This is a genomic window from Mucilaginibacter lacusdianchii, assembly GCF_009770985.1.
In the GTDB taxonomy this organism is placed as follows: Bacteria; Bacteroidota; Bacteroidia; order Sphingobacteriales; family Sphingobacteriaceae; genus Mucilaginibacter; species Mucilaginibacter lacusdianchii.
The window spans coordinates 1,383,418-1,441,088 of the sequence record NZ_WSRW01000001.1 but is presented as its reverse complement, the minus strand read 5'-3'; the positions used below and the strand labels follow the sequence as shown (position 1 = coordinate 1,441,088).

Below are 57,671 nucleotides of genomic sequence, written 5' to 3'. Positions count from 1 at the left end.
TTTAATTTTATAACAAGCATCACCGTTCACGGCTTCCTGTCCAATTAACTGAAGCTTCCATAATTCGGGATTCAGATAATCTAGTTCATTAAAAATGTGCTTCTTGTACTTCTTGTCCTTGTATACATCCGCACTCTCTTTTGACTTTTTACTGCCACTTACTTGGTATCCTGTTTTCCCATTAAAATAGGAACCGAACATAATATGCTGGTTATATACAATCTCAAAAGATCCTTTATTGGGAGCCATCTCTTTAATTACATAATTTACATCATGTCCCTGAAGTATGGTTTTGGAGTCGGTGTACAGAGTTGATATACTTTCCAAATATTCTTTGCCACCCATTACTTCAATGGCTTTCTGTATAACTTCCTGTGGTGTAGTAAAATCAGTTGTACTTTGACTATAGCTAGAATTAACAGAAAGTACGAGCAATACACTAGCTACATAGAACTTAAGCAATTTCATTTTATAAGATTTAGTTTTACAAATATAGCCATTTGACAATGCTAATCATTACGCAAAAAGCCGGACCACAAGGCCCAGCTTTTCCATCAAAAATTATTTAACCCTATCAATTACAATCCGTCAGCACAAATTCGGCATTCACATCAATGCTATTAGTGGTATTATTAAAATTAGCCGTACCGCTCAGGCCGTTTACTGCGGGAATAGTTACCCCTGCCGATTTATCCAGCTTAAATGCAGCAGAATTGTATGTTTTGCCTGAATAGGTGGTGGTAATACTATAGCTGTGCCCGTCAATTAAGTTGGCAGTGGCTGTACCATCGGCCATGTAAACATTGGTGGCAACGCCGGTGGTTGCATCTTTTAAAGTAAGCCAGGCGCTGGGGTAAGCCACTACCTGCTTGTTGGTACATTTAGCGGTAACTTTAATATTGGTTTTAACATAATCGGGCACCGGCTGTGCGTTTACAGTCACCTCAACCGAACCTTGACTGCAGGCATTAAAAGCAGTTGTTTCGCCAATTTTGGTTAAAGCGCCATTGTTGCGCGAGTAAACCAGCACTTTCACATCGCCGGCATCTGCCGGAATGCTGGTCAAATTCGTAATCAGTCCGTCTTTAATCTGACTTACGTTTACTGAACTTACTGGTTGATTATTTGTGGTTGCTAAGGCAATCATGTAATCGCCCTCTAAGGTGGTAGTAGTGTTTGGCACACGCAGCGCAACGTTCAAAGTTGACGAACAGGCTGTAACGCTCCAATTAGCACTCCAGGCCGATAGGTGTGTAATCGGGAAGCTTACTTCCAGTTTATTATTTCCTTTTGCAGTAATGTTTTGTGTGCTTTCATAAGTCCACTGACCGGTTTGCTCGTTCAAGCTCCAAATGGGGATGGCATCTCCGGCCTTCACCAACTGGTGAGTTTGCGGGTTAATGAGATTACGGTTAATCTCCATACTCACGGTAACCGGTTTAGAAAAGCCTTTTACGGTACTGTTTCCGGCGGTCATGGTAATAGACAGTAATCCGGCGGTTACAAATGAGCTGCCCACCGCCAGTTTTTGACCGTTGGGCCCAATAGCATTGGCAGCATTAAAATCTCCCGGAAACGCACTATAAGCCGGCGCATTACCTGTACCAAAATACACTACGTTGGATTTTAGCTGGGTAGAATTAATGATAGCACCGTTACCATCTTTATATTGCGTACCTGCCGGGATGCTGATGTTGCTGCTTTCGGTAGTAGTAGCGTTGGTGGTTGTACTTACCGTTACGGTTTGGCTGTTACCGGTAGTGGTTTTAACCACAGCGGCTGTACCATTAGCAGGATTAGCATACTCATTTAGCGCAATAACCACATTGGATACGGTATTACCGGTTAACGTAATGGTTTTAGAAACCGGTACATAGCCCGCTACCGACGCATACAACGTAAACGTAACCGGATTGCTGACACTTGGGTTGGCTGCTTTAATTAAACTTAATGGTAATAAACCATTAACTGCTGTAAAGTTGGTGCCGCCGCCATCTACCTGTACCAAGCCGGCACCGGTGCCGTTAACACTTACTGTAATGTTGGCTGGCAGGCTGGTGTTGCTGCTGGCATTCGCATTTACAAAGCGTACCAACGTAGGCGCTTTTGACAATGAACTGGTGTTCACAATCAGGTTTATGTTATCGGTAGGCTTTTTACAAGCGTTGATGCCCGGTAGCAAAAACGCACCAGCCATTACAGCAGCAATTACCTTTTTTGAAAAGTATTTCATATCAATGTTATTAATAGGGGAACGGGAAGTTATTGAAGCTTAAAATTGAAGTTGACTTGCAGCACAGGCAACCAGCGATAACTTTTGATATTGCTATTAAGTTGCGGCTCTAACTGGTTATTATCCGACAACAGATTGGTACCCACAATATGCGAGCTGGGCTGCGACAGGTAATAAGTACCCAAATCCAGATTTATATTAAATAACCGATTCGGAAAACTTTTGAACAAGCCTATGCCCAAATAAGGCGCTACACCTTTCCAGCTGATATCCATATTCAGTTTACCCAAATCATCAGCCGTAACGGTATAATTGCCAAACTTATAATCGCCGGTAGGTAAAAATTCCATGCCGCCTTGCGCATGATACAGGTAAGCGGCACCGCCTACTAGTCTAAAACCACGGGCCTGCTTAAAAGGAACAAAATCGGCCAGCAGGTGTACGTTCGAAAATTTAACCGAGGCATTGGTGCTACCATCAAAACCTGAAAAGGAAAAAACGTTATTCACTTTAACGGGTATAAAACTAACGCCTGCACGTGCCGAAAAACGTTTGTCTGATCCATAACGTAAATCGCCGCCTACCCCTTGAGTGCCCACCTGTAATTGCAGCGATAAATGATTGTATGCAGGCATGCCCGATGATTGCGCAAATGATTTAAATATAGACAACAAAAACACCAGGCATAGCAACTTAAACAAAGGGAATTTCATGTTCAGCTTAATCAATATATTATTAACGGGGATGTATCTACTTCAATAATACAGCCTATTACGATAGCTAGCACACTTTGTTATGCATATTTTCTCATTTCAAACTATTTTTTAACCATTGATTTAATGATATAGTTACTATTATGATATATCTATTAATAATCACCTCATTATTACTTCTATACTGATAATATTGTAACAAAAAAATACCCTGTCATTTATAAAGACAGGGTATAGCCTAAGTTTATGTAGAGTAATATTATCTTCCTTTGCTTTGCTCCTTCGCGATATATTCTGCAACGTCTACCATGGGTGCAATCCAAATATTTTTTTCATTTTGCTTTAGAAAGTGTAACAGCTGGCTGTGCTCACCAAGCCCCTCATTAATGCTATGCCCACCACCTACACCATGAAACAAAAACACCAGCAGTGTTTGGCTTTGCATCGCTTTCTTCACCAAATCAATCATGTACTTAGCCGGTTGGTCTTGAATGTAATAACAATCAATATTATCCAAATTTACCTGTGCAGCCGTTTGCAAACCAGCCCCTACGCCACGGGCTCCTGCAAAATCTTTGCGCAGCTGGGTATAAAAGTATTCATCGCCAATTTTCAGATCACCGCAGGGGTAAGCAAAGGTGCGGCGGTTTTTACCGTCTATAGCTTTTAGCAACACATTGTTTATGCGTATTTCGTCAACAGCCCTACCAACAGTATATTTACTCAAATCATGGTCGGGCGATACAAAGCTGCGGCCCGGCAAGCTGCCATCGCACGGGTGAAACAAAGCATGGTTACCCAGCTCATGCCCTTTGTGGGCAGCCTTGCGCCATTCTTCCAGCCGGTTATTTACTACGGATGATGAGCCAATGATATAGAAAGTGCCTTTTAGCTTTAATGAATCTAACGCCGGGATAACATTATCCAGATCGGCATCAATGGCATCATCATAAGTAAGCACCACGGCACATTGTTTATTGTTCCACAGTTTAGCGGTTTGCGCTTGGGATGTTAAGTGCATTCCGCCGGCTATAGCCAGCAGTACAAGTATATATTTAAATGTTGTACGCATAGGTTTATTATTGTAAAGTGTGCTGGTTGCGGGTACCAGTATTAAATTTCTTACAAAGGCTAAAATACTGTTTACCGGTATATGCACTGTTACTCACCTCCAATTAATTTATTGCTTACCACGGTATTAGTTAGATGCCACAACATGCGGATTGATTTTAACCCAGGCATCCAGTTCATCAACTGCTTTATCATTTTGCTTAAACCAAGCTAGGCTTTCGTCTTTGTAAGATGCAAGGCTGATGTAGTGTGTAAAAGCCGGCATTACCTCACTTTGTGATAGCTTATAAAAGTAGTCGGCATAATACGTCCAGAAAAAATCTTTTGTCTTCTTTTTACCCGATAGCTCGCCTACAATACCAAATATGCTTTTAAGTTGCCCGTTAAGCTGCTCAACCGGTGTTTTATTCTTATTGATATCTAAACTACTGGCAGCAGCTGATATAGATATAGCCATTTCGGCGGCATCCATCTGCTCGTCACCGGTTTTTTGCGTATTTACAAAAACATTCATACTCTTTTCGCCGGTTTTAGCAGTTTTTGAATTAATGATTTGTTGAACAAAGTCGAATGCCTGTTTTGATCTTTCTGTGTTTGGTTCAATCATTAAAAAACTACAGAACCCCATAACCGCTTGTATATCCTTATGCTGATCGTAACAAGCTAGGCCGTATAATCTTTGGCTGCTGGCATGCGCCGGATTAAGCTTTATAGCTGCAATTGCTTCTTGTTCGGCAGCAGCAAACTTTTTTTGCCGGTGATAAGCAATACCCAAGTTGTAATGCAGTCGCTGATAATTGGGATCAACCTTAATGCCCGCCAAATACATTTCTATCGCTTTGTCGGGTTGCTGGCCGTCATCATAAATATTACCCATCATTTCATAGGCCCCTGGCATAGGATGGTCGGATTTGATAATTTTTTGCAGATAAGGCATTGCCTCCTGCGCCTGGTTATTGCTATAAAGTGAGTAAGCCAGTTCATAGTTAGCCGTAGCATGCTTGGGGTCCATCTGTAAAGCTGCTTTATATTTCACAATAGCATCGGCGTACTTGCCTTCATCATGCAGTTTAATACCCTGTTTAACTAAACTATCAACCGATTGAGCAAAGGCTGCGCACGTAAAAATTAAGCAGCTCAAAAACAAGAAGTAAGGTTTTAGGTTTTTCATGGCAATCAAGTTAAGTATTGCTGGCAATCATCACAAAAAATAATTTGCACTTTACTTTTTAACTGTTACATAATTTCTGATTTTCGCGGTCGTTTTAGTGCAAGTATCAATTTATGAGGGAAGTGTATAAAAGTATTTTAGGATGTGTGCTGGTGGCCGGTTTGCTAAGTTCCTGCTCGCACAACAAAAAGAGTAAAGGTGTTGAAATATCAGACAAACCATTTGAGCCGCAAAAGATTCTGAAATATGACCCCAAGGATGCCGACAAAAAAATTGATGCCTTTATGCACAACCTGCATAAAAAAAGCGCGTTCAATGGCAATGTGCTGGTCGCTAAAAAGGGCAAAATCTTATATGAAGGCTCATTTGGCTGGGCCAACTACTTAACCCGCGACAGCTTACAGCTTAATTCCCGGTTTGAACTGGCATCGGTATCCAAAACCATGACGGGTACGGCCATTATGCAGTTGTGGGAGCGCGGCAAAATTAAGCTGGATCAGGATGTACGCGACTTTTTCCCGAACTTTCCATACGAAGGTGTTACCATCCGCCTGCTGCTTACCCACCGCTCGGGCATGATGAACTATGTTTACTTTGTAGACGACCTGTACCGCAAACAGCACCTCGACCAGCGAAAGGGTATCACCAACGCACAGGTAATGGACCTGATTGCACAATACAAGCCTGCGCCATTTAACAAACCCAACGCTCGCTTTTTATACAACAACTCCAACTTTATGGTACTGGGCGCTATCATCGAAAAGGTGACAGGCATGCCGTATGCCCAGTATATGAAAGAGAATGTATTCAAGCCCGCAGGTATGGCGCATACCGACGTATATTCCAAAGCCGTATATGAAAAAATTCCGGTTGATGTGGTAGGACACGATCGCAACAGCTGGCGCTATTCAGTAGCTCAAAACTTTTTGGATGGACCGGTAGGCGACAAAGGCATTTATAGCACCGTTGGCGATTTGTACTTATTTGACCAAGCACTTAAAGCTGGCCGGTTAATTAAAGCTGCCACGCAAGACTCGGCTTATACCTCACATGTGCTGCCGCTTATTCGTGGTCACTTTAGCTATGGCTATGGCTGGCGTATATTTGAGAATAAAGACGAAAAAGTGGTTTACCACACCGGTTGGTGGCATGGCTTCAGGCACATATTTTTGCGTGATATGAAAAACGATGTAACCATTGTATTGTTAGGTAATTTAGTGAATGGCAGCTTATTGCACCTGGACGAGCTATACAAAATGATGGATATGCCCGTAGTTCGCAAAGGTGCCTACAATGGTACCGGCGAAACAGCGGAAGATTAATGCTGGTTTATTAGTTGAATAGAGAGTGGGTGATTTGTAAATAGATATTTATTGGTGACTTAACTCTGATCAAAAAGCATTTCAACCAATCAACAATTTAACCATTCACCTACTTAATTAATAACAACTCAACTAAAACATAAAACCATGTTTGATAAAATATTTGAAGCACAGCAAAAAGCAGGCGAAATGAAAAAACGCCTGGATGGTATCACCGTAACCGGCACGGCCGAAGGTGGTAAAATTACGGTAACTGCCAATGGCAACAAGGTATTACAATCGGTATCCATTGAAGAAAGCTTTTATAAAGAAGCCGACCGCGAAGAGCTGGAAGAACTTTTAGTAGTAGCGGTAAACAAAGCGATGCAGCAAGCCGACAATATCAACCAAACCGAAATGGCCGCCATGACCAAAAATATGTTTGGCGATTTAGGCGCTTTGGGCGACATGTTTGGCAAGTAAAAAGTTACATATACAGTTGTGGCATATTAAGGTGTTATGACAATAGTTTGCTATGCCGCATACTACCTTTGGCTCCACAACATTAAACTGATTCAATACTTATGAAACTGACTTATTACGGACATTCAACGGTAGAAATTCAGACTGGCGGTAAAACGCTGCTGTTTGATCCGTTTATTACTCCAAACGAACTGGCTAAACACATTGATGTAAACAGCCTGAAACCTGATTATATCCTGGTATCGCACGGACATGGCGATCATATTGCCGATTTGCTGCCTATTCAGCAAAACAGCGGCGCTAAAGTGATCTGCATTGCCGAAATTGCTGGCTGGTTAGGTGGTAAAGGTGTGGCCGATGCACATGGTATGAATATTGGCGGCAGCTTCACTTTTGATTTTGGCAAAGTAAAAATGGTATATGCCCTGCACTCCAGCTCGATGCCTGATGGCAGCTACGGCGGTGTACCGGCAGGCTTTGTAATTTATGCAGAAGGTAAAAAAGTATATTTTGCCGGCGATACCGCTTTAACTTACGATATGAAGTTATTAGCCGATGAGAACCTGGATTGGGCTATTTTACCTATTGGCGATAACTACACCATGGGTATTGATGACGCTGTAAAAGCGGCCGATTTTGTAGGCTGCAAAAACGTAGTTGGCGTACATTACGATACCTTCCCGGTAATTAAAATTGATAAAGCTGAGGCAGTTCATAAATTTGAACAAGCAGGTTTAAATTTAAAACTGCCTGCTATTGGCGAAAGCATAGAACTATAATTAACCATAAAAAAAGAAAAACGCCTCTGATAAATTATCAGAGGCGTTTTTCTTTAATAAACTACTAGAAACTACTTACCTGGTGTTGTAGAAGTAGTGTCACTTTTGGTAGTCTTCTTTTTAGTTTTCATTTTACCGTTTTTCTTTTTCATTTTTTTAACGGTATCTGTCTGCATAGTTGCTGATTTTACCATGCCTGGATTACCATACGCAAATGCGCTTCCAAAAGAGATTGCACCTAATGCAATCATACAAAGTACTTTTTTCATGGCTGTTTAATTTGTTGTTTAGTAGTAACTTAGCAACAGTACACAACAGCCCTTTGTTTCGCTAAACGAAATTATATTACCGTCCCGTTCGGAATCACTGCTCTTTTTTTAACTACCACGACACCATCCTGCACAGTGTAAGCACCGTAATCGCCATCGTCTAGCTTACCGCCGCAGTTAATAGTTACGTCGTTACCGATGTAGCAATTCTTATCCAGAATTGCATTTTTGATGCAGCAGCGGTCGCCAATACCCATAATAGGCGTGTTAGCTACTTTGGCTTCTTCAATCTGCTCCAGTGTTTGGTAGTTATCGCCTCCCATAACATAGCAATTGTTTATTTCGGTATCAAAGCCAATACGGGTACGGATGCCTATAATAGAGCGCGTAATTTTGCTGGCGTTAATGATACAACCGTCAGAAATTATAGCATGCTCTAATAATGTACCTGATATTTTAGATGGCGGCAACATACGCGCACGGGTATAAATATGATGTTTACCAAACAGGTTAAACTGCGGAATATCATCTGTTAAACCGATGTTGGCCTCAAAAAATGATGGGATAGTACCAATATCTGTCCAGTAACCTTCATACTGGTAGCTCAGCACTTTGTGGGTTTTGATAGACTGCGGGATAATCTCTTTACCAAAATCGGGGTAATCATTACCTTGCAGTAACTCATACAGTGTTTTACGGTTAAAGATGTATATACCCATTGAAGCCAGGTACACCCTGCCGGCTGCGGCCATTTCCTCACTTACCTCTGATGCCAGATGCCCAAAATTGGTTTTAGGTTTTTCAACAAAGTCGGTAATGTATTTATCTTCGCTGGTTTGCAAAATACCAAAGCCGGGTACATCATCAGCATGTACAGGTATGGTAGCAATAGAGATATCTGCACCACGGTCTATATGTTCCTGTATCATTTCCTGAAAATCCATTTGATACAGTTGGTCGCCCGACAGGATCAATACATATTCAAAATCATGTACCGCGAGGTGATGCAAGCTCTGACGTACCGCATCGGCCGTGCCCTGAAACCAGCCCACATTGGATGGCGTTTGCTCGGCCGCCAGGATATCTACAAAAGCATCACTGAAGCTGCTAAAGTGATAGGTGTTTTTAATGTGCTTATTTAACGATGCCGAGTTAAACTGCGTTAATACAAAAATGCGCTCAATGCCGGCATGAAGGCAGTTGGAAATCGGAATATCTACTAAACGGTACTTACCGGCAATAGGCACAGCCGGTTTAGAGCGGGTGGCTGTAAGTGGGAACAACCGGGTTCCCTGGCCGCCGCCAAGTACGATGCTGATTACTTTAGAAGTCATATAACTAGATGTTTAAGCTTTGATATAGGTTTATATATTGGTTTGCAGATTGGTTCCATGAAAAATCTAACGCCATCATGCGTTTACGTAACAATTGTAGATGCGGTTGGTTCTCATAAAGTTCAATAGCCCGGTCAACAGCATGTTCAATATCGGCTGCCACGCTGCGGTTAAAGCAGATGCCATAGCCGCCTTCGTCGCCAAAGTCAACAACGGTATCAATCAAACCACCAGTTCGGCGCACCATGGGTAAGGTACCATAACGCAGGGCGTACAGTTGGTTAAGACCGCAAGGTTCCACGCGGGATGGCATCAGTAAAAAGTCGCTGCCTGCATAAATCAGGTGGGCCAGTGCTTCGTTATAGCCTATAAAGGTTTTGTAATTATCAGGGTACTTTTCTTTTAGTGCTTCTAATGCGGCTTCTGTTTCCTTGTCGCCAGCACCTAACATTACAAAATTCACCTTACCGGCATGTTTATCCAAGCTATGCTGGATAGCTTCGGGCAATAAATCGGCACCCTTCTCGGTTACCAAGCGGCCAATAAATGAAATAATTGGAAGCTCAGGAGATAAACCAAAACGCTCGCACAACGCTTTTTTGTTGGCTAATTTACCTGCATCGGGCGCATCAGCGTCAATAGGTGCCGCAATCATAGGATCGCCTTCGGGGTTCCACACCTCGGTATCGATACCATTGATGATGCCCAGGCCTTTACTCTTTTCAAGCCAGAACAAATATTCCAAGCCATTCGACTGAAGCTCCAGTTCGTGCAAATAGCTGGGCGATACCGCCGTGTATTTATGACAGCATTTAACCGCACTGGCTAGCGGGTTGATGGCTCCGGCCCAATCCAGCAAACCGGCATAGTTCATGTCCACCTCGGGCAGGTAATCAAATTTATCATACCCGAAAGCACCATGATACTGACCGTTGTGAATGGTAAATACGGCTGGCACACCCGACAGGCGTTTTCTGTACAAGGCAGAATGCTTCATCAAAAACGGAATCAGGCCCACATGGTGATCGTGACAATGAATCAGATCGGGCTTTTGCTGCGACCAGTTAATCCAATCCAGAAAAGCCAGCTGAAAGGCGATGAACTGCTCGCGCTCGTCGGGATAACTGTATACCTCCTCACGGTCAAGCAAACCCGGTATATAAATCAGAAACAGTTCAAAACCCAGCTTATTGGTACGTTCTTTCCAGATTTCAAATTCATAGCGCTTGGTACCCAGCAGGTTTGATGCTTCGAAAACAACATCAAACTCACTCTCCTGAACAAACTTACGGTTGTAATAAGGCAGCACCACAGCAGCCTGATGGCCTGCCTGATTTTGGTACTTGGGTAAGGCGCCTACCACATCGGCAAGGCCGCCCACTTTAGCAACTGGATAACACTCGGCGGCAAGGTGAAAAATTCTCATTTAGTATAGGTAATGTCGGGTCAAGGTAAGCAAAAGTTTACTTACCTAAACACAACTTACATCTATTGGAATGTGTTTTTCTATAGTGTTAATTATTGCGTAAAAAGTATGTGATAAAGTTAAATAACTACCTAATGCCTTAACATTATTTTATAGTAAATTAGCCATAACAAACCACTTATAGCCATGAATAACGATTACCTGGAAAGCGTTAAAAAGCAATTTGCCTACTACAAGATGCTGGGTGAAAAAACCTTTGAACAGTTAACCGACGAACAACTATACTGGCAATACAACAACGAAAGCAACAGTGTAGCCATGATTGTCAATCACCTGGCAGGTAACATGCTGTCCCGCTGGACTGAAATTTTTGCGTCGGACGGCGAAAAAGCGTGGCGAAACCGCGAAGCTGAATTTGAGGTATTCCATCCAGACAGACAGGCTCTACTGGACCTGTGGAACTCGGGCTGGAACTGTTTAATGCAAACGCTGGACAGTTTAAAGGCAGACGATCTAGACCGGATCATCTATATTCGCAACATGGGGCATACTGTTACCGAAGCCATTAACCGGCAACTGGCACATTACCCTTATCATGTTGGGCAAATTGTGTTTTTGGGGAAAATGATGTGCAATGAAAACTGGAAATCGTTATCCATTCCAAAAGGCCAATCTGAAAATTATAACGCCGAAAAATTTCAGAAAGAGAAGCACCGGGAACACTTTACCGATGAGTTTAATACAAAAAAGGAATAGCCAATCTGCGGTTAACTGCAAATCGGCTATTTCTTTTGTTTCATGGAATGCTTAATAAGGCTTAATGGGCCTCGAGCCAATTAGCGCCTGTACCAATTTCTACCACAATAGGCACTTCGGTTTTAATAGCGTTCTTCATATGGTGCTCTATAATAGGCTTTACTTTTTCTACCTCGTGTTTAGGCGCGTCAAACACCAACTCATCATGCACCTGCATGGTCATGCGGGTATCCAGTTTCTGAGCTTTCAGTTCGTGATGGATATTAATCATCGCAATTTTGATCATATCTGCTGCCGAACCTTGTATAGGCGCGTTGATGGCGTTTCGTTCGGCAAAACCACGTACGGTGGCATTGGCCGAATTGATATCGCGCAGATAACGGCGACGGCCTTTCAGTGTTTGTACATAACCATTCTCGCGGGCAAAATTCATGGTTTCGCTCATGTAACTTTGAATGCCGGCGTATTTGATAAAATATTGCTCAATAATTTCGGTTGCTTCTTTACGCGAAATACCCAAACCTTGTGATAAACCAAAGGATGATTGCCCATAGATGATACCAAAGTTTACCGCTTTGGCATTGCGGCGCATTTCACCGGTTACCTCTTCTATAGAAACCCCGTAAACACCCGCAGCAGTAGCGGTGTGGATGTCCAGGTTCTTAGAAAACGCATCGAGCATACTCGGATCCTTGCTGATTTCGGCAATAATGCGCAACTCAATCTGCGAGTAATCAGCCGAAATGATGATATGATTTTCATCACGCGGAATAAATGCCTTGCGCACCTCGCGACCACGCTCGGTACGAATAGGGATATTTTGCAGGTTAGGGTTCTGCGAGCTTAACCGCCCGGTAGCCGCCACTGCCTGATTATATGAGGTATGTATACGGCCAGTTTTAGGATTCACCATCAGCGGCAGAGCGTCTACGTAAGTCGATTTCAGTTTCAGCATCTGACGAAAATCCAGGATATCGCGTACAATGTCGCTTTTGGCGGCTAAGGCCAACAGCACATCCTCGCCGGTTTGATATTGGCCGGTTTTAGTTTTTTTAGCTTTAGGGTCGAGCATCAGCTTTTCGAACAACACCTCGCCTAACTGTTTAGGGGATGATATATTGAATTTAACGCCCGCTTTTTCATAAACAGTTTGTTCCAGCTTGCCCAGGTCGGTTTCCAGCTGTAGTGAAAAATCGCGCAGTGTACCTTCGTCCAGCTTTACACCTTCAAATTCCACATCAGCCAGTACATAAATCAGCGGATGTTCAATCTCATTCAGCAACGCTTCGGCACCTACGGCTTGCAGTTTGGGTTCAAATACCTCTTTTAATTGCAAGGTCACGTCTGCATCTTCACCCGCATACTCTTTCACCTTTTCTACTGGTACATCGCGCATGGTAAGCTGCTTTTTACCTTTGGGCCCAATCAGCTCGGTGATAGAAACCGGCTTGTAACCCAGGTAATTTTCGGACAGGATATCCATACCGTGGCGGGTATCTGGATCTAAAATATAATGCGCCATCATGGTATCAAACAAAGCGCCCTGCACTTGTATGCCATACCATTTCAGCACCAGTATATCGTATTTTATGTTTTGACCAACTTTATTGATAGCCGGGTTCTCCAGTATCGATTTGAACTCATCGGCAATGGCTTTAGCACCTTCAAAGTTATCGGGCACCGGTATATACCACGCCTCGCCGGGTTTAATGGCAAATGACAAACCTACCAGTTCGCAATTGTTGGCGTCGATACCAGTGGTTTCGGTGTCGAATGTAATTTCGGTTTGCTGCTGCAGCAAGGCAATTAGTTCTGCCCGCTTTTCAGGCGTATCGGTCAAATGATACTCGTGCGGAACGTTATCAATACTTTTGGCGGCTACCTGTATTTCGGGCTCGGCAATATCATTAATCTCTACACTAAAAGTATGTGGCGCACCGGCTACCGGATTACCAAACAAATCGGTTTGGGTTGATGAAGCCCGCAATTCGGTGATGCTGAAATCATCGCCAAATACACGGCGACCCAGCGTACGGAATTCCAGTTCGGCAAACAGCGGCTCCAGCAGATCACGACTAGGTGCACACATTTCCAGTCCGGCTTCATCCAATTCAACCGGTACATCCAACAATATAGTAGCCAGCTTTTTTGACAGTAAGCCCTGCGCCGCATGGGTTTCTACGTTTTCACGTAATTTACCTTTTAGCTCGTGCGCATTGGCAATAATATTTTCTACTGATCCGTATTGTTTGATAAGTTGCTTGGCTGTTTTTTCGCCAATGCCGGGGATGCCGGGGATGTTATCTACCGCATCGCCCCACAAGCCTAAAATATCAATTACCTGGCACACATCGCTTATTTCCCATTTTTCGCATACTTCTTTTACCCCCATAATCTCTACATCGTTTCCCATGCGCGAGGGTTTGTACACAAATATATTTTCGGACACCAGCTGGGCAAAATCCTTATCGGGGGTCATGCAATATACCTGATAGCCTTTTTGCTCAGCTTTTTTAGCCAGCGTACCAATGATGTCATCAGCCTCGTAACCATCTGATGTAATTACCGGGATATTAAAACCCAGTATCAGCTTAATTACATAGGGCATTGCCTTCGATAAATCTTCGGGCATGGCCTGGCGGTGGGCTTTATAGTCGGTAAAGTCGGTATGGCGTTCGGTAGGCGCGTCGGTATCAAATACCACGGCCATATGGGTAGGATTTTCCTTTTTTATGATATCCAGCAGGGTATTGGTAAAGCCCATTACCGCTGATGTGTTCAGGCCACCCGAGGTAAACCGCGGGTTTTTGCTTAAAGCAAAATGCGCCCGGTACATCAGGGCCATACCATCTAATAGAAATAATTTCTTCATATTGTATTTGACCAGAATTTTCGGAATTTAATGAATGTCCAGAATTGACTATCAGAACTCAACACCGGTCAATAATTGCAAAAATAGGATTAATGGTAATAAAACGTTTGTCTATATGAAAGAGCAGACAAGAATTCTGTTAATTAGATAAATTCTTCAAAATCCGGTTAAGACTATCTGAAACTACACTCCAAAATATGGTCATTTACCATACCAGTAGCCTGCATAAAAGCATAACAAATAGTGGTGCCAAAAAACTTAAAGCCCCGCTTTTTTAAGTCTTTGCTGATGGCATCGGACACTTCGGTACTTACGGGTATACTACCTGTTTCATTAATGATGCGTTTACCCTGCGGCATAAAGCTGTACAAGTATTTATTAAACGAGCCAAACTGCTGCTGTATGGCTATAAACTTTTGGGCATTGGTTATGGTAGATGTAATTTTAAGCCGGTTACGAATAATACCCTCGTCCTGCATCAAGCGTTCCATATCATCCGGCCCCATGGCAGCTACCGACTGCACATCAAAATTGCAAAATGCTTTACGGTAATTATCGCGGCGGCGCAAAATGGTAATCCAGCTTAAACCGGCCTGGGCCGATTCGAGCACCAGGAATTCAAACAGAATTTTATCATCATGCACTTCGCGGCCCCATTCTTCATCGTGGTATTTGGTGTACAATGGGTCGGTACCGCACCATGAACAGCGGGTTAGGTTGTGAATTGTTGGTTGTGAGTTATGTGATAAAGCCATTCTTATAGATGTATAGAAACGGCAAAATGCTAATATTTTTATCAAAAACAAAAGGCAACCCTTAAAAAGAATTGCCTTTTGTTTAGTATTAAATTAATTCTTACCAAGGGCTCTCATTACCTTCAGCCTGACGATCATGGCTGAAGAATTTACCTGTTGGGCCATCCGGACCTATAACAGCATATTGCGCTACAAAAGCAGCAGAGTCTTCTACCTTTAATGGCCCACTGTGCTGGTTAAAATCGGTAGCGGTATAACCAGGGTCAACTGCATTTACACGGATAGGTGTTTCGCGCAGCTCATGTGCTAATACCACGGTATAAGCATTAAGTGCTGTTTTGGAAGTGCCGTAAGCAGCTGATTTGACATTATAATATGGCCATGACGGATCGCTATGTAAAGTAAGCGAACCTAAGCCCGAGGTTACATTTACAATTACGCCTGCTTCTGATTTACGGATCAGCGGCAAAAAGGCCTGTGTTACCTCAATCACCCCAAAAAAGTTGGTATTGTACACCTCGCGAATTACTGCCACATCAACCGATTCGGCAAGCTGCGGAAAGGCACCGGGGATACCGGCGTTGTTGACAAGAACGTCAAGTTTTCCGTCTTTCTGGTTAATATATTGTTGTGCTGCTGTAATAGATGCTTTGTCGGTTACATCCAGTTGCACAGCTTCTAGTGTGGTTAAGCCATCGGCTTTGAGCTGATCCACAGCTTGCTGACCTCTGTTTAAATCACGACTACCGATGTAAACAAAATATCCTTGTTTGGCTAATATGCGGGCCATTTCAAAGCCAATGCTTTTGTTGGCTCCTGTAATAAGTGCTGTTTTCATATTGTTGAATTGATATACCACAAAAGTAGTGGCTCCTGTGCAATTACAACTGCACTCTTATCGGCATCAATGGTACATTTCGCGGATGGCGTTCCGGTAGGTGATGGGAGTATGTTGTGTGATGCGTTTAAAAAAGCGGTTAAAATATGATGCATCTTCAAATCCCAGCTGAAAAGCAATCTCTTTAATTGAGTGTTCGGTATGAAAAAGTAAGCGCTTGGCTTCTACAATCAGTCGCTCATGAATATGCGCAATGGCCGGCTTGCCGCTTTGCTCTTTCACTAGTTCACTTAAGTGCCCGGCTGAGAGGTTGAGCATATTGGCATAAGCGGCCACCTCATGCAACTGCCTATGCCATTCATCTACTTTAGAAAGAAAATTTTTGAATACCTGCTTCGGTGGTGTTTGTTCTGCAGCAAAGCTTATTTGCTGTTTATGCAAACGGCTCAGATAAATAAGCAATACCTTCATATAGGCCAGCAGCATATTCTGCTGCCAGCTGTTTTTAGCCTCATACTCAGCTAAAATTTTTTCGAGCAAATCCTCTATGTATGCTTGGTCTTGTTCCGTCAGCTCCAGCTCGTGCCCATTATCAAGGCCTTGGATGATGGGTAACTTTTTAAGCGATCCACTATCATCCATCGCCAAAAACTCTTCTGTAAAACTTAGACTGATGCCCGTAAAGGGCTTACTTTCTTCTTTTAAATGTACTTGCTGAGGAACCGTATAATAAAAAGTATTAGGTTTAACAGTATAAGGTGTCATATCAATCCAGTGCCTGCTACTCCCAGCTTTTACAAAAATCATAAAATAATAATTTCTGCGATGCGGCACCAAAAAGTTGTTTTTCTTATACTCAACCACACAGTTGTTCCGGTTGATACGAAACACATTGTTTCCGGTGGCCTCGTCAGGCTCAAACAGATATGTTGGGATAACAGTATTGGTAATGATATAACTGTTCATTTTTATTCAGGTGCGTTTTATTGAAAATATAATTGTTGTACTGAATCACCAACAATCTAATGAGCTACTGACCAGCTTCGTTCATTTCATCCCAGTACTCTACTGCACGGCGATAGTGCGGAATTACAATAGAGCCACCGACCAGATTAGCTATCATAAAAATTTCGTTCATCTCGTCGGAATTTACACCGGCATCATAGCATTTGCCCAGGTGATATTTAATGCAATCATCGCAACGTAGCACCATGCTGGCTACTAGGCCCAGCATTTCTTTGGTTTTCACATCCAGTGCACCTTTGGCGTAACTGGTGGTATCCAAAGCAAAAAAGCGTTTTATATTGGTATTGGCCGATTCCATAATTCTATCGTTCATTTTAGTACGATAGCCGTTGAAATCATCTATTAATTTTCCCATGATTATATGTTATTACTTGATTGAATGATTATGATTCAAAACCGGCTTAGTTAATAATTGAGCTCCTGCGACGGGTTCCAGAATACCGTTTTAAAATCCTGCACTTTATCGCCTATAACGGTTACACCCTCGGCGGCCAGCAATTCCTTGCGGCGCTCAATACCTTCGGTGCCACCAGTTAGTAAGCCCTGACTGTTTACCACGCGCTGATAAGGCACGGGCGGCTGCACGCCATCCAGCATCCCCATAGCGCGGCCCACCTTGCGCGACCAATTGCCCACACCCAAAAATTTGGCTATGGCACCGTATGATGTTACCCGCCCAACAGGTACCTGCCGGGCCACTTCAAACACATGGTCGTAAAAGTGAGCGTCTGTCATAACTAAGCAAACGAAAATTTCAGATAATTGATATTCTTGTTATGCTGCAAGTATTTTTTCTCGTAATAAGTTTTGATATTTAATACATCGTCAGCATACGGTGATTGGTACAGGTTTTCAGTTTTAACATGCAGCTTTAAACCCAGTTCTTCAATCTTTTCTGCGGTATAAGCGTGTAAATCGTCGTTATCTGTTTTCAAGTTTACAAAACCGCCTAATTTTAATAACTGCTTATATTTTTCCAGAAAGCGGGGCGAGGTTAAACGCTTTTTTTCGCGACTGATTTGTGGCTGCGGATCGGGAAAAGTAATCCATATCTCGTCCACTTCACCATCTGCAAAGTAATCTAGCAAGTTTTCTATTTGTATACGCAAAAAGCCCACGTTGGGCACACCTTCTTCAATAGCAGTTTTGGCACCACGCCAAATACGGTTGCCTTTATAATCAATGCCCACAAAATTTTTATCCGGAAACATCTGCGCCAGGTTTACGGTATATTCGCCCTTACCACAAGCCAGTTCCAGCACTACCGGGTTATTGTTCTTAAAAAATTGTGATGCCCATTGCCCTTTGTAAGGCTGGCCGGCCTCCAGTTGCAGTACGTTGCTAAAAGTTGCAATTTCGGCAAAACGCTTTAACTTATCTTTTCCCACTTGTAAAATTTAAAAGCGCAAAAATAGTGTTTCATAATTCCCATATAACCATACAATTGAATTTTTCCTCAACTTAACACGATATGATTATAGTTAACTATTTCCGCAACGTTTAAAATATCATGATGTGCAAAATTTTATTTAATGGATAGGCACAAGTGTGTAAAAAATTACACATTTTTTTACATTTTTGTCTAGCAAGCTATCCTTTTGAAAAACTTATCGTATAAAGCAAAAAACCAATTAAAGTTTAACTGGCATATATGAAAAAAATACTCATTATTGATGATGAAGTGAATACCGCTTTGTTGCTGTCAAAATTTTTGACGCGTAACGGATTTGAGGTAACCACGGCATCAAGTGGGGCGAATGCAACAGAGCAGTTGAAAAACAATGAGTTTAATTTAGTGCTATGCGATTACAGGCTGGAGGATACCGACGGGCGCGAGATGTTGAAAAGCATCAAAGCAAATTACCCTAAAACCGGGGTAATAATCATTACCGGTTATTCGGATATTAAAATGGCGGTAGAACTTATCAAAATGGGCGCTTATGATTATATCACCAAGCCGCTATACCCGGATGAGATCTTAACCACTATCAACAAAGCTATTGAAACTCAAAGCGCGTTGTGGGATTCTGCCGAGCAGGAGGAAAGTGTACCCGTTACAGCATCAGCAGCCAAAAGCGGCAATAAAGAAAATCGCAAGCAAATTTTATCGAACGAGTTTGTGGCCGGTACCAGCAAAGCCTCGCGCGAGTTATTGCGCCAAATTGAATTGGTAGCGCCTACCGGCTATAGCGTAATTATTTTGGGCGAAAGCGGTACGGGTAAAGAATCGGTAGCCAAAAGCATCCACCTGAACAGCCCGCGTCGCGATCAGCCATTTATTGCGATGGACTGTGGCTCGCTAACCAAAGAACTGGCGCAAAGCGAATTTTTTGGTCATGAAAAAGGATCGTTTACCGGTGCTTTATATACCAAGATAGGTCACTTTGAAATGGCCAATGGCGGCACCTTGTTTTTGGACGAAGTGGGCAACCTATCGTATGATATACAGGCAGCTTTATTACGCACCGTTCAGGAACGTAAAGTAAAACGCATAGGCAGCACCAAAGAGATTGACTTGGATGTACGCATTATTGTGGCCACTAACGAAAACCTGCAGGATGGCATTCAACGTGGTCGCTTCCGCGAAGATTTATACCACCGCTTTAATGAATTCAGCATATATATGCCACCATTGCGCGAGCGTGGACACGATATTATGCTGTTGGCGCAGCACTTTTTAAAAACAGCCAACCAGGAGTTGGGCCGCAGTGTAAAAGACTTTTCGCCCGAGGTGGTAGAATGCTTTATGCATTACCGCTGGCAAGGTAATATCCGCGAATTAAAAAATGTGGTACGCCGTGCTACGTTGCTTACCGAAGGCGACGAAATACAAATGAAAGCCTTACCGCTTGAACTACTCGCTTATAGCAGGCAGCCAGTTGTGGCCGAAGCAACAACCGATACTAATACTACACCACAGCCGGTAAAAGAACATCGCCACGACTTAAAAAACGCAGCGCTGGAAGCTGAGTATGACACTATATTAAAAGTATTGCGCGAAGTAAACTTTAACAAAACCAAAGCCGCCGAGATATTAAAAATTGACCGCAAAACGCTGTACAATAAAATGAAGGCAATTAACTTAGGCAAGTAATATGGGCAGCCAGGCTAATGATAATGAACAGGCGCTTCGCCTTTTGAAACATGATGTAAAAAACCAGCTGTCTAACATTCATCTGGCAGTAGAACAATTGCGTTATGAATTGAATAATCCTACTACTGACAGTATTTTTTATATGGATACCATTTCCATGAGTTGTGCTAAAATTAACGACTTGCTAAAAACGTTGGACAAATAATACATTCAAAGAACATTATATTTAAAGCGCCGAACAATTTGGCGCTTTTTTGTTTATAACGTGTAAGCAGCCGTTACCCATGTCTATCTTCAACTATCAGCAGCGTAATAATATTATTCTGGTTAGCATTATTGTGCTAGGCTGTTTTCTAGTTTATGCCCTTAGCGAAATTTTTAGCGCCATACTGGGGTCTATAGTTCTGTATGTGATTTTTAGGCCCATGTACCTGTTCTTGACTGAAAAGCGTCGGTGGAACAGGGGGTTATCAGCCTTGCTGATCATCTTTTTATCGCTGGTGGTTATTGTGATTCCGTTTTTATTGCTCAGTTTTATGATGATTGACAAGATCATCAGCATTAAAAACAACACATCCGGCATCAACATGTGGATGGACAAGATAGACACCTTTACCGGCCGCAACCTAAGTCAGCCTCACTTTGCCGAAGAAACTATGCAAAAGCTCAGCACCTATACGGCTGATTTGTTTCCTTCGCTGCTGGGTAGTGCTGCCAATATCATCCTCACGCTGCTGGTGATGTACTTTATCCTGTATTTTATGTTTGCCCAGTTTCGTGAATTTGAGGCAGGTTTGTTAAAGTACGCCCCATTTAGTGAGCAGCATGCTTTAAAATTTGCTGTAGCTTTAAAAAACGCCACCTATTCAAATGTACTGGGGCAAGGCATCATATCGCTTACCCAAGGCGTGCTGCTGGCCAACGGCTTTTGGATTGTAGGCATACCCGATGCCGTATTTTGGGGTGTAATTGCCACCTTTATTTCTTTTTTACCGGTAGTAGGTGCGCCTACACTTTCTATACCCGCCGGCTTATACCTAATGCTGTTGGGACACAACTGGCAAGGCATCGGCATTATGATTTATGGCTTGCTGTTTATTGGTAACCTTGACCACGTACTGCGGCTTGTTATTAATAAGCGCATAGCCAACACACACCCAATTATTTCTATTATTGGTGTGTTTATTGGTATACCATTATTTGGTATTTTAGGGCTGGTGTTTGGCCCTGTGCTATTATCTTATTTTATACTATTAGTACAGATTTACGAAACCAACCGCAAGGCGGCCGACCGTATAGAACGCATCCGAGCGGGTACAGATAATGCCTAGTTTTTTTATGGCATCTTAAACAAAGCTTTACCTTAGCGGTTAAAATAATATCCTCTATTATACAGTAACATAAATTTGACCATCATGAAAACCAAGGATTTTTCACATTTAATCAAACAAATACCTAGTCTTAAAAGTAGTAACTCGATGAGCGACAGTTCAAAAATTCTGTTGGCTTTGGCGGCAGGTGTAGCTGCAGGCGCTGCGCTGGGTATACTGTTTGCCCCAGATAAAGGTACTGATACACGCGATAAACTGTCAGATTCGTTGAACCACCTGGCCGACAGCATTAAAGAAACTGCTGCCAGCGAGTTGGATAAGCTGAATGGTTTGAAACATAAAGTGGTAGATAATATCAAAACCAAAATAAACGGCGAAGAAGCTGAATATCAGGACGATTTAGAACATGCATAAATAAACATCCCGGTTAGGCTAAACCTTCCGGGATTATACCATAAAGTTCAGATGGAAGAAAAAAAAGAAGAAACACAGCAACCGCCTCAGCAACCTATACTGGAGCAGTTGAAAGAATATGCCGAAACACGCTTTGCCCTGTCAAAGTATAAGGCCATTGAAAAAAGCACCTCGGTAGCCGCCAGTTTGGTTACTGATATTATTGTGGCCATATGCGGCGTGCTGTTCTTTTTGTTTGCCACCTTTACACTGGCCTTGGGTATAGGCTCGGCATTGGGAGCAGCCTGGAAGGGTTTTGGCATAGTAGCCTTATTGTACCTGGTAATTGCTTTGGTTTTTCTGTTTGCCAAAGTCAGCATCCGTAAATTTATTGTTAACCTGCTGATCAGCAAAATATTTAAATAGCCATGGCCGTAACCATAAAAAATGTATTTGACATACAATCAGAAATCATCCGCTTGGAGCGCCTGAAGCAAACACAGGAAATAGAACTGAAAAAGCGTTTCAGCAGCCCTACGGCTATATATCATACCGTGCTGACAATGTTTCCTAAATCAGCCAGCACCGATGGTACTAAAATAAGCCATACCCTGTTTTCGCAAGATATTCTGGGCTTATTGTCTCGTGTTGTGCTGCCTTTTACCTTAAATAAAACCTTATTTAAGCGCTCAAACTTTATTGTTAAAACATTGGTAGGCATCCTGTCGCAAAAGGCATCTAATTATATCAGCGAAGATTCGGTAACTACCGTTTGGGGACGCGTAAAATCTGTTTTTACCAGAAAACCGGGTACAGCCGTTAAACAAGCCACCGTAACGCCGTCAACGCAAAAACTGCCGTAATCTTTTAAGCGGTATTGCTTAAAAGTTGCGCCTTTACATAAAAACCTGTAATATGTGCCTGTTAATAAACTGGCATACAAAAAATAGCCGCTAACCTAAGCGGCTATTTTTTTGTTACTTTTGCGCAACTGAGAGCTACAGACATGAGCGAAGAAAAATCATTAAACTTTATAGAAGAAATTATAGAAGATGACCTTAAAGCCGGTAAGCACAACGGCCGTGTACACACCCGTTTTCCACCCGAGCCGAATGGTTATCTGCACATTGGTCATGCCAAATCTATTTGCCTGAACTTTGGTTTGGCGCAGCGCTACAATGGCAAAACTAATCTGCGTTTTGACGATACCAACCCAGTAACCGAGGATACCGAGTATGTAGAAAGCATTAAGGATGATGTACGCTGGTTAGGTTTTGAATGGGCCAACGAATTGTACGCGTCCGATTATTTTGATGTACTTTACGGCTTTGCCATGAGCTTGGTTAAACAAGGCCTGGCTTACGTAGATGACAGCACAGCCGAAGAAATTGCTGCTCAAAAAGGTACACCAACTGAACCAGGCACCGCCAATCAATATCGCAGCCGCTCTATTGAAGAAAACGTGCAGCTGTTTGAAGATATGAAAGCCGGCAAATACCCGGATGGCGCCAAGGTACTACGTGCTAAGGTTGACATGGCATCCCCCAACATGCACATGCGCGACCCGATTATGTACCGCATTAAGCATGCGCACCATCACCGCACCGGCGATAAATGGTGTATTTATCCGATGTATGATTTTGCCCATGGCCAGTCAGACGCTATTGAAGAAATCACACATTCTATCTGTACGCTGGAATTTATACCTCATCGCCCACTGTACGAGTGGTTTATTGATAAACTGGAAATTTTCCCATCGCGCCAGTATGAAATGGCCCGTTTAAACCTTACGTATACCGTGATGAGCAAGCGCAAGTTGCTGCAACTGGTAAACGAAGGACATGTGGATGGCTGGGATGATCCGCGTATGCCTACCATCAGCGGACTGCGCCGCCGTGGCTATACTGCTGCCTCGGTACGCGAGTTTTGCGACCGCATTGGTGTAGCCAAACGCGAAAACCTGATTGACGTAGGTTTACTAGAATTTTGTATCCGCGAGGATTTAAATAAAACCGCATGGCGCCGTATGGCTGTGCTTGATCCGGTAAAGCTGGTGATTACCAATTACCCGGAAGGGCAGGAAGACATATTGCACGGCGAAAACAACCCCGAAGTAGAAGGCGGCGAAGGCGGCCGTGATATTCCATTCAGCCGCGAGCTATACATCGAGCGTGAAGATTTTATGGAAGTACCGCCTAAAAAGTTCTTCCGTTTAGGTCCGGGGTTGATGGTTCGTTTAAAACATGCTTACATCATCAAGTGTGAGGATTTTGTAAAAGATGCCGATGGCAATGTAACCGAAATACATTGCTCTTACATCCCTGAATCTAAATCGGGACAAGATAGCAGCGGTATCAATGTAAAAGGCACTATTCACTGGGTAAGCGTACCACATGCCAAAACTGCCGAGGTACGATTGTATGACCGTTTGTTTAAGTCAGAAAACCCGGCCGCCGAAGAAGGCGACTTTAAGGACGACCTGAACCCGAACAGCCTGCAAGTAATTACCGCTTTTGTAGAGCCCGATTTAGCTGAAGCTATACCAGGTAAAGGCTACCAATTTTTACGTAAGGGATACTTTACGCTTGATAAATATTCAGCAACCGACAAACTGGTATTTAACCGCACGGTAACTTTAAAAGATGCCTGGGCTAAAGAAGTAAAAAAGGGATAAATCGTTGCCTGATTATAAACAAAAAAGCTGCCTCATTTTAGAGGCAGCTTTTTTGTTTATAATCAGTTTTACCAGTATCTTAGGCTGCCTTATCACAATATGGAACAAAGTTCACAAATTACTCAGGAAAGTGTTGATACTACACCTGTTGTCTGCCTTAAATGCGGCAGTACGCAAATTTTAGAAGGATATGCTAACCCTTTATGTGCCGATTGTCGCACAGCGCTTATTAAATACCGTGTTCCGGCAGGAATAAAATTATTTGCCGCAGGCATTTTAGGATTGCTTGTACTTGCACTAGCATTATCAGCCAACGACTTTAAACTGGCCTTTGCACTTGCCCGGGCCGAAAAAGCTGAAACTGCAAAAAAACACCTCACAGCACAGCGTGAGTTGGAAAAAGTTCAATCGGCAGTACCTAATAATACAGAAGTTGCTGCCCGTTTAATGATTGCTGCTTTTTACAATGGAGATTTAAACACCTACGGCCAACTGCTGGATAAGATGACTGGCAAAAATCTGGATAATGAATATTTGTTAAAGCAGGTTAATGATTTAACTAACGAAGTAGAAGCATATTATCCCTCCCAAGCTTTTACTAAAGCAATGGCTCCTTACGAGAAATCACCTAATGGGGTTCCCGACAGTACGTACCGCAATTTTATTATCCGGCAGCCCGGTGATGTATATGCCCGTGTGGCTTATGCATCGGAATGTGTTGACAAAGAAAACAACGCCCGGGCCGACAGCATACTTAAAGATGCACTAGCCATATCGCCTACTCATATCACTGCGCTGCTGCTAAGAAGTATTACCTTAAGAGAACTGAATCAACTGGATGCGTCGATACGTGCATGTGATGGTGTACTGGCGCAAAATAAAGAACTGGTAATGGCATTATCGTCAAAATCACGTACGTTGCTCAAAAAAGGAGAACATAACGTTGGATTAAATTTAGCCTTACAAGCCGAAGCATTAGATACCAACTCGCCATACAATAAGGCTACTTTGGCAATTGCCTATCACTTAAATAAAAATTTTAAATCTCGCGATGCTATATTGAAAATGTCTGAGTCTGACTCTACACTTGTCCCAGGCATGGCCTATGCAAAAGACGTTATCAGCGGAAAAATCAAATTCGGTAAACCTTAATCTATTCATTCTATGTTTATTCCTGGCTTTTTAATTACATGGGCAACTTTTCCGGGTGTGATTGTTCATGAACTGGCTCATCAGCTTTTTTGCCGGTTATATAAAGTACCGGTTTTTAATGTGGTATATTTTAGACTGGGTAACCCAGCAGGCTATGTATTACATGAAAAAGCAGAAAGTAAATGGCAAAATATGATGATTAGTATTGGACCATTTATAGTAAACACTATTCTTGGTGCACTTATTGCCTTACCGGCAGCCATACCTGTGTTTAAATTAGACAATGCCAATCTACTCGATTTTATATTGATTTACCTGGGTGTATCCATTGCCATGCACGCCTTTCCAAGTACTGGCGACGCACAATCAATCTGGCACGATTTAAAAAATGAAGACACTCCATTAGCGGTCAAAATTGCGGGCTACCCTATAATAGGCCTTATATATGCAGGTGCTTTAGGCAGCTTTTTTTGGCTTGATTTAGCTTATGGCGTAGCCGTTGCTGTTGGGCTTCCTAATCTTATTGTGAACCTGCTTGCTTAACAGCATACTGAATCATCAAAGAGCCGCCTCAACAAGGCGGCTCTTTTGTTTAATATCGTGTATTTTAGCTGCCAATTAAGTATTTATTATATGGTAGCAGCATAGTTTTACTCCTTATTACATTTATTTCTACCATTATCTAATTATCTATTATTCAATAGAATTTATACTAAAAGGCAACCTAAAAAGCTTTTTTCCGTAAAAAAGCACGTTTCAACTTCTTTTCACGCCCAACCATTACATAGAAGAGGAAAAGTTTAGGTTTCAATGATTTATAGTATACGGCTATTATATTTCCGGATTAGCTTTTTGATGATTTGCAGCCTGGTATGTGCTTGGTTTATCCATGTCCATGGCAGCGAGCATAAAAAGCAAAATGCATTTGTTGGCAAAGGTGCAAGCAGCTCTTTTGCCTTCTATCCGACGTTATGCAGCACAACTACTTATATTGACCAATGTGCCACCAGTGCAACATTAAATGCAGAAGCAGGTCAGTCTAACTATACCTGGAATACCGGCGCTACCACCCAATCTATTATTGTAAATGCATCGGGCACTTATTGGTGGGAAACCATCGACTTAAATAATAACAAAGTAACTAACGGTAACTTTTCGGACGGTAATACCAGTTTTACCAGCCAGTATACTTATGCAACTCCAAGTAGTGGGGCACTTTACCCCGAAGCTACATACACTGTTACGACCAACCCGCGCAACGTTCATCCCAACTTTGCAACTTTTAGAGATCATACCGGTAACCGTAACGGCAATATGATGGTGGTAAACGGTGCACCTACTGCCGGCGTTACCATCTGGCAACAATCCATTGATGTTCAGCCCAATACTGACTATATTTTTTCAGTATGGTTTACATCAGTTTATCCAACCAATCCAGGGAAACTTAATTTTTCAATTAACAACTCACCTTTAGGAGACCCTATTGAACTGACAACCATACCAGCAAGCTTGGATAGAGCTGACTGGAAAAATTTTACCGTTCGCTGGAATTCTGGCACCAGCATTAGCGCCGTTATAGGTATAGTCAATCAAAACACGGCTGCTGACGGTAACGATTTTGCGCTGGACGACATTGTATTCGCTCCGGTTTGTCGCAATTATTTCAATGTCACTTTAAGATCAAACCCAGCTAAACCCACTATAATCCCTTTATAAATAAAATATACAACACTATAAATATGAAGCTAAAATTTACCCTGATTAAACTTGCTTTCTTCTTTTTGTTTGCTGCCTTTTCGGTAGCGGCATTTGCACAAGCACAATCACTGCCCGGACCGAGCGACGCTACAACAGCGCCGCCAACATCTGCAGGCAGCGTAGCTAAAGTATTATGCGCTACAAACACCATCTCTTTAAAAAGCGGACAAACTGTAAATCCAAACTATACTTACCAATGGTTTAAAACAAACACATCGGGAACAAGAATACTGGTAAAAGAAACCGTTGGTAATGATACTTATACCGAAACACCAAGCGGTGATGGCTACTACACCTATCAGTTAGTAGTGCTTAACGGAAACGGCTGTCCGTCTCCTGCATCCAATGATATTAAATTGTATGTATTGCCACCATTGAACCCAACTATAGCTGGTGCTGGTGTTGTCTGTGAGCAAAACAAAACATCAACCGACTTAACTATAACTGGATTAGACTCAAGATTCACTTATACTTATCAGTGGACCAGAAACAATACCGCAATTACTGCTGCCAATGGCGGAACTGCTAATCATTATGTGGTAAAAGAATCTGCATCTGGTACAGTTACTTATGGCGTAACAGTTAATTACGTTCTTAACAATAGCTGTTCTGGTTCTGCAACCAAAACAATTACTGTTGATACGCTTCCGGCTCAGCCAACTATCGTAGTCAATTAAATCCTGATACAGCTTTAACAAAGCTAAAGGAGGTTTGCTGATTGGTGCGAAAGGATAGTACATATCGCTATTGCCTGTTACTGCTTGCAGCAGTAACAGGCTTTACTCTGCTTTTTAATACTGCAGCAGGGCAAAGCAAGGTATTGACTATTGCGCCGGGCGAATCTAAAAAAGTGACTTTAGCGCCAACATCAATCACCGTTGCGGCATACCAATGGTTCAGGAATGGGGTAGCTATTCCAGGCGCATTTACAAGCAGTTACACCATTACTCAGCCGGGAACTTATACGGTTGTTGCTTATAACCAAGAAAGTTGCGCGTCGCCCGTATCAGAAGCTATAGTGGTTAGGGAAATTGACAAACGAGTGGATTTAGCCGTGGTTAAAAAATCGGAAACACGGCCAATACGCTCGGGTGAGCCGTTCGAGTATACGCTTACTGTAAACAATAAAGGACCGGCACTGGCCACCGATGTGCAATTGAAAGATGCTTTGCCCGATGGCTTGGAATACATCAAAGTAAACGCCGCTACTACCGGTATAGTAGATTATGATGCTACTGCCCGTGTGCTTACCTGGCGTATAGGTAGCATTGATTTGGGCGAAGAAGTAGAATTGCGCTTGCTGGTTAAGGCGCCTTTAAACGGAACAGTCATCAACTCAGCTTCGGTAAAATCGGCCGAAGAGGATGCTAACCCGGCCAATAACCAGTCGTCGGACACGAAAAGCATTTTAGGACTAGACATTCCGAACGTGTTTACCCCGAACGGCGATGGCAAAAATGAAACTTTTGAAATACCGGAGTTAAGCAGCTTCACAGAAAATGAAATCATTATTGTTAACCGTTGGGGCAATAGTGTATACGAGAAAAAGAATTACCGCAATGAGTGGACTGGCGAGGGCCTGAACGAGGGCACCTACTTTTATGTGCTGAAGGTAAAAACCAGCCGCGGCAACTGGGAAGTGTACAAAGGCTACGTTACCCTGTTGCGCAATAAGCAAGAGTAAAAGTGTAAAAGATATAAGTGTGTACAAGATGAAACTAAATAAATACATCGCCCCAAAAGCCTTATGGCTGATGCTGTTTTGCATGGGAATATGCCGGGCGGTACATGCCCAGCAGGATGCACAGTTTAGCCAGTACATGTTCAATGGCTTATACATTAACCCGGCGTTTGCCGGCTACAAGCAGGATGTTTACGTGAATGCTTTTTACCGCTCGCAATGGACCGGCTTAGAAGGCGCACCGCAAACTTTTTCGCTGGCTGCAGATGGCGCCGTTAACGATGCTAAAGTAGGTTTAGGCTTGTTGCTTACGCAAGACCGGATAGGCGCGCAAAGCAGCTTTGCCGGCTACGCCAACTATGCTTATCGCCTGCAAATTGGGTATGATGAGGATAGTCGGTTATCTTTCGGCATTGGTGCCGGTTTTGTACAAAACGGGTTGGACGGCTCTAAGCTGCATGCAGTGCAGGCCGATGACAATTACATACCCACAGGCAATCAAAGCGTAATTTTGCCCGATGCACGGTTAGGCATTTTATATACCAACAAGCGCTTTTTTGCAGGTGTTTCTATAGATAATGTACTTTCGCGGGTAGCCAACGGGGTAAAAGACAAGTCGATTATGACACCTGTGCCTGTACCCCATTTTTACCTGACGGGCGGAACTATATTTGATGTAAATGAGCAGACCAAAGTACGCCCTTCTTTTATGATAAAAGACGACTTTAAAGGACCTACCAGCTTAGACATTAACCTGTTTACTTTATTGGGCGAACGTATATGGATTGGCGGCACTTACCGCACAGCAGTTACTTTGTACAATAAGCCCAAGCTGCAAAACGGCCTGCAAAAATCGAACGCGCTGATTGGCGTAGTAGAAGTATTTGCTACTGATCGCCTGCGTGTAGGTTATGCTTTTGACTACTCACTTACACCGCTGCAAAATTACAGCTATGGCTCGCACGAGTTATCCATTGGTATTTACCTACACTCCGGTAACCGCGAGCCATCATACAGCAAGTGCTATTTTAACTAATGCGCCCTTACAAAATCTTTTTACAAGTAGCCACTAAACCGGATTGATCGTAAATTAACAGATCGCCGGTTTTTTTGTCTACTTTATAATATTCGTTTGCATTGGCCTTACTCATATACATGTCGCCTGTTTTTTTCAGCGCGGTAGCGGTGGCCGATATAGGCGGAATATCATTAACGGTAATTGAGGTACCGGTAAAGGTGATTACCTGAATAAATATCTGTTTGTCTTTGTTGCTTACAATCTCGTAAGCCACATTTTGCCCGTCGGGCGATTTAATGGCCTCATCATACCAAACGCCCAGCAGGTGGCCCGTTTCGGATGATGTTGGTGCCGACTGGGCAACTGGCGCCGCTGCCGGAGCAGTTGTTGAATCGGCCTTATGCTGCTCTTGTTTGGTAGACGACTGATTGCAGGCAGTTGTTGATGCTAAAGCGGCTAAGCCCAATATGGTAATTGCTTTTATATGCATATTTAAATTTTTAAGTTGCATAGCGTAAGCTACACGCCTGCAAAACTACTTAAAAGCATAGCAACCCTGCTGCTTAATTTTATTAAAGCCAACTTGCTCAATAGCTATTGCCCTAATTTATCTGCAATCATCTATTTGTACCTGAGCAAAAAAAGGCCTTTAGTTGTGCAACTAAAGGCCTTTTCTAAATAACTAGTACTTATTCAAACACGCATAGCGAGGCTACATAATCCTTGCTCCCATCAGTAACCCACGAGTCTAACTGTGCAGGGTCTTTCATCTGCTGGCCGCGCAAGCGCGGAACTACCAGGTAGCCGCACTTTAGGTCGGTAAGGGCGGTCATATCTGTCCACAGCTTTTCAATCTGTGCTACCGGGTAAATGTCCTCTTGGGCATGCCCCCAGCGGTACTTTACATCTTTAATGGTAACATAAGTAGGTATGCGGTGCGCTACGCTGCGTACAGCCTTGGCCAGTTGCGCTTCGTCGCCTTTCATCAAATCGTCACGGGTTAAGCCAAACAATTGCAACAACGGATCTATCTGTATCCAGGTGGTGTTGGAGTTGTAATAGCTCAGATTCAGCTCATCCTCCTCACGTGGCTGAGCCAACCCTTCCAACAAGCGTAATTGATGGTTGATTTTAGCTAAACCGCCGCCACGATCTTCAATATGACGGGGTATCACCTCAAAAGTTAACACGTTGCCCGATTGCAGGTGATAACTTAATGCGGCAGCATCTACGTCGGCACCCAAAGTGTCAATATTATGCAGCATCAGCGTTTCTACCTGCGGATGCTCTTGCAACAACTTAGCCAACGTACCATTTCGCAACAGGTTAGATACTTCGTACCAATGGCCCAGCGGCGAAAAGCGTTGCGAGGCTACGTTATCTACATAATCGCTGCCCTCGCCTTTGCTTTTGGCCCAGCTTATCATGCTTTGTCTTACGGCATCACGTACTTTCTGCTTGTTTTCATCCAAAGTTTCCTGCGGCATATCCTCCCACAAGAAGCGCAAATCGCGCTCCATTGGCACAAAACGCTGACCTATTGAACGGCCCGGCGATAGATAAACCGGTCCGGCATAATGAAAATTACCGGTTTGCTGCAGCTTTAAATCAATAGGTGCATGCGTAAGGTAACTGGTAGCCACCACATGCGGAATTACTGCCTGATACTTGTCTGCCGTTTTTTTGGTTTTAGCCAGATGTATCTCTAAAAAGCTGCGATGCACACCAGCTATTTCTACAAACGGGTTGATCGCTTTGATAACACCGGCACCTTTAGTCCACCTACTGCCCACACCGGCGGCTAAACTCATTACCGCCACAGTACCATTTTTGATAGCGGCTGCACCTGTATCAATAGCCTGAACCTGTTCTATATCTGCAATTTCCCCCGGATCCACATCTTCAATCAGTGTTTCGGCAGGCAGGCGGTTGCGCGATAAGCCAATACGACCTTTCTGTATCTCGGCACGAATTTCTTCATGCTGAATATAATCGAAGCCGTTATCCTTCTTAATCTGATCGGCTTTGCGGTTTTCGTCCGACTGGTTGCCTTGGCTCGACGGATCCGAAACCTTAAACAAATTGCTCACTATAGTGCGGAGCAGCGGATAAGCCATGTTGCTTTGCTCGCAATGCGTGGTAAAAAAGTCTATCTCGGCACGGCGTATGTAAGGTACCGTAGCAGGGTCTTTTTTCACCAGCTCAGATACATGGATGCCATAATATTGCTCCGGCATCAGCGCCTCATTGCCTTCATGCAAAGTACTCCAGCTACCTTTGTGATTGATGCTCCAGTTATACACCACCGGGTTCATAGCAAATGGCATATATGCCGATAGCTCCTGGCGGGTTTCGCTCAATATCTCAAGCATTTTAGCTTTGGAAGCTTCATATTTTTCAGGATCAACAAACATACCCATACCACCGCCCGACATACCGCCCAGCATCAGGAAACCGTAATAATCGGCCCCAAATGCTTTTTTTGCTTTAGCGATAATCTGCTCGGTAAAGTAGGTTGATGCCCACGGAATGATGGTTTTTATGGGACCAAAGAAGTTAGTTTCGGTGTTCTGCGCCAGCTTTTTAACATCACCTTCTTGGATAGCACCCAGAATGTTGTCAAAAATTTGGTTGGTTTGCTGGCGGGCTACCCATTCCTTTTCAGACCGGAGCAGGTACTTTTCGGTCACCATTTCCAGGATTGGACCTACGTTGGATGCCATACCGCCGTGCATCAGTACCAGTGAATTCATTAAGCGATTGTAAAACTCGGGATGAACTTTGTCGCCGGTCAATATCTCGTGTTTAGGCAACAAAGAGCCCTTGCTGGTGCCAAACTCAGGGTCGCCTTCTTGCGCAAAAGCACCACGGATGGCCTTTATACCGGGCCACACACCGCCCGAATCCTGCCAGCCGCCGCCCGAGCCGCCAATCCACTCGCCTAATATGGCACGCGAGGCAATTAAACGGCGTTCATTCTCTTCCAGTCCGCCTTCCAAAGTGTGGGTTTGCCCGGTGGCCCGCATCAGCAAACTGATGATTGAGCCCAGCAGGTTGGTAGATACCGCAAAGCGCGAGCCTTTGGGGATATCATTTACCCTTGTCACCAATTCTATCCCCATACCCGGCCCGGCAATGCCGGCCAGTATTTTTACCAGCGATTGATTGGTGCCTTCAAATGATGGCGGGATTAAGCCAGAAGCAATAATGCCGGCTTTTACCAAACTCAGGTAATCGTTACCAAAGTTAAATAGGTCATCTAGGTCGGTAATATCTTTAGTGGTATTCAGATCGATACTGGTTACACGCAGCACCGGTTCTGGTATCACGCGCACATAGCTATGCAATGGCGGACGAATGTCTTTATCGCGCCCAAACACGCCTAAATCAATAGATACGTTTACTACCCGTGCACCGTCGGGATAATCCATCCCCAAAAAGAATATATCCGACCAACCACTGTGCGTTAAATCCATCCGCACCGAAGTTTGCTCATGCAGTATGGGGTAAAACAATGAACCCTCGCGGCGTTGCAGCAACTTTGGATGTATTTTAATAGGATGCTGCTCCTGGTTACCCGACCGGAACATCCACTGGTTGCCTTTGCTGGAACGCACGCTTTTACGTACCTGATTGGCCAGTATTTGGAACGATAGCTGGTGATAGCTCTCGGCTAAAGCGCTGAACAATGTGGCGTTTGGCCCATTCAGCCGTATCTCTTCATAAAAAGCATGTATGGCCTGCTCAAAACGCCGGGCCAGTAAATCTTCAAAACCGGCGTAAGGCACCTTTCCGGTTTCAGGCATTTCTTTGGCCGATGACAGGAAAAAGCGGAACCCGGCATATAAAAACAGGATAGCCCTTACTTTATCGTAAAGGTTAGGTGTATTTTTCCGGAACTCTTCCAATTCGCGCAAGGCATTCAGAAGTTCTTTGGAAGACATATGCCGGCTAAGCTCAAAAAAGGAGCGATCGCGTTTTTGCGACTCGGCAGATGTTATCGTTTCAATAAATATGTTCATCAGAAAAGTATCAGTTATTTACGGCTGTTGGCTTCGGCCAGCAGCTCAACCAGGGTACTTAATGTTTCATCGTGCGCCTCGCCGGCTAAGCCTAAAGCTACCTGCGCACGCAGCAGACCATGCGGGCGGCTCAAATCATAACGGGAACCCTGCACCTCAAGCGCCAGGTAACGCTCGGTTTGCGCAAGTTCTTGTAAAGCAGGCGTAAGCAACACGTTGGTAGATCCTTCGTCAATTTTTTTCTGTAGAATATTAAAAATACCTGGTGTAAGCACATGCATACCAAAAAAGCATAGGTAGTAGCCAATGCGCAAGCCCGGCGTTTGTAGCTCCAGCTCGGCTAAGCTTAATGATGGTTTTTCTATAAGCTTTTCTACCTCATAAACGCCAGACGTGTTAGCTACATGCTTACCCGTAACCGTACCATAACGCCCAATTAAATGCTCGGGGGTTGGGTTTACGGCCGATACCGGGCTGCCTTGCGCCGATGCCAGCTCCAGCAATTGAGCTGCACATCTTTTACCTTTGATATTAGATACATATAAGTAATCGCCCAACAACAGTAAGAAAGGCTCGTCACCCACAAACTCGTGGGCACAGTACACGGCGTGGCCGTAGCCCAGCGGTTCGGCCTGCTCGGCATATTGTACCCGTTCTGAAAACAAATCAAGCTTGGCAGCTTCCTGCTGTGCCCATTCCACACCCTTGAATGATTTGGTTAAATTGTCTTTCAAAGCGCTAAAAGCACTTTTATACCGATCGGCATCGCCGGGGGCACATACCACACAAATTTCTTCAATACCACTACTAAAAGCCTCTTCGGCTATAATTTGCAATACCGGCTTGTGCAAGCCATCGGTGTCAACCACCGGCAACATGGCTTTTTGTACGGTGTCTGATACCGGATACAAGCGCTCGCCCCGGGCAGCTGCCGTGATAACGGCTTTTCTAACTTTCATAAACAGATAAATATATTTTAAAGTCGATTAATATTCGATAATGATAACACCCGCTATACCTGCTCATTTGACCAAGCTTCGCAATCGATTACACAATTGCACATAGTGGTTGGATGTTTGTTTTTATTCATCCAGAAAACTAAAGGAAAATTTATCGCCTTATACGATTTGTATAATTGACCAGAGCAAGGTACAAAAAATATATACCAATATTTATCTGATGAAATCAGCTAAATTTATATTGTAAGCACCTGCAAGAATGTATACGCAGGTTTAAGAACAAAGTCCGCCTTAATTAGTCGATTGCCTTAACAACCGCTGCAATTAACCCGTCTACCATTTGCAGCTGATTAGCAACGTCATTTCTCCAGACACCATCTTGCTGCAGAAAGATATATGGCGCTTTATACATTTCAATAACAATTTTTTGCGGCGATTTTTCTACTACTGTAAAGTAATAAACACGGTCATCATAATGAGCTTCTAAACGAGTTGACATAGGTTGCGAAGATAAGCAAAGTATAAAATCAACAACAACATAATCACATACCTTATGTTGTAATACAGCAAACCGCGCCGAAGCGGTATGTGAAATGAACATCAAAATGAGTCAAACACAATCCCTACAATTGAATATAGGCACCCGAAAAATTAATGTAACGCCCGATCAATCTGCCGAACGTAAAGACGGCAAACTTACCGGCCTATTTTACCTTACTGAGAATGATGAAAACCGCGGTACATTGCGTTTCGACAAACAGAGTTGGGAAAATAAAAACACTGGCGACTTAAGCTATGTGGAACTGGAGGCCATTGCCGAAGCTATTATGACGGAATATAAGTAATATCTTGTTATTCGTTTATTGAGCTGCTGTGGTAAAATCAATTAAATAAGGCTGCATGCTTACATCATTGATATCTCTAAACCGTTCGCTGGCTGTTACTTGGTAGTGTTGATTAGGCTTTAATTCTACCTCGAACGTAGCCGAACGGCCATCTTCTGAAAAGCTGACAAAGCGCTTAATCTTTAACAAGCTGTTCATACCCAAAGACCCAAGTTCAAAACCCCGGCCGCGTTTATTCATTGGCCTTGAAAAGATAAGAGTAAGTTGTGTGATAGCCGGGCTTACCTGCGTGGCATGGTTATTAAAAGGCGCCATAGAAACCACAGTTGGCCGCAACTTTTCGTAAGCGTCTTTTAACTCCTCAACAGGCCGGGTAAAATAGTGCGACTGATCAACAAAGCGACTTAAAGCTGCCTGATCGTTACAATCCAGTTCTATCATTTCTTTGATAGCCTGCTTTTTATCAGATGCTCGGTTATAATATTTTTCACAGATGGCATGGCCTACATAATAACCCAGATCGCGCATATTAAACTGGTTAGACATATTGCTGTATAGCCAAAAGCCTTCGGTTGCATTGAACAGCTGACCGGCAAATACCTGCCGAATACGCTCGGCATGAGTTTTACCATAACTTATGGCTGGTAACTGGGATATCTTTCCGGTAGCCTTTTCCGCTAAAAATTCTGCAACGCCTTCCAGTACACACTGCCCCAGCAGGTTATCGGCTGTGGTGGTTTTTTGCTGCGTATGTACATACTCGTGCACATTGGTAAAAACCACATTATTGATGGGGTTGGTTTTGGCAAACTGTACGGTGTTAAAGTTGGCCGGAAACTCATCCATTATAGTGTGCTCATCTGTAAGGGTTGATTCGCTGCCTATTAACACCATACCATCTAAAGTAGTACCGCCTGAACGAAAAACGCCAACCGTAAAGTAAACCGGTGCTGGCTTCAATGCCGGATAAAGCACTTTAAGTTTTTGCACGTTGGCTGCAATATCGGCACTAAACTGCTTTGCCTTAAGCATGTTTGGCCGTATTGACTGCCAGAACCGTGGATAACGATTAATCGCATCTACATACTCCTTAGCTGTGTAATCGCGAACCTTCATCATGGCTTTTAAGCCGGGAGTACCTTTATCGAGAAAAAACTGATGTAAGTACTGATATTGCTGTGCACTATCTTTTGTAGTAGCTATTCGGTCATATGCTTGCCAGAAGTTATCAATATCAGTAGTATAAATGTTAGCAAATTGTTTTTGAGCCGAGGTTGCCTGAGAAAGCGCCAAAGCAATAGTAAGCATGATAAAGTTTTTCATGTTCTGAAATATTTCCCCCGCTGAATAAACCAACGTTTACTTAACTACATTACCCTGATCGGACTTATCTTTTGGTTCCCAAAGCTCGATGATATTGCCTTCCGGATCGAGGATATGGACAAACTTTCCATAATTATATTCGGCAATTTCATCAACTATGGTTACTTTTTCTTTTTTCAGCTCTTCTACCAGCGCAGCAATATTTTCTACCCGGTAATTGATCATAAAAGGCTTGGTTGAGGGGTTAAAATATTTGGTATCCTGCGGAAACGCGCACCATGATGTAGATCCTGTTTTTGACGGATTATCGGCCTGCCGCCACTCAAATGTTGTTCCGTATTCGCTGGTGGCTAATCCGAGGTTTTTGGCGTACCATTCGTTCATCGTTTTTGGATTATCAGATTTAAAGAATATGCCGCCAATGCCTGTTACTTTTTTCATATAAAATGTGTTTTATGATTTAGGATGGAAAGTAAGTTATATACAATGCTAATAACTAATATAGGATGAATATTTTATTCTTAATCCTTATGTTGTACCAATTCAACAAATAATTTCATTCATTACCCACCTAATAAACAATTAACAAAATAATTCATGCAATCGATTGCTTTTTTAAATCAGGAAGGATAGCTTTGATAAATCAACACCAATTATTGAACACTCATCTATGAATTTCATTCGAACCTGGGTCCTCTGCTGCTTTTTATGTTGGGGTATAACGGCTGACAGCCAAATCCGATTACCGCAACTGGTAAGCAATAATATGGTATTGCAGCGCAACCAAAAAATAAACATTTGGGGCTGGGCTGCACCTCATGAAAAAATAAACGTACAATTTAAGGGTAAAACCTTTAACGCTACTACCGGCACAGACGGTCAGTGGAAAATTATTCTACCTGCTATGAAAGCCGGCGGCCCTTATAGCATGAATTTGAGTGCCAGTAATCGCATTATTATTCAAAATATTTTAGTGGGCGATGTTTGGTTTTGCTCCGGACAATCAAACATGGTTACGCCTATGGAACGGGTGAAAGAAAAATATCCGGATGAAATTGCCGGTGCAAATTATCCGCAGATACGGAACTTTTTCATTCCCACCGTATCAGATGTCAGTAAAGTTCATACTGATTTGCCGCCTGGCAAATGGGAGCAAGCTACGCCACAAAACGTTTTGCAATTTGGCGCGGTGTCTTACTTTATGGCCAAGCAGCTTTATCTCAAATATCATGTACCTATCGGAATTATCAACTCTAGTGTAGGTGGTACCCCTATACAGGCATGGATTAGTGCCGAAGGCATCAAGACTGTACCACAATATGCCAGCCGGGTAGAGCAGTTTAAGGACACCGCTTATTTAAATAAAATAATGCGCCCTGCCACACCGCGCACCAAGGCAATTGCACCTAAGGTAACGCCTGTTGACCAAGGCATGGCCGGGCCGGTTAAATGGTATGAAACCGGTTATGTGCCCGAAGGCTGGCACCAATTCTGGATGCCCGGCTACTGGGCCGATCAGGGCGTTAAAAACCTGAATGGTATTGTATGGTTCCGCCGTGAAATTGAGGTACCAGCATCTATGGCTGGCAAACCCGCCAAACTGTTTGTAGGCCGTATTATAGATGCCGACGAAACTTATGTAAATGGTGTTAAAGTGGGCAACATCACCTATCAATACCCTCCGCGACGCTATGATGTGCCTGCTGGCTTGCTTAAAGCTGGCAAAAACCTGATTGTCGTACGCATCACTAATACCTTTGGCAAAGGTGGCTTTGTACCCGATAAACGCTATGAGTTAACCGATGGTACTACCAGCATTGATATTCGTGGCGATTGGCAATACAAGGTGGGGCAAGTGTTTACGCCGCTTCGCCAAAGGGTAGGTGATGTGGAAAGTGGCTTTGCCTTTTCGGCCCAAAATGAACCTACCGGTTTATACAATACCATGGTAGCACCGGCTATACCTTACGCTGTTAAAGGTTTTGTTTGGTACCAGGGCGAAAGCAACACCGGTAAGCCGCAGGAATATAATCAACTGCTTACCACTCTAATTGCCGATTGGCGCAATAAGTGGCATGATAACAATTTACCGTTTTTGTACGTGCAGCTGCCCAATTTTATGGAAGTGCAGTACAGCCCATCAGAAAGCCAATGGGCCGAAGTGCGCGAGGCGCAGTTGAAAACTCTGTCGATACCCCGCACGGCTATGGCGGTAACTATTGATTGCGGCGAGTGGAACGATATTCACCCGGTAGGTAAAAAGCCCGTTGGTGAACGTTTGGCACTGGCGGCCGAACGTTTGGCTTATGGCGATACTAAAGTGGTAGGCTCCGGTCCGATATATCAATCAGCTAAAATAGAGGGCAATAAAATCATCCTTAGTTTTACCAGTGTTGGCAGTGGCTTAATAGCAAAAGGTGGCGGAGAGTTAACCCAGTTTGCCATTGCAGGTGCCGACAAGCATTTTATATGGGCTAATGCCCAAATAGAGGGGGACAAAGTGATTGTAACAAGTCCGGAGATAAGCTCACCTATGTATGTGCGTTATGCCTGGGCGGATAACCCTGAAGGAGCAAATTTGTATAACAAAGAGGGTCTGCCTGCATCGCCTTTCCGTACCGACAAATGAGGTCAGCATAATCTTTGATCTTCGTTAACTGCTATTATAACCAAAAGCCTTTCAAAAAATTGAAAGGCTTTTGTGTTACATGCGAACGATAAACCAAAGCTGGGCGTTCTCTATGCGAAACTTCCGATCAATCGATAATATCTATTCTGCTCCTATAACGTGATGCTTTATCCCAAATTACCACTGCAAATAAAAGCCTATTTAAAAGGTGAGATAGATACGTTAGTTAAAACACTGCTCAACGGAAAGCCGTTGGCGTGGTATGGGTCAGCTTTTTGAAAAAATGGTTAAAGTGCGATGGCTCTTCAAAACCCAGGCAATAGCTTATTTCGGCAATGTTCCAGCTGGTATGCTCAAGCAAGGCTTTGGCCTCGGCAACCATGCGTTCAAAAATTAGTTCGGTGGTGGTTTTGCCGGTAGTGAGGCGAATGGCGCGGTTCAAGTGGTTCACATGCACATTCATCTGTTCGGCAAAAGCACTGGCCGACCGCATTTTGAACTGCTGAGATACGGATTCGATTGGAAACTGGCGCTCCAGTAAATCGGTAAATACGGCGGTTAAGCGGGTATTGGCATCAGCATGCTGGTGAAGGGTTTCGGTAGGCTGCATTTTTAACGCCTGATGCACTATCTCCATCATATAACCACGTATTAGGTCATACTTGTACAAGTAATCTGTTTGTAGTTCACTTTGCATTTTATAGAAGATGCTGGTAAGGTGTTCATCCTGCATAGGATCTAAAGCAAATACAGCTTTGGCTCCGGGCACAAACATGGGCAAATCCTTCACACTGTTGCGGGTTTGACCAGCAAAAAAGGCTTCTTTGAAAATGCAGAAATAGCCTGACGGATCAGCTGTAATCCGTTCAAATTTGTAAGGCACCAGCGGATTGAAAAATATCAGGTTTGATCCGTTCACTTCCAAGCTTTTATCGGCATAATGAAACACATGCCGTCCGCGAATGAGCATTATCTTGTAAAAATCCCATCGACTATATTTAACCGTACTGCGGCCATGCCGGTAAGTTTCATCCAGGTTAAACACATTGAAATGCCCAATGTCCTTTTTCAGGTCACTAGGCATCCAGTTAAACTTGTACTGGTAAAATTCTTCGAGCGTTTCGGTAGCGGCCATCTTACAAAATTAAAACAATGTGCTACTCTTTAAAATCGGTAACAAACGACAACTCTTTCCATTTTTCCAGCTCGCTGGTCAGTAAATCAATTTTTTGTACCGCCCGGTTGTAAGCATCGGTTCCCATAAAAAAGCGCACGGGTGGCTCGGGCATTTCGGCCAGTTGAATAAACACGTCTGCTGCCTTTTGAGGGTCACCAGCCTGCTTGCCGTTCATGTTCAGGTAGCGGGAATGCGAATCTCTGATCGCCTGATAATCGTCGATTTTGTTTTCAGACAATACTAATGATTGCTCGCTTAAAAACTCTGTACGGAATGCGCCTGGCGCAACAACGGTAACGTTAATACCCAATTCGCGTACGTCATCGGCTAATACCTCACTCAAACCAATCACTGCAAACTTGGTAGCCGCATACATAGCCCAACCTGTAGCTGCCGCAAAGCCTGCGATGGATGAGATATTGATAATGTGCCCGGATTGTTGCTTACGCATGTAAGGCAACGCGCTTTTAATAACATTGATGGTAGCAAACACGTTAACACCAAAACTATCGGCAACCTCTTTTTCCGAAAGCTCTTCTACACTGCCACCTATGCCAAATCCGGCATTGTTCACTACTACATCAATGCGGCCAAAGTGCTGCACGGCTTGTTGAACGGAGGCTGTTATGGAGGCACTGTCAGCCAAATCAACTTCGAGCGGAAGGAATGAATCTTCTTTACCTGTGCCAACCGCATCCTGCAACGTTTCAACCGAACGCGAGGTGGCCGCAACCCTATATCCTGCTTGTAATAACTTTTTAACCAATGCCAACCCTAGTCCTTTGGAAGCACCGGTAATATACCATACTTTCTTATCCATGTTTTGAATGTTTTGATGATACAAATGTCTGTCAGCAACCTTTATATGTTCTTGTAGGTTTCAAACCAATGATTGTCAAATTCAAACAACACATCTGAATAACCTAACATGAAAATAAAAAAGCGGATGGTTAATGTCCATCCGCTTTTCTTTATTATCTGCCGCGCTCCTCGCTGTTACGAGGGTCGGCTTTGGGTTTCATCAAGTAATCTTGCGGCGGTTGTGCACCCAGCAGGTTCTGCACAAAGTAATCCCAGCGACGGCGCATCATGTATGGGCCATAAGGGCCGTAGCCATGCGCACTGTTGGGGAATATTACTAAGTCAAAACTTTTATTGGCCTTTTCCAATGCTTCGGCAACCAGCAAGGTGTTTTGTGGAGGCACATTGTTGTCCATTAAGCCGTGTACTAGCATGAGTTTACCTTTTAAATTTTTAGCATAATTTTGATTGGCTTGCGCCTCGTAATTAGAAATACCGTTGGCATTATTTACCAGCAGGCCATTGTAGCGTTCGCCCCAATCATCTTCATAATTACGGTTATCGTGGTTGCCCGATTCAGCAATGCCTACTTTAAAAAAGTCGGGATAACGCAGCATGGCGGTTGCCGTAGCAAAGCCTCCGCCCGAATGGCCCCATATACCCACCTGGCTTACATCCATGTACGGATACCGCTTGGCCAGTTGCTCAATAGCTGTAATTTGATCGGGGATAGTGTTCTCAGACATATCGCCATAGCTCATGTCATGAAAGCTTTTTGAACGCAGCGGATTGCTGGTACCTTCCAGCACTACTACCACAAAGCCTAGCTCGGCCAGTGCCTGATTATCGCCACGCGAAGCTGCGAAAGACCAGTTACCCACGCTACCACCCTGCGGACCAGGGTAGATGTAATCAATCACCGGGTACTTTTTGTTAGGGTCGAGATTGGTTGGCGTAAACATGACGCCATAAACATCAGTTTTGCCATCGTGTGCTTTGGCGGTGAACGGCATACAGGCTTTCCAACCGGAGGCTTTCAGGCGACTGATGTCGGCTTTTTCCAGTGTAGCCACCAACTTGCCGTTTGCGTTACGCAATACGGTGATTTGTGGCACATCAGGTTTAGAATAAGTATCTACAAAGTAATTTCCTGTTGGCGACAGCGTTACCTGATGATTGCCTTCTTCGGGTGTAAGCACGGTAAAGTGCTTGCCATCAAACCCTGCTTTGCATAATTGGGTAAAATAAGGATTATTTGCCTCGCGGCCATCAGCCAAAAAGTAAACTTCGCGCTTCTGCTCATCCACTTTCAGGAGTTTAGTAATGGTCCAGTCACCTTTGGTCATCTGATTTTTAAGCTTACCGGTTTTGGCATCGTATAAGTACAAATGCCCCCAATTATCACGCTCCGAATACCAGATGATTTCATTGGTTTTGGGCAGATAACGCCAGTTTACTGTACCCTGCCCAGATTCAAACTGGGTGGGTACCATTTCTTCAAAAACTTCGCGTACGGCACCGGTAGTGGCATCAGCAATCCGCACCTTTTCCTGCTTATGATCGCGCGAGGTAGATACAAAGGCCAGTTGCGTAGCATCGGCATTCCAGTTCACATCGTTAAGCACGCCATTGCTGGCAATATTATCGCTCAAGGTGCTCCGATGCGGGTCGGCCGGTATTTGCAGCTCAATTACTTTGGGCTGGTCTACATTAATAACTACCCGTTTAATGGTAGCAATCTCTTTATCGCCGGGTAATGGGTACTTCCAGGCTTTTAGCGTAGGATGACCAACATCGGTCGTCACCAAATACATCTCGGCTACATTACGCTCATCTTGCTTATAAGTGGCGATTTTTTTAGAATCGGGCGACCATAACAATATAGCGGCGTTGCTACTAGCCCAACCGGCGTTATCAGTAGCATAACCAAAATCCTTAACGCCATCAGTAGTTAACTGGGTAAGTTTGCCGGAAGCTATATCCCGCATCCAAAGGTTATAATCTTTAATAAACACAGCTTTCTTTCCATCGGGCGATACTGATTCAGGTACTTGGTTTGCACTGCGTCTCATCCGTTGACCGCCGCTTACAGCCGAGTTATCCTCAGTCAGCTGATAACTTTGCAAATCGCATTTCCATTGCTTTCCATCGGCCCTAAAAATAATGGCTTTACCATCGGGCGTATAGTTGATGCTTTGAAAAGGAAGCGTATTTGCAGTATACTTTTTATTACCAGAAGCCGAAAGCGCATCGGCCAGTTTTTGCTGATCAAATGCCGGCTGGCGGCTACCGGTAGCCGGGTTCACCAGTATAAATTCGCTGCCTTGTGCAGTAAGTACCCGATACCAGAATTTATCGCCGGTTAGCCAATTGGGCTTTACTTCAGCACGATCAACCAATGGGCCGGTATTATAGTTCAGCATTTTTTCGGCACGCTCGTAATCGCTGGCCGTTACTATGCGCTGCTGCGCCTGTGTTGTCCAGATAGTTGCCGAGGCTAAAGCAGTCAATAAAATTTTATTCATATCGGAAGTTTCAATACGCTTTAAACGATCTGTTAAGATAGCATCAATAAACGCTTCCTCAATTATAAAAATTAATTGCAGATGTTAGATGTAAGGACAGGCGCAGTAAAGAATGTTTTATAAGATTTTTACAGAAAAGAGCTTCACCACACTAACTTAACCTGCTGCTGATTGCAATACTAGTTAGTGAAGGATACGGTCAAGGGTTATCTATTTTAAATCAAACAAGCGCTTGATCTGTTTAAGTGAGATACTATTGAACGATTTACATACCATGAAAAAACCATATGTGATTTGCCATATGATGAGCACCGTTGACGGTCGTATCATATCCGGCAACTGGGGAGATGAGCAATTGACAAAAACCTATGCGGGCTTTTTTGAAAAGTACCACGAAACTTTTGAAAGCCAGGCCTGGATGTGCGGCCGGGTAACCATGGAAAGAGATTTTACAGATGGCGTACAACCCGAGCCGCAGAAACCAGATAGCCCTATAGCACGTGAGCCCTTTATTGGCGACAAAAACGCTACGTCGTTTGCCATTGCCATAGATGCGCACGGCAAACTGGGCTGGAACAGCAATCAAACCGGTGGCGACCACGTTGTTGAAGTGCTTACCGAACAGGTAAGCGATGATTATTTATACTACTTACAGCAAAAAGGCATATCCTATATTTTTGCAGGAAAAGAAGAAATAGATTTTAGTTCGGCCTTGAACCAGCTGGCAGAATTGTTTCCCATACAAACGCTGATGCTGGAAGGCGGTGGACATGTAAACGGTTCGGTACTTAATGAGGGGTTAATTGACGAATTGAGCTTGCTATTACTTCCTATTGCCGACGGCACACCCGGCTCGCCTACTACTTTTGAGGTAAGCAGCTACCTGCAAAAAAAGCCGGCTACGCAACTACAACTTACCGAAGTGCAGCAGTTGGACGAAGGCGTATTATGGATCAAGTATCGCTTTGGGAATAAATAGCTATTGACAATGGGTAAGGGATAATTTAAAAAATGAATTTGAAATTATCCTTTACCGCACCAGTTTCTATATCACACTTAATTAAGCCACTTTAACACAAAGTGGCTTTTTGTTTTTACCTGAAGGCTAACTAGAGAATTAAAAGTAAGGTGATATACGGTTAACACCACCATGGTAGTTTCGCTGTAAATAGTTGATTCATGACATCTGCTTTCTTTAAGTTTTTGCTTCCTAAAAACGATGTATTCTTTAACCTGTTTAACCAGTCATCGGTAAACAATGTGCAGATGTCTGAACTGCTGTATAAAGCTGTAAGTGATGAATCTGCTCATAAGAGCAGCATACACTTCAACCAGATTAACCACTTAAAGCTTAAGGGAAATGAGCTAAAACATCAGGTTTATCATGTCTCATCAAAAGCGCTGATATCGCCTTTTGAGCGGAATGATATGTATGCTTTGGCCTCAGCCATTAATGACGTTTGTGACAGTATTCACATTGCCGCCCGCCGCATCAATTTATACAAACTGGAATATGTATCGCCTGCAGCCAAAGATATAGCCGGTATTGTAATTGAAGCCAGCATGGCTTTGAATAATTGTGTACAAGCCCTGAACGACTTAAAAAACACAGACTCCATGACGCAATGCTGCAACAGCATTAAGCAGCTGGAGCGTTATGCCGACCGTGTTTATAACCAAGCCCTCTCGGCCATTGTGGCTCAAGAAACCAACTCTATTGAACTGATAAAATACACGGAAATATTGGCAGCATTAGAAAAAGCGACCGACAAGTGCGAGGATGCTACCGCCGTTATTGAAAGCATTATTGTAAAAAACAAATAGCAGTTTGCTAACTACTATTTGTTTTTGAGTTCTTTACCCGCAATATCCTCCCAGCGGTAATAATGAAACGTCTTGTCATCGCTCATGGCTACAAACAGGCCATGCTTAAACTGTTTATTCAACGGTTGTGCCAGCACGTCTGATCCATCGCTTTGGCGGGCAGCTACCGGCACAATTTTTAGCAATTTGTGCTCATAAGGATTTTTCGCAGATCCCTCGCGGCTAAAAACCTGGAAACGGTTAGCGCCCTGATCAGAAACCAATATATAGCCTGTGGCTGCTGTTAGTTTATAAATGGAAATTCCTTCATGATCGGCTGCAAAGCCAGATGTACCAAAAATGGCCAGTTGCTGATTACCCTTTGCCGGATCGGCATAGTACTGGCGCACGCCCGTTTGCTCGTCGGAGTAGTAAACGTAACCCATTTCATTATCTACGGCAATAGACTCTATTTCTTTTTTACCGCTGTATTCGCCAAACTTACGTACCAGCGTAGCTTTAACATGCCCGGTACCATCATCGCTCAATAAGTATTGCCACAGGTAGCCGCCGGTTAGCGGACCATTTTTGCGGCCGGTTATAGCGTATATTTTTCCGTCGGGTGCCGTGTACGTAGCAATCCCCATCAGGTCGCGGTACTCGTTACCGGTTTCATTGGCAAAGGCTTCAATACCGCCATTGTCAACAGGTTGCATATCGGGTAATGAAAATATGCGCAGCTTGTGTGTCATGCGTTCGGTGGTGATGGCAATGTCGGTAGGCTTGCCATTTAACATCAAACCGCAGGCAATATCAACATTATTAGGGCGCTTTAACCCTTTTACTGTTTTGCTATGGTCTATTTTACCGTTCAAATCAAATACATACAAACCGCCATCGGCATTTTTATCGGTACCTATAACCAAGCTCTGGGCAGCATTTTTAGGATTTACCCAAATAGCCGGATCATCGGTATCATATTCCACCGGTTCAGTAATCACTACAGGTTTTACTTCGGCTGATATAACTACCAACGGATTACTTTGGCTTGGTGCCGACGGCTGGCAAGCTGCAGTAAAAAAAGTTAAAATTAAAGGTGCTGTATACAGCAGTTTAAATTTATTCATTCAACACTTAAAAAATCCGGTAATACAGATAAGCATCACCGGTAAAATCATATAAATATCTGTATTATCTAGTTCCAAATGCACCCACAAAATTAGCTGGAGCAGGAGATGTATAAGTTACACCGTTAGCTGTAATACCGGCTGCATAATGCCGGGTAAAAGTGGTGATGCCTTTGGTTAAAGCTGGTGAACCGGCTTGCAAATGAAAATCCCAGCTGGTATTAAATACCGCATTGTTAACAGATGTATTTAGGGGATAATTTACAAACTTAGGATCATTATCACCTGCCTTTGTACTGATAACATCATTTACACCAGCTACAACTTCGGCAGTAGGTTGAAACTGATTAACCGTGGCCTGATCATAACCATAATACCAGTTGTTTTTAAATACCGAGCGTGAATCTTCAGGCTTTTTAGTATCACGTTTTACACCAAAACGGGTATTGGCAAACAGGTTGTTGTATAACTCGGCGCGTACGGTGGCTTCTACCCAAACCGAACCGCCTTTAGCTGTTGGCCTGCGCCAGCCTGTGTTTACCAGCGTATTGTTGTATGCAATGATATAGGCTTGGGGCGTACGGTCGCCCGAGTTAGATAGTTTTAAGGCGTTGGTATTGGTGCTGTATACCAGATTGTAAGCCACATCGGCCAAACAGCCCGACTTGAAGTTCATGGCCTCGCCGCCGGTTACACCGGTAGTATAAAATACATTATTAGCAAAGATGATTTTACCACCTTCAATGTAAGTACAGTCTTCCTGAAAATTGCGGAAAACACTGTTGGTAACGATAAGCTTACCATTTACGTTCGAGAACCACAATACCGGTAAATTCTCGCCAGCGGTAGCTTTATACAAACCCTGTTTTACCGAGGTTGATGCATCTGATGTGGTACTACCACCATACTCTAATATGGTATGATCAAGCACCAGCTCGGCACAGGAAGGAGCAGCCAATATACCGCCCCACATTTTGCCAAACTTTTTGGCGTCGGTTTTATAAAAATCATTAACCGTGAATTTTACCGGATTTTGCTCGGTACCCAATGAGTACAGATTCCCCTTTACAATGATTTCCGGCTTGGCAACGGTATCCATCAGTACCGTAACACCTTCTTCTATGGTTAAAGATTTACCTGCAGGGATCACAATATCACCTTTTATAACTTGTGTGCTGCCTTTGGTCCACACACCCGATACCTCACCAATGGCAGAGCCATCAATGGCTGATGTATCCACATCTTTGTTGGCTTTTTCGCAACCGGCAAGCAGAATGCTCAGGATGCACGATAGTGCCAACACATTAAATAACTGTTTTAATTTCATGATTTACTGACTTTTAATATCTGTATTGCTTTTAAAATTTGTAACGTATGCCCAACAGGTAGCTTTGCTTGTAGTAATCGTTGCGGATAAGCGTTTGCCCGTTAGATATGATGTTTTCTTTCAAATTATCGTTGATAGGGTTGGTGCCTTTGATAAACAGCTTGGTTGGGGTATTCAAAAGGTTACCTGCTTTGATGAAAACAGTTAAGTGATTTTTAAACCGTTTCTCGGCCGAGGCATCCATCTGGATAAAGCCTTTTTGCCATAAATCGTTGTTCAAAAACTGTGATACAGTATTGATACGCTCGCCGATGTAAGAAGCAGCCAGCTGTGCATCCCATCCCTTTTTAGTATCGCGGTACAGCAAGGATGCGTTAGCCACATGTGCCGATTGGCCAAACAGCGGACGGGTTTGATCTACCAAAACCGGTTTCAAATCGCCGGTAGCGGCGTCTATCTGCCGTGTGGTTTTTGGCGTGGTAATTCTGGAATGGGTGTAGGTATAATTTGCTTTGATACCCAGTTTGTTGAAATATTTGATATAATCTACCTCAGCACCATAGTTGCGGGCCGTACCAAAGTTTCCGGGCGTGTAATAAATATCCTGACCACGGGTAGCATCAGCCTGGAAAGTATACTCGATTGGATTTAAGATAGTTTTATAAAATACACCAGCCAAAAGCTGTTCTGACGCATTGGGAAATAACTCATAACGCAAGTCGAAGTTATGGGCAATAGCACGTTGTAAATCGGGGTTGCCACGCTCCTGGTAATCTTCGTTTACAACTTTGCTAGGTACAATTTCATAAAAACCGGGGCGGTTTAATGATTTAAAATAGGCCCCATGTAATTGCTGATTTTCTGCTAGCTTATATTTTAATGTTAAACTCGGCAACACGTCGGTATATACCTGGCTACCTGTCGGACGCAACTCGCCGGCCGGGAATAACAGGTTATAACCTTGATCGGTATGCTCAACCCGAACACCACCCACTACCTGCAAGCCATGCAAGTTGAATTTAACCATACCGTAACCAGCACTTGTTTTTTCAGAAGCATCGTAAGTTAACGGATTACTTACTGCACCGGTACCGTTAGATACACCCAGGGCGATATCGGCATAGTTGGTAAAATCGGTACCATAAACGGCGGTAGAGTTTAAAGGATATAAATTGTAGTTGTTATAAAAGCTGCTGCGTTGTTTGTCGCGGTATAAACCACCTGCACTGAAATCAACATTTACTTTGGCAACAGGCACGGTGTAAGTTAAATCTAAGTAACCGGCTTTATCCTCGTCGGTATTGCGCTCCCAACGGTGCGTTACCGGGTTGGTATTTACCAGCACGGTACGAAACTCGTTCCCATTCTGGCGCAAACCATTCAAACTGATGGTGGTGTTATCAGGCACATCATTTTGAGCAGATGAATACACGGCCGACCATTGGATTTTAAACCGGTTATTCAACAGCCTGTGATCGCCATGCAGGGTGCTGTTATAAATTTGTTGCTTTGTTAAGCGGCTACGGGTACTGTAAACCAGTTCGGCATTTCCTTTATCAGGATTGTAGTTACCATTGTAAGGTGTTTCCACCTCATCACGTACCTGAATATTATCCAGCTTTACGTATATGTTAGATAAGGTTAATTTGTTATGGCTATTAATAGCATAATCTATTTTGTTGTTTAAACCATAGCGCTTTTGCTGATCTGAGTATTGGCGCTCGTTTTTAGCAGTAATTGTAGCATAAGCATCAGTACTGTTTACAGATGTGTTGTACAAAGTGCTATTACTGCCCCGGTAAGTGTTTTGGTAACTACCAGATAAAATAACACCTAACTTACTGTTAAAAAAACGCTGACCCAGTGTTAAACTACCTACCAGGTTTGGTGCCGGGGCTTTACTGCTATAGTTAAACGTTCCTTTCGGAAAATCATTAGCCGTAGCCTGGTAAGAGCGGCCATTGATTTCGTAAGGAGATTTATGGTTAATCTGCGAATAATCGTAGCTGGTAAAATTGCGGTCGAAAAACAACTGGTTGTAACCACCGGCAATATTACCGGTAACCATCAATCTGTCGGGCGCATCTTTCATTACCATGTTTGTTACGCCGCCAACTGCATCGCCTTCCATATTCGGGGTAAGGGTTTTGGAAATCTCCAGGCGGTCTAACAAATCAGCCGGAAAAATATCCAAAGGCACATAGCGGTACTGGTTATCAGGGCTGGGTATTTTTACGCCGTTTACCAAGGTATAATTATAGCGTTTATCCATACCGCGTATAATGGCATACTGCGCATCGCCATTACTGTTGCGCTCAACTGAAACGCCTGATACACGCTGTATAACATTGGCTACCGTAATATCTGGCGATACCTCTATAGCACGGCCTGAAACAATATTCATTACCGGGGTAGATTGTTGTTCCAAACGGCGGGCTTCACGCTCGGCAGAGCCATCTTTTTTGGAGATTACTGATACTTCGGCTAGGTTTTTACCTGCTGGTTCCAAATATATTTTGAGATGATGATAGCCATCCTCTTCTTTAGTAGCTTCAATTTCCTGAATAGCGGTTTTATACATCACGTAACTAATGCGTAAGGTATAATTGCCAGGTTTTACTTCTTTGATCTGGAAAGAACCGTCTAAGCCGGTACTGGTTGATTTGCCGGCACGGTCTAGCACTATGGTTGCGCCTACCAGTGGCTCGCCGGTTTTTTGATCGTATACATGGCCTTTTATGGTAGTGGCCTGTGCCACGCTAATACCCAACAGGAAAAGTAAAAGGGTTTGTAACAGTTTATTCATTTTAGGGAGTTTGATGCATTTGCTTTGATGCCGCAAATGTGAAAATGCATTTTAAACTGCCGAAACTTTAGCTGTTACAAAAAGGAAACAACGTTACATAAACCGTAAACCAAAAGGCAACGCCACTACACAACTAATTGATAAACAAGCAAATGTATATTACAATAGACTCCATTATCATTCCGTTACCGTTACATTAAGATAATGTTAACACGGTTTTTAACTAATATAAGACTATAGTGATTGGATGAATGTAGACAGGTTATCACCCTGCTCCAAGTTTAATTTTTTGCGTAACCGGTACCTTGCTACCCGTAAACTATCCAGCGAGATACCGAGCAAACCGGCTATATCTTTAGAATCCATGTTTACTTTGAGCAGGGCAATCAGGCGCATATCTGTTGAAGTTAGGTCGGTACTGTGCTGCTTTAAATTTTTAAAAAACTGCTGGTGTACCTGCTCAAATGCAGAAGTAAATTCTTTCCAATGCTGTTCGTGATTAAAGCCCTGATTAATTTGGTGAATAATCTGCTGCATCTGCTTTTTCTGGTCGCGTTTATCATCCTTTACCATCTCTTGCAGCGTATTCCGCATGTCTTCCAGCAACTGGTTGTTTTTGATTAAGTTGAGCGTATGGGTAGACAACTCACGGCTTTTTAAATCCAGTTGCTGTTTTAATGATTCTTCTTCCAACTGCTTATTCTTCAGTTCCAGTTGCATCAGTTCGTGCTGTGCCTGATAAATGGATTGGTTTTGTTCGGCCAGCATACGCTGGTCTTTGATTTTTAGCCGCTGCCGACTAAAGATGATGATGGCAATAATAACTAGTAATACCACAATGGTAATTGCCGATGCGGTGATGATTCGATTGGTACGGCGATGGGCATTCAGCTGAATTATCTCTTCACTCTTTTTGTTGATATCATACAGTACCTGCAAAAATGCGGTTTGATTTAGCCCCTCTTTTGAATAGATTTCCAATGAGTATTTGCGGCTTAGTTCCAAATAATGATAAGCGCTGTCCATTTGCTTAAGTAACTGATAACTTTTACCTAAATCCCGACTAGCGGCCGCCAATTGATAAAGATTGTGTGTTTTTGAGGCTAGTGCATAGGCTTGCCTTGATTGCTGTACGCTTTCAGCATAATGCTCCGTTTTGCGCAGCACATCGCCAATATTGTTAATTACCTCAATACTGGCTATAGTATTATGGCCCTGATTATATAACGTTTTTGCCTGATTAAAGCAGGTATAGGCCGAATCGTACTTGGCCAAATCTTCATAGATGCTGCCTAGGTTTTCATAGATTTTGGCAACGCCTTGCTGATCGTGAATCTGATTGTAATGGATTAAAGCCTGTTGCTGATAATGGAATGCGCTGTCATATAACTGCCGTTTTTCAAACAGGTGACCAATTTCGCCTAATATTTCTGCCTGTCCTTTTATATTCCGGGTTTGCTGATATAGGCTAAGTGACTTCTTGAATAAACTTTGTGCTTTGTTAACTTCTTTATTATAGTAATATAAAACGCCCATTTTACCCAAGTTGCCTGCCTGCATATCTTTATTACCGGTTTGGGTAAACAGTTTATCGGCATGCAGGTAAAACTCCAGTGCTTGTGCGTAGTGCCCTTGGTTAAAACAAATTTGCCCCATTAGTTGCAAAATAGACGCGGCGGTAGGTTTATTTTCGGTACCAGCTTGGGCCTGTAATTCTTTTAAAAGCTTTAAAGCCGAATCGGGGTGAAGCTGACTAAGCGCTTGTGCCTGTTGCAGGATAGTTCTATCGGATTGTGCAAAAGCAGTACTACTTATTCCAATCCATAATAATAAAAATACATGCTTAATTTGCTTTGCAGTGACTGAACGCATAATATAAAAAATTACCCAGCCAAAAGACTGGGTTTAAAAGCTGCGATAAACAGATTACCGTTCTACAAAGAAAACATGTTAATGTTAAGCCAATGTTAACAACCTATTTGGGGCAGTTAGCATTGGCCTAATTAAATTCAGTTATAATTAACCAGTTATTTTATGCTCTCTACCTTAGGCCTTGCCAATACGCTTTTTATAAATTGAACCTCTTCGGGTTTGTAAGGCCGGCCGTCTTTATAAAAAATGTCATGAAACCAAAGTTTAGGCTCTCCGCCTTGCGGCATAGGTGTGTCCCAGGCATAAATAGTATTGGTTTTACCAGCTACCAGTCCCCAGTTTATAGCGCCAACATTGGCTTTCTTCAACATAGGTAAAATCTTTTGGAAGGTGCTTCTGCGGGTACGTGCCATGTATTCGGTACAAATCATGGGGCGGCCATGCGTTTTTAATAGTTGCAATACGCGGGTATGCGCGGTATCCGGCTCATACTCATGGTAGGTAATAATATCAGAGTTAAGTGCTTGAAAGGCATTCAGCTTTTCAAAGTCCCAAGCCCATAAGCCGGCAGATATGGGTTGATCCGGATTCACATCACGTGCCCAGGTAAACACCTTGGTTAGCAGCGCCAGCGAGGTATCGTGCTTGGTACTGTTGCCTGGTTCATTATACAAGTCCCAAAGCAAAATGCGTTTATCGTGCTTAAAGGTTTTCATTACATCCTGAAAATAGTTTTTAAGCACATTAAATTGTTTTGGATCTTTTACTTCGCGTACGCCTGGATCCTGTACCCAACCGGAGTTGTGTATGCCGGGCTTAGGCTCCGGCTGCTTACCGGCCTTTGGATTAGGGTTCCAGCAATCATCAAAAAACACAAACATGGTTTGAATGTGATGCTTATTGGCGATAGTCAGATACTGATCAACACGCGATTTAAATCCTTTCGGATCTGCTCCATAAGCTACGCTATGTAAAAAAACACGCATCGTGTTAAAACCAATCCCTTCGGCGTAGCCTAGTTCGCGGTCAATCGTTTTAGGGTCAAAGGTATCCGCCTGCCACATTTCCAGTTGGTTGATGGCTGTACTGGGTATAAAGTTGGCGCCTACAATATACTGGTGCTGATTATACCATTGATTGGCTTTTTCTACCGACCAGATTTTGCCTTCCTGAAGGGGAACTACTGCAGGCTTAGGTTCTTGCTTACAGGCTGTCAGTACCGTAAACATCAGCAACAGGCCCGCTAACAGATGATTTGTTCTTTTCATAGCTTTAGGAGTATTACTTATTCTTTTTGTTTTTGATGATGATAGTTTGATCGTGTATACCTTTAGCTGTTGGCTTTTTCTTGGCGGCCGCCCCCGGTGCTTTAGGCGGCTTAGCCTTCACCAATACCGCTTCGGACGGAACAGGCAATGCCACACCCTCTTTAACAGGTAAACCAAAATTTGGTGTGCCATCCTTATTCCAGGTAAACATTTGCATACGTGGCGAGCGCTTACCACCGCAACCCTGACCGGGCTTGGAGTTGGCATGATAAAGTATCCAATCTTCTTTACCATCCGGCGATTTGAAAAAGGCATTATGGCCTGGTGCATAAACACTGTTTTCTTTGCTTTGGGCAAAAACCGGCTTTTCCGACTTTTTCCATGATTTTGGATCCATTAAATCACTTGATGCTGACGCGCTAAGCATCCCTAGGGCATAATAATCCGTCCAGCAACCGCTGGCCGAATAAATCAGAAATATCTTGTTGTCATGCCTTAATACTTCTGGCCCCTCATTAACACTTACATGTGGCGGGTTATTTTCATCATGCAAATCGCCATACTTTTCCCAATCGTATTCAGGGCTGGATATTTTGACCCGCTTACCGTCAACCGTGTAAGGATTTTTCATTTTGGCAATATAAATATCCTGCTGCCCATTTTCATCGCCATCCCATCCGGCCCAAATTAAATAGAGCTGGCCGTTATGACTAAACACCGATCCATCAATGGCCCATTTGTTGGATGCTTCTGACAGCATACCCTTAAATACCCATTCGCCAAGCAAAGGGTCGGGCGATGCATTTTCAAGCACATATAAACGGTGATTTTTATTTTTACCGTCATCTGCGGCAAAGTACATGTACCATTTACCTTCCAGAAAATGTATTTCGGGTGCCCATATTTCGCTCGAGTAACTTTTACCTATAGGCGGAATCCATATGGTTTTTTTAGGCGCATTTCGCAAGTCGGCAATGTCTTTGGTTTTCCATAGCAGCAAGCTATCACCGTAGGTGTTGGTATAATAGTAGTACCCATCTTTATAAATAATCCACGGATCGGCCCCTGACGGCAAAATGGGGTTGGTGAATGTTTTGATTTTTACTTTTTTCTTTTGCGCATGAGCAAAAGATGTACTAAGTAATAGCGCAGTTAATACGGCTAGCAGAAAGAATAAATTAAATCTTTTCCTTTTAAACAGCATCATTATTTAAGCAAGTCCATTTAATAAAGCCGGATAAACCTTGTTTAAATACTCATCCGGCCAGTTGGTTAGTAAATTGTATTTTGTGTTAAGTTAGGATTTATATTAATATCCTGTTGCGGTATAGGCAAAACTTCATATTTTCCTTTACTGAAATTTGCAAAGCCGGCATCTATGCTAAAACTGATCGAGGTTCATATTGGGCATGGTTGATAACAGCGAAGCCAGCCCAGCGTGTTCTATTACCTAATTTACATACTCATAAGCCCTGTGCCGTAGCATTGGTTTCGTTGAGTCAATGGCATTGAGCTTTGCGCCATACCATTGCATAAAGGTTTGTCCGTAAACTAATGTAAAACCCGGTCCCTGCAAGTCTGAGTATTCAAACAGTAAACTTACCCCTAAAAGCTGATCTTGCCCACCAGCAGCAGTGCGTTCCTTATTAAGCTCGTCTACCAACCACCCCAATGATGGATTTAAAACAATAATTTCAAACTTGTTTCCGTAAGAAATATTGGTCGCAGCTATATCACCATAAATAATTTTAGATAAACAATTGTAAGCTTCATGGCTGTTAAGACAGTGCAATGCACATTATTACCATTCAGTGCAAAACATAAAAATAAGCCGCCTTTGCTGGAGCCTATTTTCAATCGAGCATAACCTTTATTGGCCACAGAACAATGTTTTCCCTAAATTAAAACGTCCTTTACTAGTTTTCTGAATCTTGGGTAATTATGTTTTTTATACTTTTCCACATCTGCAGTCACCTTATCTCACACATCACAATTACCTAACTACCAATCAATTAACATCGTGCTAAACACCTTACAAACGTGTATAAGCTTTGATTACATAGCTTAGGGCTAGATAAGGGCCATGGACGTTCAAAATAAATTATGAATATGTATGCGCAACAAAAAAAACAGACAAACAAAAGAGCCTCTTAAGTTTCCTTAAGAGGCTCTTTTGTAAGAGGTAATTAGCATTAATAAACTTGTTTTTCTCTGCTATCTCCTGAGCCATAATAAAAGTTAACCACTTTTTTGTCGCCTTTATTGTTACTCAAATAGGTGTTGTTAACCGTGTTGTTAACCGCTGTATTCAAATTATTTGTAAAATTCATATAATACAAATTTGAATAAGAATCATAAGGAGTAGCTTTTAATATTACTCCTTTTGCACCAGCTACTAAGTTACCAGAAGCATCTCTTTTTAAGTGGATGTATCCACTTCCACCTTCTGGTGAATAGTAAGATGTTAATTTTCCGTTTGAACCAGCTGTTGCAACTAATTTTGGAGCAGATTCAATAAGGTTTCCGGCTACATCTACCATTTGTACATCAACTTGGGCTTGCGGGTCATATGTAAATGAGTTGATATCGACATATAAGTTATTGTAATAGCTGTAGTTATAAGTGTATAGTTTTTCTATCTGATATTTTCCATTAATATTAGACAGCATTACTTGATTGTAATTGTTGTAATTGTAATAATAACCTGGAATATACAACACTTTTCCTGTTTTATCTGCTGATACTTTAAAGTAGTAATTGTTTGTTACATTTGGATATCCAGCATTAAAGCTGTTTACATTAAAGTATGTTTTTACAGTAGCTATTCGTGGTAAGCTATTAGGAAATGCTGTTGATTGATCGTCGGCAGTTGCATTTACGAAAAGCTTTTGATCAGATGTTACTTGTTGAAAAGACAACGTGTACCCATTAATAGCAGCCGGAATTTTTATCGAGTAAGTACCATCTGCCTTAGTGTAAGCCGGATAATAAACGTTATAACTTCCCGAAGAGCTGTTAGAAACACTAGCAGAGGCTGTAACTAAAACGTTTTCTCCTAC

At 43.1% G+C, this 57,671-nt stretch carries 53 protein-coding genes (2 of these 53 only partly in view); 21 read left to right on the top strand and 32 right to left on the bottom strand.

Annotated elements, in window-relative coordinates:
* The 5 genes from GPM24_RS06500 to GPM24_RS06480 all read right to left on the bottom strand — a co-directional run.
* A protein-coding gene (locus GPM24_RS06500) for a hypothetical protein (RefSeq protein ID WP_158825903.1) crosses the window boundary here: on the bottom strand, positions 1-468 show its 5' portion. 255 nt of this gene lie to the left of the window's left edge; only the first 468 of its 723 coding nucleotides appear in the window; it begins with the start codon at positions 466-468; the stop codon falls past the left edge of the window.
* Between the two features lie 106 nt (positions 469-574).
* Positions 575-2,233 (bottom strand): hypothetical protein, encoded by a 1,659-nt coding sequence (locus GPM24_RS06495; protein ID WP_158825902.1) that lies wholly within the window; start codon positions 2,231-2,233, stop codon positions 575-577.
* 29 nt (positions 2,234-2,262) lie between these two features.
* Positions 2,263-2,946, bottom strand: coding sequence for a hypothetical protein (locus tag GPM24_RS06490; protein ID WP_233268746.1), 684 nt, complete (start codon positions 2,944-2,946; stop codon positions 2,263-2,265).
* Positions 2,947-3,205: 259 nt separating this feature from the next.
* Positions 3,206-4,018 (bottom strand): polysaccharide deacetylase family protein, encoded by an 813-nt coding sequence (locus GPM24_RS06485; protein ID WP_158825901.1) that lies wholly within the window; start codon positions 4,016-4,018, stop codon positions 3,206-3,208.
* 126 nt (positions 4,019-4,144) lie between these two features.
* Positions 4,145-5,188 (bottom strand): tetratricopeptide repeat protein, encoded by a 1,044-nt coding sequence (locus GPM24_RS06480; RefSeq protein WP_158825900.1) that lies wholly within the window; start codon positions 5,186-5,188, stop codon positions 4,145-4,147.
* Positions 5,189-5,301: 113 nt separating this feature from the next.
* Here GPM24_RS06480 and GPM24_RS06475 point away from each other — a divergent pair, with 113 nt between their 5' ends.
* From GPM24_RS06475 to GPM24_RS06465, 3 genes are all read left to right on the top strand, one after another.
* A complete protein-coding gene (locus tag GPM24_RS06475) occupies positions 5,302-6,510 on the top strand; it encodes a serine hydrolase domain-containing protein (RefSeq protein WP_158825899.1) in 1,209 nt (402 codons plus the stop codon).
* A gap of 147 nt (positions 6,511-6,657) precedes the next feature.
* Positions 6,658-6,972: a YbaB/EbfC family nucleoid-associated protein gene (locus tag GPM24_RS06470; RefSeq protein ID WP_158825898.1), complete on the top strand. Its 315-nt coding sequence runs from the start codon at positions 6,658-6,660 to the stop codon at positions 6,970-6,972.
* A gap of 101 nt (positions 6,973-7,073) precedes the next feature.
* Positions 7,074-7,751 carry a metal-dependent hydrolase gene (locus GPM24_RS06465; RefSeq protein ID WP_158825897.1) on the top strand — a complete coding sequence of 226 codons (678 nt, stop codon included), beginning with the start codon at positions 7,074-7,076 and terminating at the stop codon, positions 7,749-7,751.
* Between the two features lie 71 nt (positions 7,752-7,822).
* Here GPM24_RS06465 and GPM24_RS06460 read toward each other — a convergent pair whose 3' ends face one another.
* The 3 genes from GPM24_RS06460 to GPM24_RS06450 all read right to left on the bottom strand — a co-directional run bounded on the left by GPM24_RS06460 (position 7,823) and on the right by GPM24_RS06450 (position 10,780).
* On the bottom strand, positions 7,823-8,020 hold the full coding sequence (locus GPM24_RS06460) for a hypothetical protein (RefSeq protein ID WP_158825896.1): 198 nt from the start codon (positions 8,018-8,020) through the stop codon (positions 7,823-7,825).
* Between the two features lie 71 nt (positions 8,021-8,091).
* Positions 8,092-9,354: a glucose-1-phosphate adenylyltransferase gene (locus tag GPM24_RS06455; RefSeq protein WP_158825895.1), complete on the bottom strand. Its 1,263-nt coding sequence runs from the start codon at positions 9,352-9,354 to the stop codon at positions 8,092-8,094.
* 4 nt (positions 9,355-9,358) lie between these two features.
* On the bottom strand, positions 9,359-10,780 hold the full coding sequence (locus GPM24_RS06450; RefSeq protein WP_158825894.1) for a glycogen synthase: 1,422 nt from the start codon (positions 10,778-10,780) through the stop codon (positions 9,359-9,361).
* 186 nt (positions 10,781-10,966) lie between these two features.
* On the opposite strand from GPM24_RS06450, the gene GPM24_RS06445 reads away from it, so the two are divergent.
* Complete coding sequence (locus GPM24_RS06445) at positions 10,967-11,536, top strand: DUF1572 family protein (protein WP_158825893.1); 570 nt, start codon at positions 10,967-10,969, stop codon at positions 11,534-11,536.
* Between the two features lie 61 nt (positions 11,537-11,597).
* On the opposite strand, the gene polA is transcribed toward GPM24_RS06445, so the two are convergent.
* The 7 genes from polA to trmB all read right to left on the bottom strand — a co-directional run bounded on the left by polA (position 11,598) and on the right by trmB (position 18,415).
* Positions 11,598-14,408 carry a DNA polymerase I gene (gene polA, locus GPM24_RS06440; protein WP_158825892.1) on the bottom strand — a complete coding sequence of 937 codons (2,811 nt, stop codon included), beginning with the start codon at positions 14,406-14,408 and terminating at the stop codon, positions 11,598-11,600.
* Between the two features lie 173 nt (positions 14,409-14,581).
* On the bottom strand, positions 14,582-15,163 hold the full coding sequence (locus tag GPM24_RS06435; protein ID WP_158825891.1) for a DNA-3-methyladenine glycosylase I: 582 nt from the start codon (positions 15,161-15,163) through the stop codon (positions 14,582-14,584).
* A gap of 100 nt (positions 15,164-15,263) precedes the next feature.
* Positions 15,264-16,001, bottom strand: a complete 738-nt coding sequence (locus GPM24_RS06430; protein WP_158825890.1) for an SDR family oxidoreductase — start codon at positions 15,999-16,001, stop codon at positions 15,264-15,266.
* Positions 16,002-16,067: 66 nt separating this feature from the next.
* Positions 16,068-16,967 carry a helix-turn-helix transcriptional regulator gene (locus GPM24_RS06425; protein WP_158825889.1) on the bottom strand — a complete coding sequence of 300 codons (900 nt, stop codon included), beginning with the start codon at positions 16,965-16,967 and terminating at the stop codon, positions 16,068-16,070.
* A 64-nt stretch (positions 16,968-17,031) separates the two neighbouring features.
* Positions 17,032-17,382 (bottom strand): carboxymuconolactone decarboxylase family protein, encoded by a 351-nt coding sequence (locus GPM24_RS06420; protein WP_158825888.1) that lies wholly within the window; start codon positions 17,380-17,382, stop codon positions 17,032-17,034.
* A gap of 50 nt (positions 17,383-17,432) precedes the next feature.
* Positions 17,433-17,762: an MGMT family protein gene (locus GPM24_RS06415; protein WP_158825887.1), complete on the bottom strand. Its 330-nt coding sequence runs from the start codon at positions 17,760-17,762 to the stop codon at positions 17,433-17,435.
* A 2-nt stretch (positions 17,763-17,764) separates the two neighbouring features.
* Positions 17,765-18,415 carry a tRNA (guanosine(46)-N7)-methyltransferase TrmB gene (gene trmB / locus GPM24_RS06410; protein WP_158825886.1) on the bottom strand — a complete coding sequence of 217 codons (651 nt, stop codon included), beginning with the start codon at positions 18,413-18,415 and terminating at the stop codon, positions 17,765-17,767.
* A gap of 263 nt (positions 18,416-18,678) precedes the next feature.
* On the opposite strand from trmB, the gene GPM24_RS06405 reads away from it, so the two are divergent.
* The 13 genes from GPM24_RS06405 to GPM24_RS06345 all read left to right on the top strand — a co-directional run bounded on the left by GPM24_RS06405 (position 18,679) and on the right by GPM24_RS06345 (position 30,146).
* Positions 18,679-20,121 carry a sigma-54-dependent transcriptional regulator gene (locus GPM24_RS06405; RefSeq protein ID WP_158825885.1) on the top strand — a complete coding sequence of 481 codons (1,443 nt, stop codon included), beginning with the start codon at positions 18,679-18,681 and terminating at the stop codon, positions 20,119-20,121.
* Between the two features lies 1 nt (position 20,122).
* Positions 20,123-20,326 (top strand): hypothetical protein, encoded by a 204-nt coding sequence (locus tag GPM24_RS06400; RefSeq protein ID WP_158825884.1) that lies wholly within the window; start codon positions 20,123-20,125, stop codon positions 20,324-20,326.
* Positions 20,327-20,405: 79 nt separating this feature from the next.
* Positions 20,406-21,452 (top strand): AI-2E family transporter, encoded by a 1,047-nt coding sequence (locus tag GPM24_RS06395; protein ID WP_158825883.1) that lies wholly within the window; start codon positions 20,406-20,408, stop codon positions 21,450-21,452.
* Positions 21,453-21,536: 84 nt separating this feature from the next.
* The gene (locus GPM24_RS06390) at positions 21,537-21,866 is read left to right on the top strand and encodes a YtxH domain-containing protein (protein WP_439650747.1); all 330 of its coding nucleotides are present in this window, start codon (positions 21,537-21,539) and stop codon (positions 21,864-21,866) included.
* Between the two features lie 51 nt (positions 21,867-21,917).
* Complete coding sequence (locus tag GPM24_RS06385; protein WP_158825882.1) at positions 21,918-22,271, top strand: phage holin family protein; 354 nt, start codon at positions 21,918-21,920, stop codon at positions 22,269-22,271.
* A gap of 2 nt (positions 22,272-22,273) precedes the next feature.
* Positions 22,274-22,708: a hypothetical protein gene (locus GPM24_RS06380; RefSeq protein ID WP_158825881.1), complete on the top strand. Its 435-nt coding sequence runs from the start codon at positions 22,274-22,276 to the stop codon at positions 22,706-22,708.
* Positions 22,709-22,851: 143 nt separating this feature from the next.
* Positions 22,852-24,519, top strand: a complete 1,668-nt coding sequence (locus GPM24_RS06375; protein ID WP_158825880.1) for a glutamine--tRNA ligase/YqeY domain fusion protein — start codon at positions 22,852-22,854, stop codon at positions 24,517-24,519.
* A gap of 99 nt (positions 24,520-24,618) precedes the next feature.
* On the top strand, positions 24,619-25,671 hold the full coding sequence (locus GPM24_RS06370) for a tetratricopeptide repeat protein (RefSeq protein WP_158825879.1): 1,053 nt from the start codon (positions 24,619-24,621) through the stop codon (positions 25,669-25,671).
* 12 nt (positions 25,672-25,683) lie between these two features.
* Complete coding sequence (locus tag GPM24_RS06365; RefSeq protein WP_158825878.1) at positions 25,684-26,214, top strand: DUF3267 domain-containing protein; 531 nt, start codon at positions 25,684-25,686, stop codon at positions 26,212-26,214.
* A gap of 309 nt (positions 26,215-26,523) precedes the next feature.
* Complete coding sequence (locus tag GPM24_RS06360) at positions 26,524-27,387, top strand: hypothetical protein (protein WP_158825877.1); 864 nt, start codon at positions 26,524-26,526, stop codon at positions 27,385-27,387.
* Between the two features lie 23 nt (positions 27,388-27,410).
* Positions 27,411-28,106, top strand: a complete 696-nt coding sequence (locus GPM24_RS06355) for a hypothetical protein (protein ID WP_158825876.1) — start codon at positions 27,411-27,413, stop codon at positions 28,104-28,106.
* Between the two features lie 44 nt (positions 28,107-28,150).
* Positions 28,151-29,113 (top strand): T9SS type B sorting domain-containing protein, encoded by a 963-nt coding sequence (locus tag GPM24_RS06350; protein WP_158825875.1) that lies wholly within the window; start codon positions 28,151-28,153, stop codon positions 29,111-29,113.
* Between the two features lie 28 nt (positions 29,114-29,141).
* The gene (locus GPM24_RS06345) at positions 29,142-30,146 is read left to right on the top strand and encodes a PorP/SprF family type IX secretion system membrane protein (RefSeq protein ID WP_158825874.1); all 1,005 of its coding nucleotides are present in this window, start codon (positions 29,142-29,144) and stop codon (positions 30,144-30,146) included.
* Positions 30,147-30,153: 7 nt separating this feature from the next.
* Here the strand turns inward: GPM24_RS06345 and GPM24_RS06340 are convergent, their stop codons facing one another.
* From GPM24_RS06340 to GPM24_RS06325, 4 genes are all read right to left on the bottom strand, one after another.
* The gene (locus GPM24_RS06340) at positions 30,154-30,618 is read right to left on the bottom strand and encodes a hypothetical protein (RefSeq protein ID WP_158825873.1); all 465 of its coding nucleotides are present in this window, start codon (positions 30,616-30,618) and stop codon (positions 30,154-30,156) included.
* A gap of 199 nt (positions 30,619-30,817) precedes the next feature.
* Positions 30,818-34,150: a UTP--glucose-1-phosphate uridylyltransferase gene (locus tag GPM24_RS06335; protein WP_158825872.1), complete on the bottom strand. Its 3,333-nt coding sequence runs from the start codon at positions 34,148-34,150 to the stop codon at positions 30,818-30,820.
* Positions 34,151-34,164: 14 nt separating this feature from the next.
* A complete protein-coding gene (locus GPM24_RS06330; RefSeq protein WP_158825871.1) occupies positions 34,165-35,109 on the bottom strand; it encodes a UTP--glucose-1-phosphate uridylyltransferase in 945 nt (314 codons plus the stop codon).
* 295 nt (positions 35,110-35,404) lie between these two features.
* Entirely contained in the window at positions 35,405-35,608 is a 204-nt protein-coding gene (locus GPM24_RS06325; RefSeq protein ID WP_158825870.1) for a hypothetical protein, read from the bottom strand.
* A 106-nt stretch (positions 35,609-35,714) separates the two neighbouring features.
* Between GPM24_RS06325 and GPM24_RS06320 the strand changes: the two genes are divergently transcribed.
* Complete coding sequence (locus GPM24_RS06320; RefSeq protein ID WP_158825869.1) at positions 35,715-35,954, top strand: hypothetical protein; 240 nt, start codon at positions 35,715-35,717, stop codon at positions 35,952-35,954.
* A gap of 15 nt (positions 35,955-35,969) precedes the next feature.
* Here GPM24_RS06320 and GPM24_RS06315 read toward each other — a convergent pair whose 3' ends face one another.
* Together GPM24_RS06315 and GPM24_RS06310 are read right to left on the bottom strand one after the other, a co-directional pair.
* Complete coding sequence (locus GPM24_RS06315; protein WP_158825868.1) at positions 35,970-37,277, bottom strand: Ig-like domain-containing domain; 1,308 nt, start codon at positions 37,275-37,277, stop codon at positions 35,970-35,972.
* Positions 37,278-37,313: 36 nt separating this feature from the next.
* Positions 37,314-37,718, bottom strand: coding sequence for a VOC family protein (locus tag GPM24_RS06310; protein ID WP_158825867.1), 405 nt, complete (start codon positions 37,716-37,718; stop codon positions 37,314-37,316).
* Between the two features lie 229 nt (positions 37,719-37,947).
* Between GPM24_RS06310 and GPM24_RS06305 the strand changes: the two genes are divergently transcribed.
* On the top strand, positions 37,948-39,906 hold the full coding sequence (locus GPM24_RS06305) for a sialate O-acetylesterase (RefSeq protein WP_158825866.1): 1,959 nt from the start codon (positions 37,948-37,950) through the stop codon (positions 39,904-39,906).
* A 238-nt stretch (positions 39,907-40,144) separates the two neighbouring features.
* Here the strand turns inward: GPM24_RS06305 and GPM24_RS06300 are convergent, their stop codons facing one another.
* The 3 genes from GPM24_RS06300 to GPM24_RS06290 all read right to left on the bottom strand — a co-directional run bounded on the left by GPM24_RS06300 (position 40,145) and on the right by GPM24_RS06290 (position 44,409).
* A complete protein-coding gene (locus tag GPM24_RS06300; RefSeq protein WP_158825865.1) occupies positions 40,145-41,041 on the bottom strand; it encodes a helix-turn-helix domain-containing protein in 897 nt (298 codons plus the stop codon).
* 22 nt (positions 41,042-41,063) lie between these two features.
* Complete coding sequence (locus GPM24_RS06295) at positions 41,064-41,903, bottom strand: oxidoreductase (RefSeq protein WP_158825864.1); 840 nt, start codon at positions 41,901-41,903, stop codon at positions 41,064-41,066.
* Between the two features lie 154 nt (positions 41,904-42,057).
* Positions 42,058-44,409, bottom strand: a complete 2,352-nt coding sequence (locus tag GPM24_RS06290) for a S9 family peptidase (RefSeq protein WP_158825863.1) — start codon at positions 44,407-44,409, stop codon at positions 42,058-42,060.
* Positions 44,410-44,683: 274 nt separating this feature from the next.
* Between GPM24_RS06290 and GPM24_RS06285 the strand changes: the two genes are divergently transcribed.
* Together GPM24_RS06285 and GPM24_RS06280 are read left to right on the top strand one after the other, a co-directional pair.
* A complete protein-coding gene (locus tag GPM24_RS06285; protein ID WP_158825862.1) occupies positions 44,684-45,388 on the top strand; it encodes a dihydrofolate reductase family protein in 705 nt (234 codons plus the stop codon).
* A 200-nt stretch (positions 45,389-45,588) separates the two neighbouring features.
* Entirely contained in the window at positions 45,589-46,233 is a 645-nt protein-coding gene (locus GPM24_RS06280; protein ID WP_158825861.1) for a DUF47 domain-containing protein, read from the top strand.
* A 14-nt stretch (positions 46,234-46,247) separates the two neighbouring features.
* Here the strand turns inward: GPM24_RS06280 and GPM24_RS06275 are convergent, their stop codons facing one another.
* The 8 genes from GPM24_RS06275 to GPM24_RS06240 all read right to left on the bottom strand — a co-directional run.
* A complete protein-coding gene (locus GPM24_RS06275; RefSeq protein WP_158825860.1) occupies positions 46,248-47,339 on the bottom strand; it encodes a phytase in 1,092 nt (363 codons plus the stop codon).
* Positions 47,340-47,403: 64 nt separating this feature from the next.
* Positions 47,404-48,666 (bottom strand): right-handed parallel beta-helix repeat-containing protein, encoded by a 1,263-nt coding sequence (locus GPM24_RS06270; RefSeq protein WP_158825859.1) that lies wholly within the window; start codon positions 48,664-48,666, stop codon positions 47,404-47,406.
* A 31-nt stretch (positions 48,667-48,697) separates the two neighbouring features.
* On the bottom strand, positions 48,698-51,472 hold the full coding sequence (locus tag GPM24_RS06265; RefSeq protein WP_158825858.1) for a TonB-dependent receptor: 2,775 nt from the start codon (positions 51,470-51,472) through the stop codon (positions 48,698-48,700).
* A gap of 234 nt (positions 51,473-51,706) precedes the next feature.
* Complete coding sequence (locus tag GPM24_RS06260) at positions 51,707-53,344, bottom strand: tetratricopeptide repeat protein (RefSeq protein WP_158825857.1); 1,638 nt, start codon at positions 53,342-53,344, stop codon at positions 51,707-51,709.
* A gap of 155 nt (positions 53,345-53,499) precedes the next feature.
* On the bottom strand, positions 53,500-54,612 hold the full coding sequence (locus GPM24_RS06255) for a glycoside hydrolase 5 family protein (protein WP_158825856.1): 1,113 nt from the start codon (positions 54,610-54,612) through the stop codon (positions 53,500-53,502).
* Positions 54,613-54,625: 13 nt separating this feature from the next.
* On the bottom strand, positions 54,626-55,819 hold the full coding sequence (locus GPM24_RS06250; protein ID WP_233268745.1) for a glycoside hydrolase family 43 protein: 1,194 nt from the start codon (positions 55,817-55,819) through the stop codon (positions 54,626-54,628).
* Positions 55,820-56,062: 243 nt separating this feature from the next.
* Positions 56,063-56,404, bottom strand: a complete 342-nt coding sequence (locus GPM24_RS06245; protein WP_158825855.1) for a hypothetical protein — start codon at positions 56,402-56,404, stop codon at positions 56,063-56,065.
* Between the two features lie 400 nt (positions 56,405-56,804).
* On the bottom strand, positions 56,805-57,671 hold the 3' portion of the coding sequence (locus GPM24_RS06240) for a carboxypeptidase-like regulatory domain-containing protein (protein WP_158825854.1). 570 nt of this gene lie beyond the right edge of the window; only the last 867 of its 1,437 coding nucleotides appear in the window; its start codon lies beyond the right edge, outside the window; its stop codon occupies positions 56,805-56,807.

Coding starts and splice junctions, on each gene's coding strand:
- GPM24_RS06495 (WP_158825902.1), bottom strand. CDS start 2,233: ATGAAATACTTTTCAAAAAAGGTAATTGCTGCTGTAATGGCTGGTGCG.
- GPM24_RS06490 (WP_233268746.1), bottom strand. CDS start 2,946: ATGAAATTCCCTTTGTTTAAGTTGCTATGCCTGGTGTTTTTGTTGTCT.
- GPM24_RS06485 (WP_158825901.1), bottom strand. CDS start 4,018: ATGCGTACAACATTTAAATATATACTTGTACTGCTGGCTATAGCCGGC.
- GPM24_RS06480 (WP_158825900.1), bottom strand. CDS start 5,188: ATGAAAAACCTAAAACCTTACTTCTTGTTTTTGAGCTGCTTAATTTTT.
- GPM24_RS06475 (WP_158825899.1), top strand. CDS start 5,302: ATGAGGGAAGTGTATAAAAGTATTTTAGGATGTGTGCTGGTGGCCGGT.
- GPM24_RS06470 (WP_158825898.1), top strand. CDS start 6,658: ATGTTTGATAAAATATTTGAAGCACAGCAAAAAGCAGGCGAAATGAAA.
- GPM24_RS06465 (WP_158825897.1), top strand. CDS start 7,074: ATGAAACTGACTTATTACGGACATTCAACGGTAGAAATTCAGACTGGC.
- GPM24_RS06460 (WP_158825896.1), bottom strand. CDS start 8,020: ATGAAAAAAGTACTTTGTATGATTGCATTAGGTGCAATCTCTTTTGGA.
- GPM24_RS06455 (WP_158825895.1), bottom strand. CDS start 9,354: ATGACTTCTAAAGTAATCAGCATCGTACTTGGCGGCGGCCAGGGAACC.
- GPM24_RS06450 (WP_158825894.1), bottom strand. CDS start 10,780: ATGAGAATTTTTCACCTTGCCGCCGAGTGTTATCCAGTTGCTAAAGTG.
- GPM24_RS06445 (WP_158825893.1), top strand. CDS start 10,967: ATGAATAACGATTACCTGGAAAGCGTTAAAAAGCAATTTGCCTACTAC.
- polA (WP_158825892.1), bottom strand. CDS start 14,408: ATGAAGAAATTATTTCTATTAGATGGTATGGCCCTGATGTACCGGGCG.
- GPM24_RS06435 (WP_158825891.1), bottom strand. CDS start 15,163: ATGGCTTTATCACATAACTCACAACCAACAATTCACAACCTAACCCGC.
- GPM24_RS06430 (WP_158825890.1), bottom strand. CDS start 16,001: ATGAAAACAGCACTTATTACAGGAGCCAACAAAAGCATTGGCTTTGAA.
- GPM24_RS06425 (WP_158825889.1), bottom strand. CDS start 16,967: ATGAACAGTTATATCATTACCAATACTGTTATCCCAACATATCTGTTT.
- GPM24_RS06420 (WP_158825888.1), bottom strand. CDS start 17,382: ATGGGAAAATTAATAGATGATTTCAACGGCTATCGTACTAAAATGAAC.
- GPM24_RS06415 (WP_158825887.1), bottom strand. CDS start 17,762: ATGACAGACGCTCACTTTTACGACCATGTGTTTGAAGTGGCCCGGCAG.
- GPM24_RS06405 (WP_158825885.1), top strand. CDS start 18,679: ATGAAAAAAATACTCATTATTGATGATGAAGTGAATACCGCTTTGTTG.
- GPM24_RS06400 (WP_158825884.1), top strand. CDS start 20,123: ATGGGCAGCCAGGCTAATGATAATGAACAGGCGCTTCGCCTTTTGAAA.
- GPM24_RS06395 (WP_158825883.1), top strand. CDS start 20,406: ATGTCTATCTTCAACTATCAGCAGCGTAATAATATTATTCTGGTTAGC.
- GPM24_RS06390 (WP_439650747.1), top strand. CDS start 21,537: ATGAAAACCAAGGATTTTTCACATTTAATCAAACAAATACCTAGTCTT.
- GPM24_RS06385 (WP_158825882.1), top strand. CDS start 21,918: ATGGAAGAAAAAAAAGAAGAAACACAGCAACCGCCTCAGCAACCTATA.
- GPM24_RS06380 (WP_158825881.1), top strand. CDS start 22,274: ATGGCCGTAACCATAAAAAATGTATTTGACATACAATCAGAAATCATC.
- GPM24_RS06375 (WP_158825880.1), top strand. CDS start 22,852: ATGAGCGAAGAAAAATCATTAAACTTTATAGAAGAAATTATAGAAGAT.
- GPM24_RS06370 (WP_158825879.1), top strand. CDS start 24,619: ATGGAACAAAGTTCACAAATTACTCAGGAAAGTGTTGATACTACACCT.
- GPM24_RS06365 (WP_158825878.1), top strand. CDS start 25,684: ATGTTTATTCCTGGCTTTTTAATTACATGGGCAACTTTTCCGGGTGTG.
- GPM24_RS06355 (WP_158825876.1), top strand. CDS start 27,411: ATGAAGCTAAAATTTACCCTGATTAAACTTGCTTTCTTCTTTTTGTTT.
- GPM24_RS06345 (WP_158825874.1), top strand. CDS start 29,142: ATGAAACTAAATAAATACATCGCCCCAAAAGCCTTATGGCTGATGCTG.
- GPM24_RS06340 (WP_158825873.1), bottom strand. CDS start 30,618: ATGCATATAAAAGCAATTACCATATTGGGCTTAGCCGCTTTAGCATCA.
- GPM24_RS06335 (WP_158825872.1), bottom strand. CDS start 34,150: ATGAACATATTTATTGAAACGATAACATCTGCCGAGTCGCAAAAACGC.
- GPM24_RS06330 (WP_158825871.1), bottom strand. CDS start 35,109: ATGAAAGTTAGAAAAGCCGTTATCACGGCAGCTGCCCGGGGCGAGCGC.
- GPM24_RS06325 (WP_158825870.1), bottom strand. CDS start 35,608: ATGTCAACTCGTTTAGAAGCTCATTATGATGACCGTGTTTATTACTTT.
- GPM24_RS06320 (WP_158825869.1), top strand. CDS start 35,715: ATGAGTCAAACACAATCCCTACAATTGAATATAGGCACCCGAAAAATT.
- GPM24_RS06315 (WP_158825868.1), bottom strand. CDS start 37,277: ATGAAAAACTTTATCATGCTTACTATTGCTTTGGCGCTTTCTCAGGCA.
- GPM24_RS06310 (WP_158825867.1), bottom strand. CDS start 37,718: ATGAAAAAAGTAACAGGCATTGGCGGCATATTCTTTAAATCTGATAAT.
- GPM24_RS06305 (WP_158825866.1), top strand. CDS start 37,948: ATGAATTTCATTCGAACCTGGGTCCTCTGCTGCTTTTTATGTTGGGGT.
- GPM24_RS06300 (WP_158825865.1), bottom strand. CDS start 41,041: ATGGCCGCTACCGAAACGCTCGAAGAATTTTACCAGTACAAGTTTAAC.
- GPM24_RS06295 (WP_158825864.1), bottom strand. CDS start 41,903: ATGGATAAGAAAGTATGGTATATTACCGGTGCTTCCAAAGGACTAGGG.
- GPM24_RS06290 (WP_158825863.1), bottom strand. CDS start 44,409: ATGAATAAAATTTTATTGACTGCTTTAGCCTCGGCAACTATCTGGACA.
- GPM24_RS06285 (WP_158825862.1), top strand. CDS start 44,684: ATGAAAAAACCATATGTGATTTGCCATATGATGAGCACCGTTGACGGT.
- GPM24_RS06280 (WP_158825861.1), top strand. CDS start 45,589: ATGACATCTGCTTTCTTTAAGTTTTTGCTTCCTAAAAACGATGTATTC.
- GPM24_RS06275 (WP_158825860.1), bottom strand. CDS start 47,339: ATGAATAAATTTAAACTGCTGTATACAGCACCTTTAATTTTAACTTTT.
- GPM24_RS06270 (WP_158825859.1), bottom strand. CDS start 48,666: ATGAAATTAAAACAGTTATTTAATGTGTTGGCACTATCGTGCATCCTG.
- GPM24_RS06265 (WP_158825858.1), bottom strand. CDS start 51,472: ATGAATAAACTGTTACAAACCCTTTTACTTTTCCTGTTGGGTATTAGC.
- GPM24_RS06260 (WP_158825857.1), bottom strand. CDS start 53,344: ATGCGTTCAGTCACTGCAAAGCAAATTAAGCATGTATTTTTATTATTA.
- GPM24_RS06255 (WP_158825856.1), bottom strand. CDS start 54,612: ATGAAAAGAACAAATCATCTGTTAGCGGGCCTGTTGCTGATGTTTACG.
- GPM24_RS06250 (WP_233268745.1), bottom strand. CDS start 55,819: ATGATGCTGTTTAAAAGGAAAAGATTTAATTTATTCTTTCTGCTAGCC.